This is a genomic window from Paraburkholderia sp. BR10954, from assembly GCF_040965775.1.
GTDB classification, from domain to species: domain Bacteria; phylum Pseudomonadota; class Gammaproteobacteria; order Burkholderiales; family Burkholderiaceae; genus Paraburkholderia; species Paraburkholderia youngii.
This window is the reverse complement of sequence record NZ_JBFRCK010000008.1, coordinates 170,007-227,677: the sequence shown is the minus strand read 5'-3', so window position 1 is coordinate 227,677 and position 57,671 is coordinate 170,007. Positions and strand designations below refer to the sequence as shown.

Annotated in this window: 41 protein-coding genes and 4 pseudogenes (2 of these 45 cut by a window edge); 31 read left to right on the top strand and 14 right to left on the bottom strand. The window is 61.4% G+C overall.

What is annotated here, in order from left to right:
* Nucleotides 1–174: the 5' portion of a putative quinol monooxygenase gene (locus AB4Y34_RS15025; protein ID WP_368716453.1), read on the bottom strand. The gene continues 114 nt to the left of window position 1, outside the view; 174 of the gene's 288 nt are visible here — the first part of the coding sequence; it begins with the start codon at nucleotides 172–174; its stop codon lies off the left edge, out of view.
* Nucleotides 175–282: 108 nt separating this feature from the next.
* Here AB4Y34_RS15025 and AB4Y34_RS15020 point away from each other — a divergent pair, with 108 nt between their 5' ends.
* On the top strand, nucleotides 283–1,242 hold the full coding sequence (locus AB4Y34_RS15020) for a GlxA family transcriptional regulator (RefSeq protein ID WP_368716452.1): 960 nt from the start codon (nucleotides 283–285) through the stop codon (nucleotides 1,240–1,242).
* An 87-nt stretch (nucleotides 1,243–1,329) separates the two neighbouring features.
* Here AB4Y34_RS15020 and AB4Y34_RS15015 read toward each other — a convergent pair whose 3' ends face one another.
* Nucleotides 1,330–2,799 carry an HD domain-containing phosphohydrolase gene (locus AB4Y34_RS15015; protein WP_368716451.1) on the bottom strand — a complete coding sequence of 490 codons (1,470 nt, stop codon included), beginning with the start codon at nucleotides 2,797–2,799 and terminating at the stop codon, nucleotides 1,330–1,332.
* Nucleotides 2,800–2,963: 164 nt separating this feature from the next.
* Here AB4Y34_RS15015 and AB4Y34_RS15010 point away from each other — a divergent pair, with 164 nt between their 5' ends.
* Nucleotides 2,964–3,743: an alpha/beta fold hydrolase gene (locus AB4Y34_RS15010; protein ID WP_368716450.1), complete on the top strand. Its 780-nt coding sequence runs from the start codon at nucleotides 2,964–2,966 to the stop codon at nucleotides 3,741–3,743.
* A 771-nt stretch (nucleotides 3,744–4,514) separates the two neighbouring features.
* Here the strand turns inward: AB4Y34_RS15010 and AB4Y34_RS15005 are convergent.
* A pseudogene (locus AB4Y34_RS15005) lies at nucleotides 4,515–4,701 on the bottom strand (NADP-dependent glyceraldehyde-3-phosphate dehydrogenase); the annotation flags it as partial.
* A gap of 425 nt (nucleotides 4,702–5,126) precedes the next feature.
* On the opposite strand from AB4Y34_RS15005, the gene AB4Y34_RS15000 reads away from it, so the two are divergent.
* On the top strand, nucleotides 5,127–5,705 hold the full coding sequence (locus AB4Y34_RS15000; RefSeq protein ID WP_368716449.1) for a hypothetical protein: 579 nt from the start codon (nucleotides 5,127–5,129) through the stop codon (nucleotides 5,703–5,705).
* Nucleotides 5,706–5,728: 23 nt separating this feature from the next.
* Complete coding sequence (locus tag AB4Y34_RS14995) at nucleotides 5,729–6,238, top strand: hypothetical protein (RefSeq protein WP_255209158.1); 510 nt, start codon at nucleotides 5,729–5,731, stop codon at nucleotides 6,236–6,238.
* A gap of 303 nt (nucleotides 6,239–6,541) precedes the next feature.
* Here AB4Y34_RS14995 and AB4Y34_RS14990 read toward each other — a convergent pair whose 3' ends face one another.
* On the bottom strand, nucleotides 6,542–7,774 hold the full coding sequence (locus AB4Y34_RS14990) for a hypothetical protein (protein ID WP_176384459.1): 1,233 nt from the start codon (nucleotides 7,772–7,774) through the stop codon (nucleotides 6,542–6,544).
* Between the two features lie 515 nt (nucleotides 7,775–8,289).
* A pseudogene (locus AB4Y34_RS14985) lies at nucleotides 8,290–8,477 on the bottom strand (EthD family reductase).
* Nucleotides 8,478–8,704: 227 nt separating this feature from the next.
* Here AB4Y34_RS14985 and AB4Y34_RS14980 point away from each other — a divergent pair.
* From AB4Y34_RS14980 to AB4Y34_RS14950, 7 genes are all read left to right on the top strand, one after another.
* Entirely contained in the window at nucleotides 8,705–8,878 is a 174-nt protein-coding gene (locus AB4Y34_RS14980) for a hypothetical protein (protein WP_176384462.1), read from the top strand.
* A 431-nt stretch (nucleotides 8,879–9,309) separates the two neighbouring features.
* The gene (locus tag AB4Y34_RS14975) at nucleotides 9,310–10,623 is read left to right on the top strand and encodes a serine hydrolase domain-containing protein (RefSeq protein WP_368716448.1); all 1,314 of its coding nucleotides are present in this window, start codon (nucleotides 9,310–9,312) and stop codon (nucleotides 10,621–10,623) included.
* 38 nt (nucleotides 10,624–10,661) lie between these two features.
* Nucleotides 10,662–11,528: an NmrA family NAD(P)-binding protein gene (locus tag AB4Y34_RS14970; RefSeq protein ID WP_368716447.1), complete on the top strand. Its 867-nt coding sequence runs from the start codon at nucleotides 10,662–10,664 to the stop codon at nucleotides 11,526–11,528.
* A gap of 69 nt (nucleotides 11,529–11,597) precedes the next feature.
* Nucleotides 11,598–12,614, top strand: a complete 1,017-nt coding sequence (locus tag AB4Y34_RS14965) for an aldo/keto reductase (protein WP_368716446.1) — start codon at nucleotides 11,598–11,600, stop codon at nucleotides 12,612–12,614.
* Nucleotides 12,615–12,636: 22 nt separating this feature from the next.
* Nucleotides 12,637–13,812 carry an MFS transporter gene (locus AB4Y34_RS14960; RefSeq protein WP_176384468.1) on the top strand — a complete coding sequence of 392 codons (1,176 nt, stop codon included), beginning with the start codon at nucleotides 12,637–12,639 and terminating at the stop codon, nucleotides 13,810–13,812.
* A 20-nt stretch (nucleotides 13,813–13,832) separates the two neighbouring features.
* On the top strand, nucleotides 13,833–14,606 hold the full coding sequence (locus tag AB4Y34_RS14955) for an SDR family NAD(P)-dependent oxidoreductase (protein WP_368716445.1): 774 nt from the start codon (nucleotides 13,833–13,835) through the stop codon (nucleotides 14,604–14,606).
* A gap of 48 nt (nucleotides 14,607–14,654) precedes the next feature.
* Nucleotides 14,655–15,386: an SDR family oxidoreductase gene (locus AB4Y34_RS14950; RefSeq protein ID WP_176384470.1), complete on the top strand. Its 732-nt coding sequence runs from the start codon at nucleotides 14,655–14,657 to the stop codon at nucleotides 15,384–15,386.
* A 1,256-nt stretch (nucleotides 15,387–16,642) separates the two neighbouring features.
* On the opposite strand, the gene AB4Y34_RS14945 is transcribed toward AB4Y34_RS14950, so the two are convergent.
* The gene (locus AB4Y34_RS14945) at nucleotides 16,643–17,362 is read right to left on the bottom strand and encodes a TetR/AcrR family transcriptional regulator (protein WP_368716444.1); all 720 of its coding nucleotides are present in this window, start codon (nucleotides 17,360–17,362) and stop codon (nucleotides 16,643–16,645) included.
* Nucleotides 17,363–17,708: 346 nt separating this feature from the next.
* Between AB4Y34_RS14945 and AB4Y34_RS14940 the strand changes: the two genes are divergently transcribed.
* The 6 genes and pseudogenes from AB4Y34_RS14940 to AB4Y34_RS14915 form a co-directional block, all read left to right on the top strand.
* Nucleotides 17,709–18,974, top strand: coding sequence for a Zn-dependent hydrolase (locus AB4Y34_RS14940; RefSeq protein ID WP_368716443.1), 1,266 nt, complete (start codon nucleotides 17,709–17,711; stop codon nucleotides 18,972–18,974).
* Nucleotides 18,975–19,099: 125 nt separating this feature from the next.
* Nucleotides 19,100–20,488 (top strand): NAD(P)-dependent oxidoreductase, encoded by a 1,389-nt coding sequence (locus AB4Y34_RS14935; protein ID WP_368716442.1) that lies wholly within the window; start codon nucleotides 19,100–19,102, stop codon nucleotides 20,486–20,488.
* Nucleotides 20,489–20,536: 48 nt separating this feature from the next.
* Nucleotides 20,537–21,817, top strand: a complete 1,281-nt coding sequence (gene preA, locus AB4Y34_RS14930) for an NAD-dependent dihydropyrimidine dehydrogenase subunit PreA (protein WP_176384474.1) — start codon at nucleotides 20,537–20,539, stop codon at nucleotides 21,815–21,817.
* Between the two features lie 54 nt (nucleotides 21,818–21,871).
* Nucleotides 21,872–23,374, top strand: a complete 1,503-nt coding sequence (locus AB4Y34_RS14925; RefSeq protein WP_368716441.1) for an NCS1 family nucleobase:cation symporter-1 — start codon at nucleotides 21,872–21,874, stop codon at nucleotides 23,372–23,374.
* 42 nt (nucleotides 23,375–23,416) lie between these two features.
* A complete protein-coding gene (hydA, locus tag AB4Y34_RS14920; protein WP_368716440.1) occupies nucleotides 23,417–24,874 on the top strand; it encodes a dihydropyrimidinase in 1,458 nt (485 codons plus the stop codon).
* A gap of 914 nt (nucleotides 24,875–25,788) precedes the next feature.
* Nucleotides 25,789–26,079 (top strand): annotated as a pseudogene (locus AB4Y34_RS14915) (electron transfer flavoprotein subunit alpha/FixB family protein); the annotation flags it as partial.
* A 405-nt stretch (nucleotides 26,080–26,484) separates the two neighbouring features.
* Here the strand turns inward: AB4Y34_RS14915 and AB4Y34_RS14910 are convergent.
* Nucleotides 26,485–27,504: a Gfo/Idh/MocA family protein gene (locus AB4Y34_RS14910; protein ID WP_176384479.1), complete on the bottom strand. Its 1,020-nt coding sequence runs from the start codon at nucleotides 27,502–27,504 to the stop codon at nucleotides 26,485–26,487.
* A gap of 701 nt (nucleotides 27,505–28,205) precedes the next feature.
* Here AB4Y34_RS14910 and AB4Y34_RS14905 point away from each other — a divergent pair.
* From AB4Y34_RS14905 to AB4Y34_RS14875, 7 genes are all read left to right on the top strand, one after another.
* Nucleotides 28,206–29,255: an aldo/keto reductase gene (locus AB4Y34_RS14905; protein WP_368716480.1), complete on the top strand. Its 1,050-nt coding sequence runs from the start codon at nucleotides 28,206–28,208 to the stop codon at nucleotides 29,253–29,255.
* Nucleotides 29,256–29,365: 110 nt separating this feature from the next.
* On the top strand, nucleotides 29,366–30,268 hold the full coding sequence (locus AB4Y34_RS14900) for a phytanoyl-CoA dioxygenase family protein (protein WP_176384483.1): 903 nt from the start codon (nucleotides 29,366–29,368) through the stop codon (nucleotides 30,266–30,268).
* A gap of 49 nt (nucleotides 30,269–30,317) precedes the next feature.
* Entirely contained in the window at nucleotides 30,318–30,638 is a 321-nt protein-coding gene (locus tag AB4Y34_RS14895; protein ID WP_368716439.1) for an L-rhamnose mutarotase, read from the top strand.
* 158 nt (nucleotides 30,639–30,796) lie between these two features.
* Nucleotides 30,797–31,840, top strand: a complete 1,044-nt coding sequence (locus AB4Y34_RS14890) for a substrate-binding domain-containing protein (RefSeq protein ID WP_176384487.1) — start codon at nucleotides 30,797–30,799, stop codon at nucleotides 31,838–31,840.
* A gap of 8 nt (nucleotides 31,841–31,848) precedes the next feature.
* Nucleotides 31,849–33,441, top strand: coding sequence for a sugar ABC transporter ATP-binding protein (locus AB4Y34_RS14885; RefSeq protein WP_368716438.1), 1,593 nt, complete (start codon nucleotides 31,849–31,851; stop codon nucleotides 33,439–33,441).
* Nucleotides 33,442–34,644 carry a sugar ABC transporter permease gene (locus tag AB4Y34_RS14880; protein WP_368716437.1) on the top strand — a complete coding sequence of 401 codons (1,203 nt, stop codon included), beginning with the start codon at nucleotides 33,442–33,444 and terminating at the stop codon, nucleotides 34,642–34,644.
* Nucleotide 34,645: 1 nt separating this feature from the next.
* A complete protein-coding gene (locus tag AB4Y34_RS14875) occupies nucleotides 34,646–36,214 on the top strand; it encodes a UxaA family hydrolase (protein WP_176384490.1) in 1,569 nt (522 codons plus the stop codon).
* A gap of 293 nt (nucleotides 36,215–36,507) precedes the next feature.
* Here the strand turns inward: AB4Y34_RS14875 and AB4Y34_RS14870 are convergent.
* The 5 genes and pseudogenes from AB4Y34_RS14870 to AB4Y34_RS14850 all read right to left on the bottom strand — a co-directional run.
* Nucleotides 36,508–36,711, bottom strand: a pseudogene (locus AB4Y34_RS14870) (IS6 family transposase); the annotation flags it as partial.
* Between the two features lie 46 nt (nucleotides 36,712–36,757).
* Nucleotides 36,758–37,072, bottom strand: coding sequence for an L-rhamnose mutarotase (locus AB4Y34_RS14865; RefSeq protein WP_255209044.1), 315 nt, complete (start codon nucleotides 37,070–37,072; stop codon nucleotides 36,758–36,760).
* 81 nt (nucleotides 37,073–37,153) lie between these two features.
* Nucleotides 37,154–37,924: an ATP-binding cassette domain-containing protein gene (locus AB4Y34_RS14860; RefSeq protein WP_368716436.1), complete on the bottom strand. Its 771-nt coding sequence runs from the start codon at nucleotides 37,922–37,924 to the stop codon at nucleotides 37,154–37,156.
* 4 nt (nucleotides 37,925–37,928) lie between these two features.
* Nucleotides 37,929–38,948, bottom strand: coding sequence for a ribose ABC transporter (locus AB4Y34_RS14855; protein WP_176384492.1), 1,020 nt, complete (start codon nucleotides 38,946–38,948; stop codon nucleotides 37,929–37,931).
* Nucleotides 38,949–39,012: 64 nt separating this feature from the next.
* Complete coding sequence (locus tag AB4Y34_RS14850) at nucleotides 39,013–40,035, bottom strand: ABC transporter substrate-binding protein (protein ID WP_368716435.1); 1,023 nt, start codon at nucleotides 40,033–40,035, stop codon at nucleotides 39,013–39,015.
* A gap of 284 nt (nucleotides 40,036–40,319) precedes the next feature.
* On the opposite strand from AB4Y34_RS14850, the gene AB4Y34_RS14845 reads away from it, so the two are divergent.
* The 3 genes from AB4Y34_RS14845 (at nucleotide 40,320) to AB4Y34_RS14835 (ending at nucleotide 43,071) form a co-directional block, all read left to right on the top strand.
* Nucleotides 40,320–41,192 (top strand): phytanoyl-CoA dioxygenase family protein, encoded by an 873-nt coding sequence (locus AB4Y34_RS14845; RefSeq protein ID WP_368716434.1) that lies wholly within the window; start codon nucleotides 40,320–40,322, stop codon nucleotides 41,190–41,192.
* Nucleotides 41,193–41,234: 42 nt separating this feature from the next.
* A complete protein-coding gene (locus AB4Y34_RS14840; protein ID WP_176384496.1) occupies nucleotides 41,235–42,380 on the top strand; it encodes a LacI family DNA-binding transcriptional regulator in 1,146 nt (381 codons plus the stop codon).
* 59 nt (nucleotides 42,381–42,439) lie between these two features.
* Nucleotides 42,440–43,071 (top strand): IS6 family transposase gene (locus AB4Y34_RS14835; protein ID WP_368716433.1). Its coding sequence is split into 2 segments (ribosomal slippage): nucleotides 42,440–42,538 and nucleotides 42,541–43,071, totalling 630 coding nucleotides; the frame shifts between segments, so codons are not numbered across the junction.
* A gap of 236 nt (nucleotides 43,072–43,307) precedes the next feature.
* On the opposite strand, the gene AB4Y34_RS14830 is transcribed toward AB4Y34_RS14835, so the two are convergent.
* A complete protein-coding gene (locus AB4Y34_RS14830; RefSeq protein ID WP_368716432.1) occupies nucleotides 43,308–45,278 on the bottom strand; it encodes a transglycosylase SLT domain-containing protein in 1,971 nt (656 codons plus the stop codon).
* A 656-nt stretch (nucleotides 45,279–45,934) separates the two neighbouring features.
* Between AB4Y34_RS14830 and AB4Y34_RS14825 the strand changes: the two genes are divergently transcribed.
* The 4 genes from AB4Y34_RS14825 to AB4Y34_RS14810 all read left to right on the top strand — a co-directional run bounded on the left by AB4Y34_RS14825 (nucleotide 45,935) and on the right by AB4Y34_RS14810 (nucleotide 56,992).
* Nucleotides 45,935–46,762, top strand: a complete 828-nt coding sequence (locus AB4Y34_RS14825) for a BMP family ABC transporter substrate-binding protein (protein WP_368716431.1) — start codon at nucleotides 45,935–45,937, stop codon at nucleotides 46,760–46,762.
* A gap of 147 nt (nucleotides 46,763–46,909) precedes the next feature.
* A complete protein-coding gene (locus AB4Y34_RS14820; protein WP_368367466.1) occupies nucleotides 46,910–48,115 on the top strand; it encodes an ATP-binding protein in 1,206 nt (401 codons plus the stop codon).
* Nucleotides 48,116–49,044: 929 nt separating this feature from the next.
* Nucleotides 49,045–49,719, top strand: coding sequence for a response regulator transcription factor (locus AB4Y34_RS14815; protein ID WP_176384521.1), 675 nt, complete (start codon nucleotides 49,045–49,047; stop codon nucleotides 49,717–49,719).
* A 778-nt stretch (nucleotides 49,720–50,497) separates the two neighbouring features.
* The gene (locus tag AB4Y34_RS14810; RefSeq protein WP_368716479.1) at nucleotides 50,498–56,992 is read left to right on the top strand and encodes an autotransporter outer membrane beta-barrel domain-containing protein; all 6,495 of its coding nucleotides are present in this window, start codon (nucleotides 50,498–50,500) and stop codon (nucleotides 56,990–56,992) included.
* Nucleotides 56,993–57,349: 357 nt separating this feature from the next.
* Here AB4Y34_RS14810 and AB4Y34_RS14805 read toward each other — a convergent pair whose 3' ends face one another.
* On the bottom strand, nucleotides 57,350–57,671 hold the final stretch of the coding sequence (locus AB4Y34_RS14805) for a condensation domain-containing protein (RefSeq protein WP_368716430.1). Its footprint extends 923 nt past the window's final position; the window shows 322 of its 1,245 coding nt (coding positions 924–1,245); its start codon lies off the right edge, out of view; it ends in the stop codon at nucleotides 57,350–57,352.

The following is a 57,671-nucleotide window of genomic DNA, read 5'->3' as shown; positions in this document are numbered from 1 at the left end:
GCTCGCAAAGGCGTCGAAGACGCCGAACGTCGTCGGTGACAGTCTGAGGGCGAACCAGATCGGTGTGGTCGCCTCCCGATTCGTGAGTTCCAGGCCAGCGTCGAGGAAGTCTGCGACCGCCTGCTCCTTGCCCGGCTTGGCTTCAAGTCGTACCAATAGCGCTTTCTTGATCATCTTTGCTCTCCAGTTCCGCGTGATCCATTCACCCGGTGAGCCAAACTTTACAAATGGAGCGCCTGGGAGAATACTGTCTCAATCGACAATTTTGGTATCAATCCGGCCATGCGAATATATGTCCTCGCACTCGAGGGGGTGTTCGACACCGGCCTCACCACAGTGCTCGACGCCTTGACGACGGCCAACGAACTCGCGCGCGCGACGGGGATGGCAACACCGGGCTTCGATATCACCGTTGCAGGGATGCGGCCAGAGGTGCGCACCGCGCTTGGGCTGCAGGTTCCCGTCCGCGATATGAGAGATGCGCCCGCCCCGGACTGGGTCGTCGTACCCGCGCTCAACAGGACGACGACGGACCTGCTCGTGCCTTCGCTCGGCCGGGCCGACGTGATCGAAGCGCTAGGTGCATTGCGCTCGTGGCACCATGCCGGCGCCCGTATCGGAGCTGCCTGCACGGGTACCTTCGTGCTGGCCGAAAGCGGCTTGCTCGACGGGGGCGAAGCCACCACCACCTGGTGGCTCTCGCCGGTGTTCCGGCAACGTTACCCGCACGTTCACCTGGATGTGCATCGCATCGTCGTTCCCAGCGGTGACACAGTGACGGCAGGGGCCGCGCTGAGCCATCTCGACCTGGCGCTCTGGCTGATCCGCAACAACAGCCCGGAGCTTGCGGCGTTGGTGGGCAAGTACCTCGTATTCGATTCGCGACCCTCGCAGTCGGCCTTTGCGATCTCCGATCACCTGGCCCATTCGGACCCGCTCGTCGAGCGTTTCGACCGCTGGGTGCGCGAACACCTCGACACGGCCATCGCCCTTGACGACGTCGCGGACGCATTGGCTACGTCCACGCGAACGTTGGCGCGGCGTCTGAATGAAGTGCTCGGTAAAACGCCCGTCGAGTACATACAGGATCTGCGGGTCGAGCGCGCCGTTCATCTGCTGAAAACGAGCAAGGACAGCGTGGATCGCATCGCCGAGCAGGTCGGCTACGCAGACGGCGTCACATTGCGGACGCTACTTCGGCGGCGGATAGGTAAGGGGGTCCGTGAGTTGCGGGCGTCGTGAGTCTTATCGACTATTGGAGTATGCGGTGGCCGTGGGCGCGCCAGTACCACCAGCCTTTAGGAAATGGCTGATCGGCCGCCAGCCCGCTCACAGCAGCCCCATGGTCGAGCCCTTCAGTGTCGCCGCAGCGCGCGTGGAGCAGCCGAGCTTGCGAAACACGCTTTCGACATGGGTGCGCACCGTGCTCGGACTCAGCGCCAGTTCGCGCGCGATCTCCTTGTTGCTCGCACCGAGGCTGATCGCACGTAGCACGTCCGTTTCACGCGCCGACAGACTCGCCGCCTGCTGCCGCGAGCGGGTGGCGCCATGTGACGTAGGCCTGGAAACGATCAACGCGTCGACGACATCGCTATCGAATCGTCCTTGGTCCGCTTCCGCGCGTAACACCTTCTCTCCTTCGTCCGCCGGCATGGCGTCGCGCCAGGGCCGCAGGGAGCGCAGGGCGACCCACGCCACTGACGCGGCGAGAATACGCGCCTCGAGGGTCAACGCTTCGCCGCTCACGCCTCGAAAATACCCTGAGCCGTCGAGCCGTTCGTATGCGTACGATGCAAGCTCGGCGACCTGCGCGAGCGCCCCGGTCTGCTTGCCCGCGCGCGCGGTCCAATACGGGACGAGCCGTACCTTTTCCCACGCGGATGCGGATAGACGTCCCGCCGATTGCCACAGCGCATTGGGCACTGCCGCGCGCCCTATGCCGTGAATCAGGCCTGCGCAGTAGAGGCGGTCCTGTGCCGCTGCGTCGAGCGCGAGCCGTTCGCAGCACGTGGCGGCCGTCGCCGCGACTGCGCGCGAGAATCCCGTCATCCACGGCAGCTTGAGATCGATGACGTCGGCGATGAGTTCGGCCGACGTCGTCTGGCGCATCTGCGGCGTCATCAGCTCGTTGTCGGCCCGAGCCGCTTCGGTATGCTCCAGAGCATCCAGCCATTGCGACGCCTGCGCGATGACGATCATCGCCAAACGCTGCGGATAGCGCGCGTTGGCCTGGTGGGCGATCGATTTGAGCGCACGCTCGAGTCCGTAGACACGGCTGAATATTTCCAGGTCGCCTGCCAGCCACACCACGAATACGGCATCCGGCACCGCGGCGCCGGCCAACCGGTCTGGCATGCCGCTGCCGTCCCACTTCTCGAAGATGTGCCGCAGGGGGGCCTCGGTCTCACGCTCAAGTCCCATGATCCGCGCGACTTCGCTGGACACCTCGCAATGGATCTGAGTCAGGGGCGTCAGAGCGACACTCACCCCGCCGAGCGCTTCAAGCGGTCCTGCCCAGTCGGGTCGCAGCGCCAGCATGGCCTCTCGCCCCGCGACATCGTCGCCGAGCACATCGGTGAATCCCGACGCATTCGCGGTGCAACCGGACCAGCGCAACAGCGAAGCCTCCACCGCCGCGGTGCGGCTGGATTCGTCGAGACCGGACGCGTGGGCCAGCCGGGCCGCGAGCCACGCCGTGCGCGACGAGTGGTCGGTCGGCTGGCCCATGCTGAGGTCACCGATAAAGGCAAGCGCCTTGACCGCGTCGAAAACACGAATTGCGAAACCGTCGTCGTTCATCCCTGGCGATGCCCCCTCGGACTCGGGCCTAAATGGCGTCCATCCATGATGGGCACGATGCCCACCGCCGGCTTGCGGCGGGGTCGGTCATTTGACCGATACCGTCCGGACAGGCTGCTCGCGATACTGGTGGCTCACTCTACACCCTTGAGGAACAGCCCATCATGAACCGTCATTTGAAGAGATATCTCGCTTCGGCGCTATTGCTCGGGAGCGCATTCTCATTGAACGCCGCCCATGCCGCTCCGCCGCAGGATATGAAAGGAACGAGTGTCGTCCTGGTTCACGGAGCTTTCGCTGACGGATCGAGTTGGGACAAGGTGATTCCGTTGCTCGAAGCGCGCGGTCTTCATGTGGTCGCGGTTCAGAACCCGCTCAGCTCGCTTGCGGATGACACGGCAGTCACCGAGCGCGCAATCGACCAGCAAACCGGTCCGGTCGTGCTCGTCGGCCATTCGTGGGGCGGCGCCGTAATCACCCAGGCCGGCAACGACGACAAGGTCAAAGCACTCGTGTACGTCGCCGCTCTCGTCCCGGATAGCGGCGAATCGGTCAACGACTTGTTCAAAGGCAAGCCGGCGACGCCCGGGGCGGGCGAGTTCAAGAAAGACTCCGCGAATTTCCTGACGTTGTCCACCAAAGGCGTGGTGAACGATTTCGCCCAGGATCTGCCGCCGGCGCAAGCGCGCATCCTCGCCGCGACCCAGGGCCCCTGGTTCGCGGGCGCCCTGGACGACAAGGTGGGGACTGCAGCGTGGCACACGAAGCCGTCATGGTACCTGGTCGCCAACCAGGATCGGATGATCGATCCGCACGCCGAAGAAGCGATGGCCAAACAGATCGGCGCAACGACGACGCATGTCAACTCGAGTCACGTCCCGATGTTGAGTCAGCCGAAGGCGGTTGCCGACGCGATCATCGCAGCGGCAAGCAAAGTCAACTAACAGCGGCGGCGAACATGCAGCCGTGGGAGTTGCGCAACCATGCACAGCAGATCCTCCTGGCCATCGCAAAGGATTTGCGAACTCCGCGGAGCCGGGAAGCGCAGTTTCGCGCGCACCGCCGCGGCCACGAGCGAAATCATTGCGACCCGCGATAGAACGCTGGAAGGTTTCGGCGCTGACGCGCTCATCAAGGTTGACGGCCGCGACGCCGCGAGGCTTCGCCGGTCTCAGCATGTCCACCTCTGCGTCGAACCGGGCGAGCACGTCGTAGCCGTGGCCCCGACGTTCCGTCGCCCCGACGTTCCGTCGCCAGAGCCACCCGCACATCAAATGGGTACCAGTGACAGTGACTGAGCCTTTACCGGCAGTGCCGGCAAGCCCATCGCCGGGCACTGCGACGGGCGGCCAACATGGTGGCATTTTCGAGAGATTAAGGCCCCTTGCGGCGCTTCATTCATATGAACGGCCGATGCTGGCTTGAGATATCCTCTTTTGAGTGAGCCATGAAACATCTAAGTAAGACGTTTTTCGCTTCGGTTCTCGTGCCGGCGCGGGGCGGATGAAAACCCCGAGTGGAAGAGGATACGATTCGCCGGATGTCACGGGTAGTGGCGTCGGTGCGGCGGGCACTAGCCCTTCGACGCGATCTTCCAAGCGCAAGGCCAATGGTCTGAATATGGGTACCCGTGACGGCGCGAACAGCGACGTCAACAGACCACGGAACGGCCCAAGGCAAGACGGCCAGTAGCCAGCCGGTTGCCCGCGGCGTCATTCGCCGCGGCCGTGATCGTCGTTACGCACTGCAGCATCGAGTGCGGCATCGCTCTGTGCTTCACCATCACGGATAACTGCCGATCTCTACCTGCTAGCGCACGCTCGAAGCTTGCCGAACGCAGACAGGCGAGCCCACCGTCTTACAGTCGTCGTACGAGGCTCTCAGTTCGCCGTTGACGCGCGAGCCGGTAGTCGCGATCGAGCAGCTGCGCATGACGAAGATCGGTGTTGAATGCCGAAGTGGCAGCAGCCGAGGATGCGAGAGGCAACTTTAGCGACGCCGTTCAATGCCCTGTGCAAGAGCGGTGGGGCGCGCACGGAAGCTGACGAAAAGCCGGACTCCGTTCGCATTATCGTTTCCGTGGTCGGTACTCGATAGTTCAGTCTCGGCGCCTGGCGGCCGTAGGGCGCAGATCACTCTGAGATTTGGAACGTCGTTTGCTCAGATGTCTCCGTCGGCGGTGGCACACTGCGCTTGCGCTTCGAAAGCCTCAAGTGCATGGATCAATTTTCTGTCGTGGACCCGATCGTTGATGAGCACCGTTGCACCGCAGACTGTTACGCGCGAAGCGCGTGATCGACGGCACCGGTAGAGCAGAGACGGTAGAAATGCAAAAGAACATGGTGTGGGCCGACAACGCGAAGTCCGTTGTCGCAGCCAAACGCCCCCACGTAACAGCGCTGATCGCGCTGGCGCTGGCGGTGTCGTCCGCATTGAGCGGCTGTAGCTCGTTGTACTCGGAAGGCGCGGTCGCGGGCGCCGGTATCGCGGGTGCCGCGGTCGCGGGCAAGGTCACGAGCAATGCGGCGGTCGCGACCGGTATCGGTCTTGGCGCGGTCGCCGCCGCGCGCGCCGGCGTGCAGTACTCGGAGCGCGTGGTCCACACGAATACGCAGAACAGCATCGCGCAGGCGGCTGGTCCGCTCGAGGTCGGCGCGGTCGCTCCCTGGAGCATCACCCACTCTTTCCCGATCGAAGACGACGAGCACGGCCGCGTGACCGTCAGCCGCCTGATCAGCACCGGCGCGCTCGATTGCAAGGAAATCGTCTTTTCCGTCGATCAGAACGCAACGCGCGACAAGCCCGCGAGCAGCGCGTTTTACATCGCATCGGTTTGCCGCGACGGTAAGGATTGGCGTTGGGCATCGGCCGAACCCGCCACCGAGCGCTGGGGTGCGCTGCAATGATATTGCGTTCGCCTGGCGTTCCGATGGGTGATCGGCTACGGCTCATCGCGGCCGGCGCCCTATGCGTCGGCGCGAGCCTGCTGGCGAGCGGCTGCGCGTCGATCGGCGCCGCGAGCGGCGCGGCGGCGGGTGTCGCTTCGGGCATCGTGACGAGCAATCCGGCCGTCGCGCTCGGCGTCGGCGTGGCGGTGCAGGCCGCCACCGACGAAGCGGTCGCGCGCTACATGCGCAGCATGCACAAGGATCAGCAGGATCTGATGGCGGCGCTGGTCGGGACGATGGCGGTCGGCGAAACGAAACCGTGGTCGGTCAAGCACACGTTGCCGATCGAAAACGGTCACGGCCAGGTGCGCGTGACGCGCGCGGTCAACTCGGCGCTCGCGCTGTGCAAAGACTTCGTGTTCTCGGTGCAGGACGGCGACGGCCCAAACGCGCCCGAGAGGTGGTTCACGGCGAGCGCGTGCCAGCAGGACAAGGGCTGGAAGTGGGCGACGGCCGAGCCGGCGGTCGCACGCTGGGGCAACCTGCAATAAAAAAAGCGGCGAGTGTTTCTCGTTGCTTCTTGCCTCCGTCATTAACGACGGAAGGCCCCATCGTAAGCAGTTCCTGGAGGACGCAGTCCACCTTGCGCGCGCAGGGCAGCCCCCGATGACCACGATGCAGTCCTGATGGGGCTGCATCGTTGAGCACAGCCCCGCGTGATAGATCGCACGCTAGCAGGAGTGATTTAACGTCGCTCTGTACATCGCAGAAGCGGCGGCGCCTTCCAATCAATGGTCACGCTAGAGCACACGGGTCGACAGCTCCCGCTAAGCCGAAGCGGGTGTGGATCGACGCTACCTTGCGGCGAACACCGAGACCCCGCCATTGACGAATCCATTTGCGGCGCAACTCGGGCATCCTGCTGGCGATGTCGCCGAAGAGTAGGGAACGAAAATCAGCCCTGTCGCCGGGTCGACTGCAACCGAATGCGCATTGTTACCAGTGTTCAGGCGAGTGACAACGCTGCGGGAACCGGCGTCGACAATGGTTAGTACCGGCGTACACGGCGATGCGGCCGAGCAGGCGCCATTCGTCGAGGCATTGCCGGAAGAAGTCCAACGGCTTGCCGCGTTGTAGTAGCGATTGGTGGACACATCGTATTCAAGCTGATCACCTCCACCCGCGTTGAGGGACGCCAGGAGCGCGCCGTTTGAACGATCGATAATCTGCATGAGCAACGGCGCGCCAGTCGTCCCTTCTCGGCAACCGACCGCAATATCGTTCCCAGGCCCGAGCGCCAACCCAGTAGGATCGCAGTTACCTTCCCCATACATCGCGACGCCCGCAAGGGTTGTATAGTTCTGCGTGCCGCCGTTTGGTATTGCGCGAACAGACACTCCCGGCAGTTTTACGAGTTCACCATGAGGATTCGTCGTGCTGCCGTCTACGTTCACGTAGAAGTTGTCGCTCGTGGCGTCGTACCGGCAGGCTTCGAGTCCGGCAGTGGGTTTACCCGCGTTGTCAGTGAATGTGACCTTTGCCACGACGGTCTGAGTTGCCGTGTTGATGAATGTCGCGAAGGGCGGGTTCTCTTCCGGACTCGAGATCATGAAGATGCCATGGGTCGAATCGAGACAACCTTCATCTGCGCGCACGCCGGTTGTGCTGACCACTATCTTGCTTATCACTGCCCCTGCTGCAGGGTCGACGATCTTCACAGAATTCACGTCCCCCGCATAGATGAGGCTGCCGACAGGCGTCGCGCCGTCCGGACCGGCCTGCGAATTTGGACCGGGTCCAAGTCCCGTAAACGCGAGCGGACCGCTCCCCTGGATTGCCTTGACGAACGACTTCGACGGAATGTCGATCTGATCCAGCGAAGCGTTATTTCTGTCGGTAAAAAAGTAATGGCTACCGGAAACGACGCCGATATCAAAGGAAAAGTTGACGCCGGTCTTGATGTTCGGCACGGCAATGTCCGATACATAATGCGGCCCGCTTGTAAGGTTGTCCCCGCCGCCACAGCCCGCAATAACGACCGCCACCGACGCAACCGCCATTGCACTTGCCCAAATGTACCTTCGCATCGCCCACCTCCTCTGATCGTTGAAATATGTCGAGCTTCGTCAATGCGTCCGCAACAGTGGAATCCGCCGCTACAGCATACGCTTTCCATTAAGTAGTCGTCCGTATCGTATTCACCAGGTATCAGACGTGATTTGCTTCAGTTTTTCATAAGGTTTCCGTGGAGCGTTGCCGCTGCCGCTGCCCTGAACAAGGCGACTCCGCAAATGCAGAGCGGAACTTTTAGCCATTCAATGTCGCGAAGTTCGCCATACCACCATGCTCGGGCTTCGCGCCAAAACCAGCTGACAAAAGGGCCCGTCGCGGCGAGATGCAATCGGTTAGCACCGGTTTGCACGCCTCCATGAAAGCGCGTTCATTTGCGAGCCGTGAATACGTCGCTCAGCCAACTGCAGACTGATCAGACGCGCGCCGTCCGGCGGGCCACGATAGTCGAGTGTGAGGCATCAGGGCTGATGCTCCTTCTTCACGCGTGGTTGCATGCAGCAAACCGCGGCGCTGGAAGCGCGAGGCAGGACTACGCTTCTTTTGTGTCAAAGATCAGAAGATCTACACCTGCCTGCGCGAAGTTGCCGAGATCTGCCGCAGTCGCCTGGCCTTTCAGGCCCGGTAGTGTCTTCGCCAGTGGCACATGGTCGACGCGTAGTTGTCATCGAACGCCTTGGCATCCGTTCGCTTCTTGTAAAGTGCGGCAAGCTGGGCCATGATTTCGTCTCCTGAAGCCGACCTTGAAAGGGTGGTTTCTTCTCCAGCCGGCGCGGATCCGTAACACCGTCTGCGGTTGAGCCGATGGGCAGCTCGTTGAGTCTATGACACCTCCGCGAGAGTTCAAGCCCGTTCGGAGTGCTGCGCTCACGCAGTGCGCGAGCGCGTCCCACGCGAGCGGCGGCAACGCAACACCACATTCCCCCTCATACTCGACGACAACTTAATTGCTGGCAACGATGATTGCCCCCGCCGTGCACATGAAGGCGGTCACAGACGGCGAGTTCGAGCGCGTCGTTGTCGACGCCACCGCGCGTATCGAGCGGGAAGGTGCCTCACTGGCAGACCTGGTACGGTCCCATGTCGAGATGGAAGTGTGTCCGATGCAGCGCGCGCCATAGCGACGGGGAGCCGACCAGCGAAACCCATCAGGGACAGCGGCGAAGCCGCAACCAAAGTCCGAATGTGCGGTTGCAATCTACCTTCGAGTCATCACGAATTGAATGCTTGGCAAACCGGGGGCGTCCATGTACGGTCATTGGGCCGTTGGTCGGTCAAGGGCCGCTATGGATTGCTCTGCGGTCGTAGCCTCCAGTTACTTCGAACGTCAGCTTTTCGCTTGCGCGATGCAGCACTCGATCCTATTCGTACGGGGTCTCGCGCGCACAGTTAGTGACTCTATGTCACTTAACTAATTCCACCAGTGTCATTTTGTTTTTCTCGCACGTATCCAGAATGCCGTTCATCGAGACGGACAAGAGCAATTCAGATAGCGCGTCGCGTGGAAATCGAGCTGCGACGCTTCCGCTGATGCATATACCGAGGAACAACAATGACCATACAACTGAATCGACGCAAGCTGCTAAAAGGCGCCTCGGGGCTGGTTGCCTCAGCAACACTCGGCTCGTTTGCGATCCCGAATGTGGGCGCGGCTTCGTCCCCCGAACCACGAAATCCGGGGGTAACCCGCCTCCCGGATTCCGCCTCGATCGACCAGCGCCTCCGGCACGCGGTTGCGGATGACACCGTCGCATCCGTCGTCGCGATGGGGGCGACGCGTCACGGAGTCGTTTATGAGGGCGCCTTCGGCCCTGCCAATGCCACGACCGGAGAAGCCATCAGCCCCGATACTATCTTCTGGCTGCTATCGATGACGAAGGCGATCACCGCAACAGCCTGCTTGCAACTGCTCGAACAGGGCAAGCTGAAGCTGGATCAGCCTGCGGGCGAGATCCTGCCGCAACTCAAGTCGCCGCAAGTCCTCGACGGATTCGATGCCTCGGGTCAGCCGAAACTGCGCCCGGCGCGCAATGCGGTCACGGTGCGTCATCTGTTGACGCACACGTCGGGATACACGTACAGCATCTGGAGCGACCAGATTAGCCAGTACGAGAAGGTCACCGGCATGCCGGATATCGGCTATTCGCTCAACGGCGCCTTTTCCGCACCGCTCGAATTCGAGCCTGGCGAACGCTGGCAATACGGCATCAGCATGGACTGGGTTGGCAAGCTGGTGGAGGCCGTGACAGACCAATCGCTCGAAGTGTATTTCCGCGAACACATTTTCGAGCCGCTAGGCATGCGCAATACGGGCTTTCTGATCAGCAGTGCCCGGAAAAAACGTGTCGCGACCATGCACAGGCGGCAGGCTGATGGCTCCCTCACACCCGAGGCGTTCGAGACCAACCAGCGCCCCGAATTCTTCATGGGTGGCGGCGGACTGTTCAGCACACCGCGCGACTACATGACGTTCCTGACGATGCTGCTCAACGAAGGAACATACCGCGGAGAGCGAATCCTGAACTCCGATACCGTAAAGACGATGTTCCGCAATCACATCGGCGATCTGCGGGTTCAGGAAATGAAGACGGCACAGCCGTCATGGTCGAACAGCTTCGATCAATTCCCAGGCGCCGTGCACAAATGGGGGCTGTCATTCGACATCAATACCGAACCGGGCCCGCACGGACGCAGTGCAGGCAGCGCTAGTTGGGCCGGTCTCCTCAACACGTATTTCTGGATTGATCCGGTCCGGCGCGTGGCCGGCTCCCTATTTACCCAGATGCTGCCGTTCTACGACGCACGCGTCGTGGATCTCTATGGCCAGTTCGAGCAGTCGTTCTACGACCGTCTGCCGCGCGCCTAAGCACATCACTGTACCCACACCTTATAAGGAGCAGGAACATGTATGCAATCACTGGGATCACCGGGAAGGTCGGTGGCGCCTTGGCCCGGGAACTCTATGCGGCAGGCCAACCGGTTCGCGGTGTCGTGCGCGATACGGCACGCGCCAGTTCATGGGCTTCGCTCGGATGCCAGTTGGTGACGGCACGTTTGGAAGACGCTGCTGCGCTAGCGGCAGCGTTTGAGGGTACAGACGGTGTGTTCATTCTGCCGCCGTCCGAGTTCGATCCCACGCCCGATTTTTCCGAAGCCCGTGCAGTAATCGATGCGGTATCCAAAGCAATCCGCATGGCCCGACCCAAAAAGGTGGTCTGTCTGTCGACCATTGGCGCAGAGGCCAGAGAAAGCAATCTGCTGACGCAACGTACGTTGATGGAGCGCGCGCTCAGCGACCTGCCGATACCCGTGGCCTTTCTGCGTCCGGGCTGGTTCATGGAAAACGCCGCCTGGGATGTTGCATCGGCACGCGACGGTGGCGTGATCCAGAGCTATCTGCATCCGCTCGACAAACCGGTGGCGATGGTCGCGACGGCCGACGTGGGCCGGGTTGCGGCTGGGCTGCTTCAGGAAACGTGGAGCGGCGTGCGCGTCGTCGAGCTCGAAGGCCCGACGCGGATTAGCCCCAACGACCTCGCACACACCTTCGCACGCGTGCTGGGTCACCCGGTGCACGCTGAAGTCGTTAATCGCGAGAGCTGGGAAACGCTCTTTCGTTCGCAAGGGATGCAACACCCGTTGCCGCGCATGCGTATGCTCGACGGTTTCAACGAAGGCTGGATCGAGTTCGAGGGAAAGCCGGAAGAAGTCCTCCGCGGCCGGATCGATCTGGAAAGCGTGCTCGACGCGCTCGTCACCGGCGCTGCGTAATAACAACTCGAAGACCGGATCGTGGCGAGTCTCCCCGCCACCATCGTCTATTGATAAGGGATATCGAAAATGGAATACAGCACACTCGGCCGGTCTGGCCTGCGCATTTCGCGGCTGAGCCTCGGTGCGATGACATTCGGCGCTGGCTCGGGCATCTGGGGTGCCATTGCCGGCCTGGAGTGCGATCAGGCAACCCGGCTCGTCGAACTGGCCGTCGAGCTCGGCGTCAACCTGATCGATACTGCGGATGCCTATTCACAGGGACACTCCGAAGAAGTCGTCGGCCAGGTACTCGATACGCTGGGTCTGGACGAAAGCCGGATGCTTGTCGCGACCAAAGTGCGCTTGCGCACGGGGCCGGGTCACAACGACGTCGGACTCGGCCGCTCGCACATCATGCGCGCGGTCGAAACGAGCCTCAAGCGGATTGGCCGCGATCACATCGATCTGTTCCAGCAGCACGACCGCGATGCGCTCGTCCCGATCGACGAAACGCTACGCGCCATGGACGATCTCGTGACACAAGGCAAGGTTCGGCACATCGGCGCGTGCAATTTCAGTGCCGCTGACCTGGAACGCGCCCGTGCATTCAGCGATCGCACCGACCGGGCATATGTCGTCAGCAATCAGGTCCACTACTCGCTGACGAGTCGGGATATCGAGTACGAAATCATGCCCGTGGCGGCAAGCCATGCGACTGGCCTGCTTGTGTGGAGTCCGCTTGCCGGTGGCTACCTGAGCGGCAAATACGCCGGACATGACCTCAACGGCGGACGCAGATCGAACCTGGACTTTCCCCCTGTCGACGAAACAGCGGGCGCGTCGATCCTGGATGTCTTACGTGAAGTCGCGCGTGAACTCGACAGCACGCCAGCGCAAGTGACCCTCGCGTGGATACTGGCACGAAAGCAGATTACGTCCGTCATCGTCGGAGCTAGAACACGCGAGCAACTGGGCGCCAATCTCGATGCAGGGAACTTGCAGCTCGATGCCGGGCAGATCGAGCGATTGGACGGTGTTTCCGAGCCTCGCCTGCCATTTCCGTACTGGATGCAGCGGTTCCATGACCGGGACCGCAGCATCTAACTCGAATGCTCACGCTAAAGCCATGAGTACTCAAGAACAAGCACAGGCCGGGCCAACGCGGGTAAATGGACTGGTTTTCCAGCTGGCAGGAGCTTGCGGCATTGTGGCGATGGGAAGCTACCTCTCCCAGCCACTGACCGTCCGGATCGCCGCCGATTTGCGGATGGCGCCCGCTCTGGCAGGGTTCATCGTGACGCTCACGCAAATCGGATACTGCACGGGGTTGCTGCTTGTCTCGCCTCTTGCCGACCGACTGGAGAATCGGCGGCTGTTGAGCACGATACTGGCCGGTTCGGGGGCGAGCATGTTGCTGGCTGCGTTTGCAGCCTCGGGCATCGGATTTTTCGTGGCTGCCGCAGGGATTGGCATCTGTTCTGTCGCGGTACAGCTCGTCGTTGCACACGCTGCCCGTCTCTGCAATGCGGCATCGCGCGGACGTGTGGTCGGAGGGGTGACCGGTGGTCTCCTGTGGGGGATTCTCGCAGCGTGGCCGGTCGCCAACGTGCTAGGCGATGCGCTGGGCTGGAGAGCGCTGTTTCTTCTCGAAGCAGCCGCCATCCTCGCGCTGATTCCGTGGTTGCGCAGTATCCTCCCCGCATATCAGCCCCAGACTCGCAGCAGTTATCCGCAGACAGTTGCATCGCTTCCAGGCTACTGGCGCGTATATCGGGAACTGCGCCAACGGACGTACATCCAGTCGCTGCTCTTTGGCGTCTTCAGTATGACGTGGACGGCGCTGCCATTCTGGCTTCGGCAACGCTACGGTTTTCATGCGACAGGTATTGCCGGCTTCGGGCTCGCGGGCGCGGCCGGCGCGCTGGTGGCGCCGTTGGCGGGGCGCGCGGCCGACAGCGGTCGAACGATCGTCACGTCCGTCGCCGCGATCATTGCTGTTGCGGCGGCAGGCCTCGCACTGTGTTTTGATCCGCCATGGGGGGTACTGCTGATGGCGGTTCTCTGTATCAGCGCAGGCGTTCAGGCGAGCCACGTCGTTTCGCAGCGGCGCGTGCTGGCGCTGGAACCGATCGCAGCAAATCGGCTGAACAGCCTGTATGTTGGCGGATTCTTCCTCGGCGGCGCAGCCGGATCGGCATTCGCCGTGCCGCTATTTCGTGGCCATCCGGCGTGGATCGGGGTCGCTGGCGTGTTCGCCGCCGGCCTTGCTCTCGCCTTCGCCAGGTCGCTGAGGTCTTCATAATCACCCTACCGGATATCATCATGTCGCGGATCTTCATTACCGGTTCGACCGATGGCCTGGGCCTGATGGCCGCCGAATTGCTTCTCTCGCAACGGCACGAGGTCGTGCTGCACGCGCGCACGACGCGGCGCGCCGAGGACGTGCGCCAGCGCGTTCCCGCTGCTTCGGGGACGGTCATCGGCGATCTCTCGCGAATATCTGAAATGGAAGCTGTCGCCGACCAGGCCAACCGCCATGGGCCATTCGACGCCGTCATTCACAACGTGGGCATCGGTTATCGCGAGCCGAACAGGATCGAGACGGAAGACGGACTTCCGCATGTGTTTGCAGTCAACGTGATGGCGCCCTACGTGCTGACCGCCCTGATCGAACGGCCACGCCGTCTCGTGTATCTCAGCTCCGGCATGCACCGCGGCACTACTGCCGCCCTCGATGACATCCTCTGGAAAAAACGCCGCTGGAATGGATCGCAGGCTTACGCGGAGAGCAAGCTGCACGACGTTTTGCTCGCGTTTGCCATTGCCCGACGTTGGCCAGATGTCCTGTCGAATGCCCTGGAACCCGGCTGGGTGCCGACGCGCATGGGTGGTCTTTCAGCCCCCGACGATCTCGATCAGGCCCATCGCACGCAAGCCTGGCTGGCGACCAGCGACACCCCTGGCGCAACGGTTTCGGGTGAGTATTTTTATCATCTGCGGCCGCTCGCACCGAATCACGAAACGCGAGATCACAACCCGCAGAACCGGCTAGTTGAAGTGTGCGCCGCGCTCTCCGGTATCCAGTTGCCCGGCTAAGCTCAGGTGCGATGCATGCGCGCCACCCCTCTCCAAATCGGAATCAACATGAAAATCAAGGGTTGCACAGCACTTGTCACTGGGGCCAATCGAGGCCTCGGCAAGGCTATCGTCGAACAGTTGGCGCGGGGCGGCGCGGCAAGAGTCTACGCAGGCATGCGCAATCCCGCGGCCGTGGCGCACGCTGCGATTTCGCCGGTCCGCCTTGACGTTACAGATACCGACTCAGTGGCGCGCGCAGTCGAAAAGTGCGGCGACGTCGATCTGGTCATCAACAACGCTGGCATTCTTCTGCCCACGCCGATGCTTGCCGATGACTCGGAGGAGGCGCTGCGCCGGGAGCTGGAGGTGAATGCGTTCGGCCCGCTGCGCGTCGTCAGGGCATTTGCTCCCATCCTGGCGCGCAACGGTGGCGGTGCAATCATCAACATGCTCTCGGTGGTGAGTTGGTATGTCTATCCGTTCAACGCCACCTATTGCGCCTCGAAGTTCGCCGCACTGGCGATGACTGATGCCATGCGCATCGAGTTGAAGGCGCAGGGAACGCACGTGATGGGTGTCTACGCTGGTTTTATCGACACCGATATGGCCGCTCACGTAACGGGCGAAAAAACCGCTCCGGTCCAGGTTGCCGAACGGATGCTAGCGGGTCTCGAGGCCGGACAGGAGTCCGTTCTTGCCGACACCGCCGCTGAGGAACTTGAGCGTGCGGTCAGGCTCGAGCCCAAGCGTCTTGCCGCCTGGGCCCAGTCGCTTTGGGACGCTCGTCGCGGGTCGTAACGACACAAACGCCAACCGGCTGATCTGATGGCTTTTTCATCATGTCAAAGCCGAATTGCTGTAATCCCAATCCATTAAGCGGGCGTATACCCTGCTGCCTTCGCCATTTGACCGCTGACGCTCGTGTTCAATATTGATTGGCCGCCTTTGAACAACTTTAGCGCCCGTCTAAGTCGGGAGCACGCATTCGCTCAAATCGAGACTTTACATGGCGAGCCATAGAGTTGCGAACGGCAGCAAGGTCGCTTAGACCTGCCTTATCCACGTTGTTGGCTGAGCGTCGGCTTTGGTCGAACTGCCGTCTCAGGCACCGGCCTGCATGCCCGCTCCGTGCTAAAAATCCTCTGGATTGTCGTGGGCTAGGCGGGAGTGCATCTTTCCGTGCAAAACGCTTCGATAAACCGGGCGCGACGGGGTTCGTGGCTATAAGGACAATAAAACATGTCGAAATAACAGAATTCTGCGCCACGTTCCAGCGAAAACCGGAGTTCGGTGGCTCGGTGATAGCCGACCCTGCTTGTCCGACGGGATGGAGACAGCCGTTGTCTTGTGCCGTCCCCGTTGCGTAGCGACGCGCAGTTGCGCAAAGTCGACGATATGCTGATTCGATGGCTGTTGCATTATGCGATGTTCGATGTATGCGTCAACTCTCAAGTACATTGCGTTACTTCACCCGAAGCAGTAGCCCCTTCGAGCACGTATTTGGGGCGGCCGGCTGAACGACCAGAAGACGACCGGAGAGTATGGGCGGTCCTGCGGGGCCTGGGCAGGTATCTTTTGCGTTGCCATGCGTCGAAAGCTGACATTGCATGATCGTTCGTGATTTTGAGCGGTGATGCCTGTGAGCGCAGTCAGTGGCGGTCTGAAGCATCGCCCTGTCCGGCCATGCGAATGGAAATGGGCGTTTCGGGCCCGGAAACGTCGCGGGGCGAGCAATGGCTAGTACGCCTGAAAAGAGCCCGGTTTGAGGCGTTCGCGCGTGCGCGCCGTGAGACGATGAGTCCCGAGCCAGCGATACGTGATCGCATCGATAGTCCCCGGTCCGACAGCCTTTGATTTGACACAGGTGAAGTGTTCAGCGATTTTCTGACGCCTTGGCCCAATTTCAAAGGTCCCGTCCGGCGCTGTCTGCGAAGACAAGTGTGCAGTTTGCTATCCTGACCATTCAGAGCGGAGTCCACCATGACACCGCTACGTCGACGCATGATCGAGGATACGCGTGCGCAACCCTTCCTTGCGGAAGACCACTGTCGTCGTCATTCGGCCGGCGGTCGCGCTCCGCTCGCTCGCAGGATCATGCTCACCACTTCTTCCGTAGTCGCCTCGAAGCGCTTCGGCGCTAGCGCGCGCTTGCCCGAGAGCGCGCATATCTGTGCCTCGAAATCGGCATAGTGCTGAGTGGTTGCCCAGATCATGAACAGCAGCGTCGGCGGATCGACGGGCGCGAGCAAGCCTTTGGCAATCCATCGCTCGATCAGCTTCACACGTGTGTCCATCCACGGCTTCACGCGTTCGAGCAGGATCTCCTGCATATGCGCCGCACCGCTGATGATTTCGTTGGCCCAAACCTTCGAGCCGAGCGGGCGGCGCCGTGACAGGGCCATCTTGGCGCGTACGTAGCCGCCTATCGCCTCGACCGGATCGTCGCTTGCATCGAACAGGTTGGCGGCCGCGTTCCATTCCTCGAAAACATCGTCGAGTACGCGCCAGTAGAGCGCGAGTTTGGTCGGGAAGTAGTAGTGCAGATTGGCCTTCGGCAAGCCCGCGCGCTCGGCGATCAGCGCCGTGCTCGCGCCTTCGAAACCGCGTTCGGCGAACACGGCTTCGGCACAGGCGAGCAGGTGGGATTCATTCGACGCGCGAATCTCGGCTTTGCGCCGACCGGGCTTATGCGTTGCGTCAGCGGCTGGCTGCGCCAGCGCCGTGCCGCGCGTCCCGAAGGGCACGGCTCGCGCGGTGGGTTCGTCGTTGCGCATAGTGTTCGGTCCATTCGAAAGAAATGAGAAGCGCGTCGGCCGCGCCTGCCGGCTTCATTGTAGCCACGATGCAAGTGCGTCGCGTATTCACCCCCATCGGCAGAAACGCGCAAGTCGGACGTCCGCGTGCTTTTCGCGCACTGCAGCATCAATGGCACGGTTCTCGCTCGTAACTCCGCATTGAATTAGCGAAGTTTATCATCTAAAACCTGTCCAATCGGACAGGATTAGAAGGGCGGGATTTCAGGAGCCGCACAGTGCTACCCAGGCGTGCACCGCGATGGCTCTTCGCGCCCCACGCGGTGGCATGCACGCACGTTTGACGAACACGGACAGGAGGACACGTATGAACGCAGTAAGCGAAGCCGCGCTGACGACCGCGATCCACGTGAACGGCCAGCGCTTGTGGGACAGCTTGATGGAGATGGCGAAGATTGGCGCCACCCCCAAGGGCGGCGTGTGCCGTCTCGCGCTGACCGACCTCGACAAGCAGGGCCGCGATCTCATCGTGCAATGGGCGAAAGAGGCGAACTGCACGGTGAGTGTCGACCAGATGGGCAACGTGTTCATGCGCCGCGCGGGGCGTGACAACGACCTGCCGCCCGTGATGACCGGCTCGCACGCCGACTCGCAGCCGACGGGCGGCCGCTTCGACGGTATCTATGGTGTGCTCGGCGGGCTGGAGGTGATTCGCTCGCTGAACGATTACGGCATCGAAACCGAGCGGCCTGTTGAAACGGTGATCTGGACCAACGAAGAGGGCTCGCGCTTCGCGCCGGCGATGGTCGCCTCCGGCGTATTTGCCGGCGTGTTCACGCTCGGTTACGGGCTTTCGCGCAAGGACGTCGACGGCAAGACTATCGGCGAGGAATTGCAGCGGATCGGCTATGCGGGCGCAGTGCCGTGCGGCGGTCGCAAGGTTCACGCTGCGTTCGAACTGCACATCGAACAAGGGCCGATACTCGAGGCCGAAAACAAAACGATAGGCGTGGTCACCGACGCGCAAGGCCAGCGCTGGTACGAAGTCGTGCTCACGGGGCAGGAAGCGCACGCGGGGCCTACGCCCATGCCGCGCCGCCGCGACGCGCTGCTGGGCGCCTCGCGGATCGTGCAGCTCGTCAACGAAATCGGCCTGCATCACGCGCCGCTCGCGTGCGCGACGGTCGGCATGATGCAGGTGCATCCGAATTCGCGCAACGTGATTCCCGGCCGCGTGTTCTTCACCATCGACTTTCGCCATCCGCAGGACGAGGTGCTGGCGCAGATGGACGCAGAGCTGCGCGAAGGCATCGCGAAGATCGCGCAACTGGGCAAGCTCGAAGCCGACGTCGAGCAGATTTTCTACTACGCGCCCGTGCCGTTCGACGCGGCTTGTGTGAAGTCCGTGCGCGCGGCGGCCGAGCGCTTCGGCTATTCGAACCGCGACATCGTGTCGGGTGCAGGTCACGACGCGTGCTATCTCGCGACGGTCGCGCCGACCTCGATGGTGTTCGTGCCGTGCATCGACGGAATCAGCCACAACGAAGTCGAGGACGCGACGATCGAATGGATCGAAGCCGGCGCGAACGTGTTGCTGCACGCGATGCTCGAACGCGCGAGCGAACCCGGCTGACACCCAACGATTGAACACGAGCGGTCTCAGCGCCGCGCTGTCATTCCCACGATTCCCCTGTACCGGCCGCGCGCATCACGCACACGGCCGGCGGACCCGTGTTTTGCCTCGCAAGGAGCACCCGGATGTCCCAGACCACCTCGAATGCCGCCGACGGCATCGCCCCAGGCCGTCTCAGCGCCGAGCAGGTCGGCTGCAATTTTGCCGACGTCGCGCCGCCGCTTTCCGCGAACGCGGCCGTGATCGCGGCCGACCGCTGTCATTACTGTTACGACGCACCTTGCGTGAACGCGTGCCCCACGGGCATCGACATTCCCGGCTTCATCCGCAAGATCGGCAACGGCAATCTGAGGGGCGCGGCGCGCGACATTCTGAGCGCGAACCCGCTGGGCGGCATGTGCGCGCGAGTGTGCCCCACCGAAATTCTCTGCGAAGGCGCCTGCGTGAGAAATCATCAGGATGGCGAGCCGGTTCGGATCGGCGCGCTGCAACGTCATGCCACCGACTTCCAAATGGCGCGCGAAGCCGCCGGTGCGCCTGCGCTCTTCAAGCGCGCGAGCGACACATGCCGTCAGGTAGCGGTGGTCGGCGCGGGTCCCGCGGGTCTTGCCTGCGCGCACACGCTCGCGCTGGCCGGGCATCGCGTGAGCGTCTTCGATGCGGGCAAACATCCGGGCGGTCTGAACGAGTATGGCATCGCGGCGTACAAGACCGTCGATGATTACGCACAGCGCGAGGTGCGGTGGCTGCTTTCGATCGGCGGGATAGAACTGCGCCAGGGGCAGCGGCTGGGGCATGACATGACGCTAGAGGAACTACGCGCAGCGTACGACGCGGTGTTCATCGGCGTGGGACTCGGCGGCACGCACACGCTGTCCGTCGAAGGCGAAATGCTCGACGGCGTGCTCGATGCGGTGGATTTCATCGCAGGCGTTCGCGCGGCCGACGATCTGGCCAGCGTGCCCGTCGGCCGCAAGGTGGTGGTGCTCGGGGGCGGCAATACGGCAATCGACGCCGCCGTGCAAAGCCGCAAGCTGGGTGCTGATCAGGTGACGCTCGCCTATCGTCGCGGCGCGGCGCAGATGAGCGCCACCTGGGCCGAACTGGAGTTCGCGCGTACCCAAGGTGTGACCGTGTCCGAGTGGATGAAGCCGTTGCGAATCGTCGGCTACGACACCGCGGTGCAGGCCGTGGAATTCGAGCGCACGAAGCTCGATATGACCGGTGCGTTGCTCGGCACCGGGGAGATCGTGCGCGTCGAGGCCGATATGGTGCTCAAAGCGATTGGCCAGAAGCTCTTACCCGCAGGCCTCGACGGGCTGCAATTCACCCAGGGTGGCGGGCGCATCGCAGTGGACGCGAACGGCGCCACCTCGCTCACGGGCGTTTTCGCAGGCGGCGACTGTGCCGGCCACGGTGCGACCGATCTGACCGTTCAGGCCGTGCAGGACGGCAAGCTCGCCGCGCACGCGATCGACCGCTTCCTTGCGAACCTGTCTGCGAGAGCCGCCTGAGCCGCGCCAAAGCTACATCGAATCCAGCTAAAACGAAGGAGTCGCATCATGGCCGACTTGCGCTGCACGATTGCCGGCATTCAATCGCCGAACCCGTTCTGGCTCGCTTCCGCGCCGCCCACCGACAAGGCCTACAACGTCAACCGCGCGTTCGAGGCAGGGTGGGGCGGCGTGGTCTGGAAGACGCTCGGGCTCGACCCGCACGTGGTGAACGTGAGTTCGCGCTACGGTGCGACCACCTGGCGCGGCCAGCGGATCGCAGGCCTGAACAACATCGAGCTGATCACCGACCGGCCGCTCGACGTGAACCTCAAGGAAATCGCGCAGGTGAAGCGGGACTGGCCCGACCGCGCGCTGATCGTCTCGCTGATGGTGCCTTGCAACGAGCATGACTGGAAGTGGATCCTGCCGCAGGTGGAAGCGACCGGCGCGGACGCGGTGGAACTCAACTTCGGCTGTCCGCACGGCATGAGCGAGCGCGGCATGGGCGCAGCGGTCGGACAGGTGCCCGAGTACATCGAAATGGTCACCCGCTGGGTGAAAGAAGGCACGCGCCTGCCTTGCCTCGTGAAACTCACGCCGAACGTCACCGACATTCGTCACGGCGCGCGCGCGGCGATGAAGGGCGGGGCGGACGGCGTCTCGCTGATCAACACGATCAACTCGATCGTAGGCGTCGATCTCGACGTGATGGCGCCGCTGCCCACTGTGGACGGCAAGGGCACGCATGGCGGCTATTGCGGTCCCGCCGCGAAGCCGATCGCGCTGCACATGGTCGCAGAGATTGCGCGCGACCCGCAAACGCATGGCTTGCCGATCTCCGGCATCGGAGGCATTTCCGACTGGCGCGACGCCGCGGAATTCATCGTGCTGGGAGCGGGCAGCGTGCAGATTTGCACCGCCGCGATGCACTACGGCTTTCGCATCGTCGGCGACATGATCGACGGCCTGTCGAACTGGATGGACGAAAAAGGCTACGCCAGCCTCGACGCGATTCGCGGCCGCGCCGTGCCGAACGTCACCGACTGGCAATACCTGAACCTCAACTACGACATCAAGGCACGCATCGATCAGGACCGCTGCATCCAGTGTGGGCTCTGCCACATCGCCTGCGAAGACACCTCGCATCAGGCGATCACCGCCATCCGCGATGGCCAGCGGCACTTCGAGGTGGTCGATGCGAACTGCGTCGGGTGCAATCTATGCATGCATGTTTGCCCGGTCGATCAATGCATCACGATGGAGCGCGTCGATTCGGGCGAGCGCTACGAGAACTGGACCACGCACCCGAACAACCCGGCGCGTGTCGCCGACCCGAAAGCCGCCTGACACGTTGAAGCCGGACCGAGCCGAACCCACGACAATCGACGGAGAACCCACTTCATGAGCCAACCCTTAGCCGCCGACGCCACTGCGCGCCGCGCCGAAAGCGATCTATACAACGATGACCTCGCGCCCACCGGCGTCGCGCAGCGCACATGGCGCTGGTATCACTTCGCGGCACTATGGGTGGGCATGGTGATGAACATCGCCTCCTACATGCTCGCCGCCGGCCTCACCGAGCAGGGCATGTCGCCCTGGCAGGCGGTGCTCACCGTGCTGCTCGGCAATATGATCGTGCTCGTGCCGATGCTGCTGATCGGTCATGCGGGTACCAAGTACGGCATTCCTTATGCGGTGCTGGTGCGAGCGTCGTTCGGCACCCAGGGCGCGAAGCTGCCCGCGATGCTGCGCGCCATCGTGGCATGCGGCTGGTACGGCATTCAATCATGGCTGGGCGGCAGCGCCATCTATACGCTCGCCAACATCCTCACGCACAACGCGCTGGTGGGCGACGCAATGCCGTTTCTCGGCATTTCGATCGGGCAGGCCAGTTGCTTTCTCATCTTCTGGGTGTTGCAGCTGTACTTCATCCTGCACGGCACCGATTCGATCCGCTGGCTCGAAAGCTGGTCCGCGCCGATCAAGGTGGTGATGTGCGCAGTGCTCGTGTGGTGGGCCTGTTCGAGGGCGGGCGGCATGGGCTCGATGCTGTCGCAATCGTCGCAGTTCGTTGCCGGCGGCAAGAAGGCGGGCCTGTTCTGGGCGACGTTCTGGCCGAGCCTCACGGCCATGGTGGGTTTCTGGGCCACGCTCGCGCTCAACATTCCCGACTTCACGCGTTTCGCAAAAACGCAAAAAGACCAGTTCGTGGGCCAGGCGATCGGCCTGCCCATTCCGATGGCATTGCTGTCGGTGGTCTCCGTGGTAGTGACGTCGGCAACGGTCGTGATTTACGGCAGGGCGATCTGGGACCCGATCGAGCTCACGAGTCGCATGGAGGGCGTCGGCGTGGGCATCGCGCTCGTGATCCTCACACTGGACACGATGTGCTGCAATCTTGCCGCGAACCTCGTCGGCCCAGCTTACGATTTTTCGAGCCTGTGGCCCAAGGGCATTTCGTACAAGACGGGCGGCCTTATCACCGCGGCCATCGCCATCGCGATGATGCCGTGGAAGATCCTCGCGACCACGCAGGGCTACATCTTCACGTGGCTCGTCGGCTATTCGGCGCTGCTTGGGCCGGTGGCCGGCATCCTGATGGTCGACTACTTTCTGGTTCGCAGCACACGCCTCGATACGACCCAGCTCTTCGAGGAAAACGGCGAATACGCGTACTCGAACGGCTGGAACCCGGCGGCCGTGATCGCGCTGATCGCCGGAGTGCTGCCGAACCTGCCGGGCTTTCTGAATGTCGCGTTCCCGAATGTGTTTGCCTCGGTGCCCGACGCGTTCAAAAGCATTTATACCTATGCGTGGTTCGTGGGGCTCGCGATTGCGGCGCTCGTCTACGGCGTGATGATGAAAGTCGGCCGGAGCCGGCGCCCGAGCGTGGCGAGCGCGTGAGCGTTTCAAGCGTCAATGTTCAACTGAAGGAGACTTGGCATCATGGCGATCCTGATTCGAGGCGGCACCGTCGTCAATGCAGACAAGAGTTGGCGTGCGGACGTCCTCAGCGAAAACGGTGTGATCCAGAGCGTCGGTGAAAACCTCGACGCGCCGGCGGGGGCGACCGTGGTCGACGCCGGCGGTCAATATGTGATGCCTGGCGGCATCGATCCGCACACGCATATGGAACTGCCCTTCATGGGCACGACCGCCAGCGACGACTTCTACACGGGCACCGCGGCGGGGCTTGCGGGCGGCACGACATCCATCATCGACTTCGTGATTCCCAACCCGAAGCAGGCGCTGATGGATGCCTTTCGCGAGTGGCGCGGCTGGGCCGAAAAAGCCGCTGCTGACTATGGCTTTCACGTGGCGGTGACGTGGTGGGATGAAAGCGTGCATCGCGACATGGGGCTGCTCGTGAACGAGCATGGCGTGTCGAGCTTCAAGCACTTCATGGCCTACAAGAACGCGATCATGGCGGACGACGAGATCCTCGTGAACAGTTTTGCCCGCTCGCTCGAACTGGGCGCGTTGCCCACCGTGCATGCGGAAAACGGCGAGCTCGTATTTCAATTGCAACGCCAGTTGCTGGCGCGCGGCTTCACGGGTCCGGAGGCGCACCCGCTGTCGCGGCCGCCCGAAGTCGAAGGCGAGGCAGCGAATCGCGCGATCCGCATCGCCCAGGTATTGGGTGTGCCGGTGTACATCGTGCATGTCTCGGCGAGAGACGCGCTCGAGGCGATCACGCGCGCGCGCAGCGAAGGTCAGCGCGTATTCGGCGAAGTGCTCGCGGGGCATCTGGTGATCGATCAAGCCGTTTATCGCGACCCGGACTGGACGCGCGCCGCCGCCCACGTGATGAGCCCCCCGTTCCGTACGCAGGAGCATCGTGACGCGCTCTGGCGCGGACTTCAGGGCGGGCTGCTGCATACCACCGCGACTGACCATTGCGTGTTCTGCGCTTCGCAGAAAGCCATGGGCCGCCATGATTTCACGAGGATCCCGAACGGTTGCGGCGGCGTCGAGGATCGCATGGCGGTGTTGTGGGATCAAGGCGTGAACACCGGCCGGCTCACGCCGAACGAATTCGTGCGCGTTACCTCCACCAATGCCGCGCAAATCTTCAACCTCTACCCGCGCAAGGGCACGGTGGCCGTCGGTGCCGACGCCGATCTCGTCGTATGGGATCCCGAGGCCACGCGCACCATCTCGGTCAAAACGCATCATCAGAACGTGGACTTCAACGTGTTCGAGGGCATGACGGTGCGCGGCGTGCCGACCCACACCGTCTCGCAAGGCGAACTCGTTTGGGTAGACGGCGACCTGCGGGCGCGGCGAGGCGCCGGACGTTACCTGAAGCGTCCCGCGAATCCCGGCTATGTGCAGGCGTCGCGCCTCGCGAAGAGCCTGAAAGAGACGCAGCCCGTGCATCGCGAGGGTGACGCACCACAATAAGAGCGCGCGCCAGCACCGACGCGGAAATGCGCAATGCGGCGGCCCATCCCTCGGTGCGGGCAAAGAGCGACTTGATGCTGGATGCATGCAGTTTGCCCGGGCATTCGTGCTCGACAAAGCTGCGCGTTTCGTCGAAGTCGAAGCGCAACGTGGAGGCGTCGAGCTCCAGCAGGCTGTTGCGGGCTCGCAGGCGGCCAAGCGGCAGCGGCGGGTCGGTGCGCGTGCAGATCACCACATGGACGTGCGACGGCGCGTTTTCGACCAGAAACGACACCGCGTCGTGGATGGCCGGCAGGCTGATCAGATGGAAGTCGTCGAGGAAGATGCAGACCTCGTCGGCGACCTCGACGAGCTCGTTAATGAGTGTCGAGACGATCGCCTGCGCGGGCACCAGCGACGCCGCTGTCGTGAGCCCGATGGCCGACGCGCCGACGTTATCGCACGCCTGCTGCAGGGCCTGCGCGAGGTGATAGAGGAAGCGCGCGGGCTCGTCGTCTTCGCTGTCGAGCGACAGCCACGCCACCAGTACACCCTCCCTGCGCAAGCGCTCGAGCCAGGTCAGCGCAAGCGAGGTCTTGCCGAAGGCCGCCGGGGCCTTGATGACGGTGAGACGTTTATTCTCGGCCTCCCCGGCGAGGCAGACCAAGCGCGGACGGTCGATCAGGCCCGCGGGCAGCCGGGGCGGAAAGATCTGCGTCGCGAGCAAAACTGGAGGTCTGGCCGCGAATGCCCCTCCAGTCACCGCTCCTGACGCTTCGGTCACATGCATGGACTGCTCCGTGTCAGCGGGTTCGCCCCGGCCGCGTCTCCTGTTTTTCGATGGGTCACCCCTGTATGGGGGAGATTGCACCGCGTCAGCCTGAGAGACCATGGCATCTAATGAAGCGGACGGAAAAATGATAGCCCAACCGCTACGAAGCTGGTGGCCGGAGCTGACCGCCGCGCGACGCGTGGTTTCAGGCGGACGCGGGATGGCGTCCGGAGAGAACTTTGCGCTGCTCGAAGATATCGCCGGCAAGCTTGGCGCAGCGGTGGGCGCTTCGCGCGCGGCGGTCGACGCGGGGTTCGTGCCCAACGACTATCTGGTGGGGCAGACCGGCAAGGTGATCGCGCCGCAACTCTACGTCGCGGTGGGCATTTCGGGTGCGATCCAGCATCTGGCCGGCATGAAGGACTCGAAGGTGATCGTTGCGATCAACAACGATGCACCTTGAAAAGGTCGCCGACGATCCAGTAATCGCAGACCTGGAAAATCGGCGCTTCCTCAACGATGATCGTGCATGGGTTGGCGCAATTCGGCGAGAAACCACCGGAAGATGGTCATGCGTGAAGCACGCGACGCTTCGAGCTCTGCCCGCTTGGCGAGAATCCGCGCACGCAGACGCTCCTCCAGCCCACGTCCGTGGGGGCAATCAAAGGTCCATTGCAAGGCGCCTACGGCGCCTTCACCCCATGCGTCAGGTTTCAGGGGCGTCTTGCGCTCGTAGGGTTTGAGACGGGAATGGGGTAGCAGGCCACGCCATCGGTAGATTTGACCATCCGGATGCGGTTGGAGACATCGCTCCATGAGCAGCCGCTGGTGCTTCACTTCGCGGGACGGTTACACGCCATCACGATACATTGACGCGTTGATGCGTTCGTGCAGCCGACGCCAGCGCATCAAGCACTCTGGCGTTGGCGACCGCGTCATCCGTCGTGAATGGCATTGTCCGCTTAGTCAATACTGCAGATGCAAACGCCTCAATCATCAGGCAGTACTGATTGACTGGAGGAAAAACCTCTTCCCGTCGATTTCCGTCCGCGTCGACCAGAACGATCAGGGCCTGAGGGACGCGGGTACCCATTCCAGGGAGAATTGCACGCGGCACTTCAATCGAACCCTCGGTGCCGATCACGGTGTAAGTTCCCTGACCACCTGCCATGAACGAGCAACTGACCGAAGCAGAGCAACCATTCGGGAATTCGAGAATGCCCGTCGTTGCAATGTCCACATCGAAATGCGAGTCGACGATCCAGATCGCGCTCGCATGCGTGGGCTCGCATGCAAATATCATCCGCGCGATGTTGACCGCATAGCACCCCATATCCAGCAGGGCGCCGCCTCCAAGCGCAGGCTGCAACCGAACGTTGGCGGGGTCGGGCGGATTCATCAGATTTACGGACAGATGTGCGCGAACCTCGCGGACCTGGCCTATCGCACCTTGCGCAATAAGCTCGTGCACGCGCCGGTGTTGCGGATGAAACCGATACATGAAGCCTTCCATCAGTGCCACGCCGTGACGCGAGAAGGCGTCGGAAATCATTTCTGCCATCTTCGCGGTCGTCGCGAGCGGTTTCTCACACAGAACCGCTTTCCCTGCCTCGGCCGCACGCATTGCCCATTCGGCATGCATGCTGTTGGGAAGCGGGATATAGATCGCATCAACGCCGACATCGGCCAGCAATGCCTCGTAGCTCTCCACTACTCGCGGTATGCCCAAGGCCCGTGCGTAGTCGCGGGCCTTTGCGGGGTCGCGGCTCGCGAGTGCCACAACGGACCCGTTGACGGACGTTTGAATTGCAGGGATTACCTGAGTGCGCGCAATATCGGCAGCGCCCATCACGCCCCAACGCAAATGACTGACTTTCACTGGTTCTCCTTCATCGTTGAAATAGGCGAAACGCGACTGGTTGCGCCGGGCTGCCGCAGTGAGCGCAAGTCATCAATTGAACCGCAGCCATAGCGCGTTCCGCTGCAGACAATTGCAACCATATTGCGATTTCCTTGCGAAAGGCGGGGGCGCCAGATGGCGCAGCCGGCCACGAAAACAACCACCGGCAACTTTGGCTAGCATTGCCGCGGCCTGGAACGAAACGTTTAGCGAAACGTTACGATGGCAACTTATAGCACCTGACTGCCATATCACAATGAGGGGTTACACCAGCAAGAAATTTAGTCTCTATCGACGCGACCATCAGTGCACCCGTGACCGAACGTCCACGTTTACCCGCCATTGACATCGGCAAATGTCCTGTCTAGATTGTGACGAAACGTTTCGCTAAACGTTTCGGTGCGATGGGCGGGGAAGCCGGAGCGGCTCGCTGCCCGTGACCGATGACGCCAACTGCGAACACGTATGGCAGGCCATCCTACGAACGGCGCCTGCGTGTCCACGAGGGTTGCAGTGACGCGGAAGCAGCGTCTCTGCTTTCAAGGTGGGCTTGCGATTCACCAACGCACGATTTAAGACGATGCGGGTTCGGAACGACCAGAGAATGGGTCCGATCGAGCACGCGCACCTTTTACTCCACCAACGCACTCACTAGAAAGGATCCAGCCGTGTCGCACGCTATTACTCGTCTGCCCAGTCGGCGCCACTTTAAGAGCCGTTCCGGCCGGTCGTTGCAATTCACTTCTCTAGGCTTCGGTAGCGCGCCCCTGGGGAATCTTTACCGCGCCTTGAATAACGAGCAGGCGCGGTTGACGCTCGAAGCAGCTTGGCAGCATGGAGTGCGTTACTACGATACGGCGCCGCTGTATGGATATGGATTGGCGGAGACACGCGTGGGATCGTTCCTTCGTGAACAACAGCGTGACGACTATCTCTTATCTACCAAGGTAGGGCGGCTGTTGAAACGCTGCGCACCCGAGCAGCGCGACGGCATCGGGAAGTTCTTTGAGGTACCGTCTCGCGAAGTCATCTACGACTATTCATACGACGGCGTGATGCGCAGTCTCGAGGCTTCGTTCGAGCGTCTGGGAGCCGACCGGATCGACATTGTGTTGTGTCATGACATCGATATCTTCACGCATGGAAGTGCGGAAGCAAGCGCACAACGCACGCGTGAATTTCTTGACGGCGGTGTGCGAGCACTCAGCGATTTGCGCAGCCAGGGCGTGGTTGCAGCGATCGGCATCGGTGTAAATGAATGGCAGGTCAGCGAAACAGTTGCGCGCAACACCGACGTCGACTTATTCCTGCTGGCGGGACGCTACACACTGCTCGAGCAAGAATCGCTCGATTCCTTCCTGCCGCTGTGTATGAAGAAGGATATGGGTGTAATCATCGGCGGCCCGTTCAACTCGGGCATTCTCGCGACGGGGCCGAAGCCTGGGGCCTACTTTAACTATGGACCGGCCTCGCCCGACATACTCGAGCGGGTGGCGGCAATTGAAGCAGTATGCCGCGCCCATCAAGTAGCGCTGAGGGATGCCGCCTTGCAATTTCCGCTGATGCACCCCGCTGTCGTCAGCGTGATTCCCGGGGCGATAACGCCCGCCGAGTTACAAGGCAACGTCGAATCCATGCAAACGCCGATTCCCGCGCAACTGTGGAGCGATCTGCGCACCGAAGGTTTGCTACGCACCGATGCGCCCGTCGTCGAGAACATGCAGGTCTAGACAAGCGCGTATCGGGAAGATAACCGGCCGCGAAGCGGGTAATCAGAACACCATTGTTAGCAACACGATAGGCATCGCGATAACTCATTAACTTTCTCCGGGAGACGCAGATGAACACCGCTGAAGCACTGGCGCAATTGGGCATTTCGGAATCGATCCTCACGCAAGAACAGATCGACGCCTTCGATAGGGATGGCTATTGCATTTTCCCGAATGTTTTTTCCCCGGCAGAGATCGACGAGATGAGGGCCGAAGTCGACCGGCTTCAGAAAATAGAAGGCGCTTACGGCGGTCATGAAGTCCACATCGAGCCGGGCGCAATGCGCCTGTCCAACCTGTTCAACAAGTCAGAAGCGTTTGACCGCTGCCTTCGTTGCGGTCCCACCCTTGCGATTGCACACCGTCTAATGGGCGAAATTCGTGTGTATTCGCTCAACGCCCGCAACCCTGCAAAAGGTGAAGGTCAACAGCCTCTGCATAGCGACGTTTGGCGCGCCCACGACTCCGACTGGCGCATGATCAACACTATGGTCATGCTCGACGACATGACCGAGGATAACGGCCCGACGCGTGTTGTACCGGGTTCGCACAAGCTCGTGCCGATCAACGTGCCAGACATTAATCTGGTCAACGCAGAGCGCATGGAAGTCACGCCCGAAGAAAAGGCCATCATGCCCGCCGATCCTCTGGCAACCCACCCGCGCGAAGTTCACATCACGGGGAAAGCTGGCTCGATCGCTGTAATCAACGGGCGAATCTGGCACGGCGGCACGGCAAACCGGACTGGAATAACGCGCCGCGTACTGCATATGGCAATCGGCCGCCGCGATATCCCGCAACAGCTCAACGAGCGCGAACATCTGACGCTCGCGCTCTACAAGCGTGTTGCCCCGGCCGAACGCTTCCTGCTCGATATCGAGGGTGCAGAGCCGAAGGTTGACGATCCGCTTGCTTTACCGAAAGACGCGCGGCTCTGGAAGGCCGCTCAAGCAGAAACGACTGGCCGTTACTGACAAAAACGCTCGTGCAACAAGCGCTGTGAGGACAAACAAGATGGAAAGGATGGCTTTCGTACTCGGTATCAAGCCCGAAGCGCTGCCGGAGTACAAACGGCTTCATCGCGAGACCTGGCCGGAGGTCATTGAGATTATTTCGGCTGCAAATATCCGCAACTATTCGATTTTTCTGAAGGAGCCCGAGAACTTGTTGTTCGCCTACTGGGAATACCACGGCACGGATTTCGCTGCGGACCAGGCAAAGCTTGCCCAGGAGCCACGCATGCAGGATTGGTGGCAGATCTGCGAGCCGATGCAGGTCCCGCTCGAAACCCGCCGGCGGGGCGAATGGTGGGCTCGCCTCGAAAATGTGTTTTTCAAGCCATGAGCGAGCCCATGGCCTGAGTTGGTTGCAGTCCTACGAAGTTTTCGATTCTGCGCCAATTTGGATGCGCACGGCAGAGACCAAGGACTCATTGAAACAACTTGGCAAGGCTGTACGCGTGTGGTTCGAGTAGATAAAACCGATGCTGTAAGGAGACAATCGTGCGTCACACCACCCCTCTGCTGAAGTTCCTCTCCGCGGCCATGCTGATGGCAGCGACGCTATCGAGCAGCCTGGCCCATGCCGATGCAAAGAATCCCGTGATTGCTGTCGCGATGAAAACACAGGTACAGCGCCGCTGGGCCTTTGACATCGCCGCTATGAAGCGAGAGGCCGCGGCGCTTGGCGCCAAGCTAATCGTGCAATGGGCCAACGACAATCCGGTCCTGCAGGCATCGCAGGTGGAGAACCTGTTGAGCCAGCAGCCCGACGCCTTGATTCTCGTACCCGTCGACAGCCAGGCGGCTGGACGAATCGTGAATTCTGCACACCAGGCAGGCGTGCCGGTAGTCGGATATGACATCGGCGTCACGACCGCGAAGCTTGACTACTTCGTCATGCGAGACAATGCGCTTGTTGGAGAACTACAGGCAAAGGGTGCGTTGGAACGCGCGCCCCACGGGACTTTCGCGTTGATGAAGGGCGATCCCGGCAATGATGTTGCGCAGACCATCAGCAAGCAGTATGACAAGGTGCTGGTGCAGGACAAGGATGTGAAAGTCGTATTCGACCAGTTTGTTCGCGGATGGGATCCAAAGCTCGCGCTGTCGAATGCGGAAAATGTGTTGAGCGCACAGAACGACAAGATTGATGGCTTCGTCACCTCCAACGACGGCATGGCGCTGGGCGTGGCGCAAGCGCTGAAGGCGCGCAACCTGGCCGGCAAGGTCTACCTGTCCGGGCTAGACGCCGACCCGTCCTCGCTGCAACTGATTGCCCAGGGCGTACAGACGATGTCGGTATGGACCGACCTCGACGACCACGGCACTTCGGCAGTCAAGGCTGCGGTCGCGCTGGCGAAGAAGGAAAAGCCGGCAATTAGCACGACCGATGTGAACCTTGGCGCTGGCGCCGTACCGACTCATCTCGTGAATGTCTACGCGGTGACGCAAGCCAACCTGTGTAAGTTCATCACAACGGGCGCGCCTAAGGGATGGGTCACGGCGGACGAGGTGTATGGCGCTGGTAAATCACAATGCAAGTGAGCAAACTCATGTGGCGCGATCCAGCAACGCTTGATGTCTCGCAGGCTCACGCACAGGGCAATGCCGTCGATGTGTCACGTCCCGGCGGCTATGTGCTCGAGCTGCGCGAGGTCAGCAAATCGTTCAGCGGCATTCCTGCGCTCAGCGATGTGAATTTCAACGTGCGGCCAGGTGAAGTCGTCGCCGTCATCGGTGAAAACGGCGCGGGCAAGTCGACGCTGATGAAGATCATTTCGGGCGTCTATCCGACCGACAGCTACCAGGGCGAACTGTTGCTCGACGGCCGGCCTGCTCGTTTTCGCACAGTGCGCGACGCGGAGGCGGCCGGCATCGTGCTGGTGCCGCAAGAACTGTATATCGCGCCGAATCTGAGCATCGCCGAAAACATGTTCATGGGGATGCTGCCATCGCGGCGCGGTTTTGTCGACGAGGCGAAGTTATTCACCCTCGCGATGGAGCGCTTGGCGTTCTTCGGCGTGCAGGCCAATCCGAACGCTTCCGTTGGAGAACTCAGCCCATCGGCTCAGCGGCTCGTCACTATCGCATCGGCGCTGTCGAAAGCGGCCACCCGAGTGCTGATTCTGGACGAACCGACAGCTTCGCTCACACAGGGCGAAGCCGTGCACCTGTTCGAGCGGATTGCACAGATCAAAGCGCAGAATGTCGGCTGTATCTACATTACCCACCGGCTCGACGAGATCGCTCAGGTCGCCGACCGAGTGGTCGTGATGCGCAATGGCCGGGTGGTCGAGCATTTTGCGTCTGCTCAGGACAAGATCTCCGATATGGTCCGCGCCATGATCGGCCACGATCCCGAGCCAAGCACGCCGCGCGTGCTTAATGAACGCGCCGCAGCCGTGCTGACTGTATCGAACCTTTCGGTGCATGAAGGCTTTGGCTCGAAGCGCTGCCGGGTCGACAACGTAAGCCTTGAACTGCGCCGCGGTGAAGTGTTAGGTCTGTTCGGGCTAGTCGGCGCCGGTCGCACTGAGCTCGCCAAAGCAATCTTCGGCGCATGGCAAGGAACCTGCGAAGGTGAAATTCGTATCGACGGTGAACGGGTACATCCGCGTTCGCCCGCTGAAGCGATTTCTCTAGGTATCGGCATGTTGACGGAAGACCGAAAGCAGACCGGCCTGATTGAGGGGCATAGCGTGCTGCACAACATCAGCGCGGCGAGTATTCGATCTGTGTCCAGTGGCCCGTTCATTCGCGAACGCGACGAGGTTGATCGCAATCGCGAACTGATTCGCAAGCTCGACCTGCGGCCGCCGCGGCTGAACGCCAAGGTCGAATGGTTCAGCGGCGGCAATCAGCAGAAGGTGCTGCTCGCGCGGTGGATTGCGATCCGACCGCGCATCCTGATCGTTGACGAACCGACCTACGGGGTCGACATCGGGGCGCGTCAGGAGATCTACCGTTTGCTACACGAGCTCGCTGCCGAAGGGACCGCGGTACTTATGATTTCGAGCGACATGACCGAGATTCTCGATGAAAGCGACCGTGTACTGGTCATGTACAAAGGCCGCGTTACGCAATCGTTTGACAGAAAGGCTAGCCGTCACGAGTTGATGGCAGCCGCGACAGGGGAGATCCATTAAATGAAGAACCAGACTTTGCCGGGCACTGTGCGGCCGCCGGCAGCCGCTGTGTCAGCGGGCAGCGCTGGGCGCCGCGCGCGTCAGCTTATCAACCCTCGAACGCTGACGATGGTCGTGGTGTTCGTTCTCCTCGCGATTGTTTTCAACGTCGCCTCGGGCGATATCTTTCTCACGCCACGCAATCTGTCGCTGCTTCTGCGACAGGCCTCAATCGTGGCGCTGGTGGCGGCTGGTGTATCGATCCTGATGATCATGGGTGAGATCGACCTGTCGATTGGCAGTTCGGTCTACCTGTGCGGGGTGGTCGCGGCAAGCTTGCAGATCACGCACGGCCTCGGCGTCGTGCCGACCATTATGTTAACCCTCGGCGTGGGCATATTGATGGGCCTATGGCAGGGGCTTTGGGTGGTTACGGTAGGGGTGCCATCGTTTATCGTCACCTTGGCGGGGCTGCTCGCGTTCCGCGGCATCGGCTACTATGCGACCGATGCGGCCACCCTTGCTCCGGTGTCGATGGCGTTCTCGGCAATCAGCGAGGGCTTCGTCCCCGTGATCGCGTCGATAGTGGCGCTTGTGATCGCCTATCTCGCGGCGGCGGCTTACATCCTGCGGAGGCACCGTGCCAGCCTGTCACACGAGGGCGAGACTAACACGCTGCGGCTCGCGAGCAAACTTGGGGCTCTGACCGTGACCGTTGGCCTCCTGATCTGGGTGTGTGCCGGCTTCCGTGGGATTCCGACCGCACTTATCTGGGTCGCCGTAATCGGTATCGTCCTCTGGGTGGTGATGACGCGTACCGTATTCGGTCGCAATGCATACTTGACTGGTTCAAATCGTGAAGCTGCGGTTCTGGCGGGGATTCCACTGGCACGCCAGCTCTATGTCGGCTTCATGCTAATGGGTGGCCTGTACGGAATCGCCGGCGTTCTGATGACCGCCCGTATCGGCGCCTCGACACCGACCACTGGCATGTATATGGAACTCGACGCGATCGCGGGCGCCGTAATCGGCGGCACCGCGCTCAAGGGTGGTATTGGCACCATCCCCGGCGCGATTGTCGGCGCGATCCTCCTGGCGACCATCGACAATGGCATGAGCATCCTCAACATTTCGTCGTTCATTCAGTTAGTCATCAAGGGTTTGGTGCTGCTTTTTGCTTTGGCTTTTGACTCCTTTATGAGCAAGCGCAACGGACGCGGCTAATATGAACACGACGACATTCGATACGCTCGAACGCGCGGGTTCGCATACGTCACCGCGCATCATCCGGCTCAACGCGCTCGACGATGTAGTGATTGCCATCGACCAACTGGTATCCGGTACGGCAATTACTAGTGAAGGTGTGACCGCATTGGGTCTGATCCCGCCCGGGCACAAGATGGCGACACGCCCGATCGAGACCGGCCAGGCTGTGCGACGCTACGGACAGATCATCGGATTCGCAAGCCAGCCGATCAAGCCCGGCCAGCATGTTCACAGTCACAACCTGACGATGGGCGACTTCACGCGCGACTATGCTTATGCTCACGATGCACGGCCCACGGTCCGCGCGACCGAGCCCGCGTACTTTCAGGGCATTGTGCGCGACGATGGCCGGGTCGCCACCCGCAACTACATCGGTGTATTAACCTCGGTAAACTGTTCGGCCACGGTCGCCCGCGCGATCGCAGATCACTTCCGGCGGGACGTTCATCCTGAAGCGCTCGCTGATTTCCCGAATGTTGATGGCGTTGTCGCACTCACCCACAGCTCGGGCTGTGCCGTCGATTCAGAAGGGGAGGGCCTCAAGATCCTGCAACGTACGCTGGGCGGTTACGCCTGTCATCCGAACTTTGCCGGTGTACTTGTGATCGGGCTTGGCTGCGAGACCAACCAGATTTCGACGCTACTTAAGAGTCAGGGTCTAAAGGACAATGGCCGGCTGCGCAGTTTCACGATTCAGGACACAGGTGGCACGACGAAAACCATCGCGCGCGGCATCGAGCTAATTCGCGAAATGTTGCCAGGGGCGAATGCTGTGCACCGCGAAAGTGTGCCGGCGAGTCATCTGCTGGTCGGTCTGCAATGCGGCGGCTCGGATGGGTATTCCGGCATCTCGGCCAATCCGGTGCTGGGTGCTGCTGTCGACATGTTGGTGGCGCACGGGGGCACCGCAATTCTGTCGGAGACGCCTGAAATTTACGGCGCCGAGCACCTGTTGACTCGACGTGCGGAAACCGTTGAGATCGGGCAAAAGCTCGTCGAGCGCATTCGCTGGTGGGAGGCGCATTGCGCTCGCAGCGGCGCTGCGATGAACAACAACCCGTCGGCCGGCAACAAGGCGGGTGGCCTCACGACGGTGCTCGAGAAGTCGCTGGGCGGCATCGCGAAAGCTGGGTCGACGAACCTCGTCGACGTGTACGAATACGCGCAGCCCGTAGACGCTCACGGACTGGTGTTCATGGACACGCCGGGCTACGACCCAGTCTCCGCGACGGGCCAGGTGGCCGGCGGCGCCAACCTGATCTGCTTCACGACCGGACGGGGTTCGGCCTATGGTTGCGCACCGTCGCCTTCGATCAAGCTTGCGACCAATACGGCGCTTTGGGAACGTCAGTCCGACGATATGGACTTTAATTGTGGCGAGGTGCTGAGCGGAGCGTCGATTACCGAACTCGGTGCGCAGGTGTTCCAAATGATGCTGGAAACCGCGTCCGGCAAGGCGTCGCGCAGCGAAATACACGGCTATGGGCAGCAGGAGTTCGTGCCTTGGCAGATCAGCGTGATCACATAACGTGCTCATGCTGACTAGCCGCTCCGAAATCTTCTCTGGGCGGCTCCTTCGTCGAATTCAATTTCTAGGCAACTTTTCAAACCGGGAAATTTCGTGCCATCGTTTCCGATTGTCGATTCCGTCTACAAATTTGGGATCCCGCTGTCCTCCCATACTCTTGGCACGAAACCGTGCCATCGCTTAATCGCGCCTATCTTCCGAACGACCTGGATGCTGCAAGCGGTGCGGGAAGCGTGGGAGCGGAGGAACTGTCAGAATTTGGATGTGTGCGCGCCGGCAGTTTATCGCCGGGGTAGGTGCGGTTCGCCACGCAGCGCGACGAACATCTCGTCGAGGTGCCATGTGCTACCCGGCTTGCGTCGCGCAGCCTTGACCCGGTGAGCGAAGACTTGCCAAACTTATCGCACCAGCAACGGATTGTCTCGTATGTCACGGTCACACCGCGCTCGAAGAGCAGCTCCTCAATGTCGCGCAAGCTCAACTGAAAGCCAGCGCACAGCGCAACTGTGTCGCGCATGAGTGACTCCGCAGGCCCTGAGCGACCTAGTCAATGTGAAACACGTTATCCATCATTGCCCAATGCTCACCCTGTTTTCGCGACTCAAGAGGCACTTGACATGGGTCGGTCAATTTCCACCACCTTTGTGTTTCTGGATCGGCCGCAATCGCGGCCATATCCGCCTCGAAGTCTGTCCCGACGTATTCCCAGTATCCGAAAAGAAGATTTTCTGGTTCCTTGAGAAATATCGAGTAATTGGTGACATTGGAACGCTGGAGCCGCTCGACAATCGCAGGCCACGGAGCCGCGTGCAGCGCCTTGTATTCGTCGATCTTCTCGGGCTTGATGTGGATGACCATTCCCATTCGTTGCATTGAGTGTTCTCCGTGTTTCGCTTGCATACGCGAGAGGTATCTGTCCGGTGGGAATTTTGGTCGTGCTTAGGCTGCGGCCTTCGTAGCGGCGTATTCGTCGCCAACCATCATCTTGACTACCGATTCGCCGTCGGTTTCACTTACCCGCTTTTCTCCCACGGCCTCGCCACGTCGAAGAACGAAGATGCGATCCGACACACTGAAAATGTCGAGCAGATTGTGCGAGATCAGAATGACCGAGACGCCTTTTTTCTTCAGCCCGAGAATCAGTTCCATCACCTTTCGCTGCTCTGGCACACCCAAAGCAGCCGTGGGCTCGTCCATGATCAGCACCCGCGCATTCCAGTAAATTGCGCGTCCGATTGCGATAGCCTGACGCTGGCCGCCAGAGAGCATCTTGACCGGACCGTGGATCTTCTTCTCCGGAATGACGATGTCGAGCTGATCCAGCACCTCGCGCGCGACGGCAGCCATGCGCGGGCGGTCGATGGTGCTGACGCCGAAGCGACGGGTCACCGGCTCACGTCCCAGAAAGATGTTGCTGCCCACATCGAGGTTGTCAGCAAGCGCAAGATCCTGATAGATCGTTTCAATGCCTCTCGCGCGAGCGTCGTGAGGGTCGCGCATGTCGAGAGGTTGACCGTCGAAAAGCACCTCGCCTTCACTCGGTTGATAAACGCCCGATATGATCTTGATTAACGTCGACTTACCGGCACCGTTGTCACCGCACAATGCGACGACCTCGCCGGGGTAGACCTTCATCGACACTTTCTTGAGCGCCTCGACGCCTCCGAAGCGGATTGATACGTTGCGCACTTCAAGTAGCGGTTGGTTCATGATTTTAGACTCCGAGACGTTCCTTGTACTGGTCGATCAGCACCGACACGATGATGACAACGCCAACCGCGATGAACTGCCAGAATGCATCGACGTTAATGAATACCAGACCAAACTCGATCACAGCGATAATCAGGGCGCCGATCAACGTGCCGATCAGGTTGCCGGTACCGCCAAAGAGGCTTGCGCCTCCGATGACGACCGCGGCGATGGAGTTGAGCAGCATCGGTTCGCCGGCCGTGGCCGAACCGGCAGAGAATCGAGCCGTATAGACGATGCCGCCGACTGCAGCGAACGCTGCCGCGAGCATATAGATCACGATCTTGTGCCGACGTACGTTAATCCCTGCTCGGGCGGCAGACTGCTCATTGCCACCTACCGCATAGGTATATTGGCCGAAGCGGGTGCGCGACAGGATGAAGTGCATGACGGCCAGCAGGATCACCGTGACGATGACCGGATTCCACCCGGAGCCGAGCCATTGCAGTCCCGCGTTGTCCACCGATACAGTCATGCCACTGCCTGCAGCGAGAAAACCGGCACCGCGGGCAATACCGTACATCCCGAGCGTCCCGATGAATGCTGGAACACGATATCGCGCAACGAGCGTGCCGTTAATAGCGCCTGGAATGACTGATACAGCAATGGTCAGCGGCACAGAGAGGCCGAGCGCCCACGGTGATGAGCCTCCGAGCAAAGTGAACTGGGCAGCGCACACCGCTGCAAGGCCCATGACGAATCCGACAGACAGATCGATGCCCGCAGTGATGATCACGAACGTCTGACCAATCGCGAGAAGCATCGGTGCGCTTGCCGCAAGTGCTATCGACTGCAGGTTGTAGGCATTGAAAACGAAGGACCTTTGCTGGATTACCTGCGACCAGATTTCAAAGAAGAGGCAGAGCACCGCCAGAAATAGCCAGGGCCAGAAACGGCCAACCAGCGCCTTGTAGTCGATCGTCCTTGGAGCCGGCGCTGTGCCAGTCGCTCGTGGCCGACCGGAAAGTGAGGTGGCTTTTTGCATTGCAGTGTCTCCAGATAGCCCTTACCAATCACCGACGGCGGTTTCGAGCCGCCGCCGGCACAAATCAGTTTGAGTAGATGTATTGCTTGACGTCAGCGTTGTCGATGTTCGACTTGTCCATGACGACGAAACCGGTGCTTTTCTCCTTCGGGACCGGCTTGCCCCGGATTGCGTCGACTGCATACTTGACGCCGTAGTAGCCCATGTCGGCTGGGCGCTGGGCGATTGCGTAGTCGACCAGGCCGCTCTTGATATCCTTATCGATGCCCGGTACGGCGTCGAAAACGATCAGCTTAACCTTGCCGCTCTTTCCGGACATGTGGATCGCCTGCGCCACACCTTTGCCGGAAAACGTATTCGTGCCGAATACGCCGGATAGACCAGGCTCGCGCGCCATCACACCCGATACATCCGAAACCGCCTTGTTCGCGTCGTCTTCGCTATACAACGTCGGCAGCACCTTGATGTTCGGATACTTTTTCATTTCTTCCTGGAAGCCCTGCACCCGCGCATCGGTGCTCGAGACACCCGGTTTGAGGCTTTCGCAGAAGACGATGCCCTTTTCACCGAGCGCCTTCGCCAGCGTTCGTGCTGCAATACGGCCGCCTTCTTTATTGTCAGACGCTACGAACGAAAGCGGGAAGTCCGCGTTTCCGCTGCCCGTCTGATACCGGCCGGTGCCGATGTAAGTGTCCACAGTGATGACCTTGATTCCCGCATTCTTTGCTTCCGTCAGCGGCTCGATCAGTTGCTGTGCGTCCACGGGAGAAACCAGGATCGCATCGGGACGTTTGGCAATGAATGCCTTGAGGATCGGCACCTGCTCCGTGGTGTTCCAACTTTTCGGAAGCTGGAAAAGCAGCTGGGTGTTGTCCTCCGCTGCCGCCTTCTGGGCACCGCGGTACATCGTGAAATAGAAGGGATCGACCACCCCGGGCAACAGGGCCACAACGGGGTGATCCTTGTCCGCATGCGCCGGAGGTGCGGCTAGCGCCGAGAGCATCAGCGCGCCCATCACTGCACTGATCACACGACGGCATGTACGCACGGGGTGTGTTGCGCACAACGGCTTCGTCAAGCTGTTCATGTCTGTCTCCTGTCTCTTTCCGGGTTTCAAAAATCAGTCTCGCCGGCTTCATGCCGAAACGTTTAGCGAAACGTTTCGTTGAATCTAAAACCTGTTTTTGCGCAAAGTCAATCAACCTCGGGTAAACATGCACAGGCTCTATAGCTGTCACTTTTTCGCTCGAGTTCGGACTTGCATAGTGGAAACCCGGATGTATCTATCGATCCCCGCTTGCTATAAATCCGCTCAACGAAACGTTTCGCTAAACGTTTCGCCAGCTAACGAAATTGACGGAGACCCGACTCATGTACACGAGACAGGCGATGCATGAACTAGACATCAACGACAAGTTGACCAGCGAGCAGGTGAAGGAACTCGACGAAAAAGGATTTTTCGTCGTCGAAGACGTGCTGAGCCCGGACGAGTGCCGCTCGATGGCCCGCGAGTTTGAGCGGCTCCATGAAGCCGAGCGCCTCACGGGTGGACATGAAGTTCACGTCGAGCCCGGTGCGCGGCGCGTGTCGAACATCTTCAACAAGACGTCAGTGTTCGACAAGTGCCTGGAACTGCAGCCGGTGTTGGCCACAGCCCACAAGCTGCTGGGGGAGATCAAGGTGCATGGCGCCAATCTCCGCGATCCGGTGAAGGGATTCGGTCATCAGCAATTGCACGCCGACGTGCCGAAGCACTTCGAAAATGACTGGTGGGTGGTCAATGCCGTCATCCTGTTTGACGACATGACGCTGGAAAACGGCCCCACCCGGGTTGTACCCGGGTCGCACAAATGGGCACCGATTAACGTGCCTGTTGTTAACCAGGGCGACTGGGAGCCCGGCCCCATTTCCGAAGAAGATCGCAAACGGATTCCCGCCGATCTGGACGCACCGTATCCGGGTGAGGTCTATCTGACTGGTCGGGCTGGCACCGTCTTCATCATGAACGCGTCGGGCTGGCACAGCGGCACGCTCAAAAAGAACGACGCAAACCGCCGGGTACTGCATCTCACGTATACTCGGCGTGACCTCCCGCAGCAGCTCGTCCAGCTCGACCATCTCACCCCGGACCTGTACGAGCGGATGTCACCCGCACAGCGGTTCCTCCTCGAAATCGAGCCGCCCCGTACGCCGGACGGCATCTTGCGGCAGCCGAAGCGCGAGCATGCGGGATGGTGGAACTGAACGAACAGGAAGCTCGGGGCACAACTGCATGGCGAGAAAATCATGGCAACAATGAAGGATGTCGCACGTCTAGCGGAAGTAAGTCTGGCGACCGTCTCGGCGGTCCTGTCGGGATCCACCTACGTGAGTCCGGATCTCACGGAGCGCGTGCGCGTCGCTGTCAAGGCGTTGGGTTACGCGCCGAACACAGTCGCGAGCAGTCTGAAAAAGGGCACCACCAAGCTATTGGGCCTGGTCGTCCCGGACATCACGAACCCATTCTTCACCGAGTTCGTGCATTCCATTCAGAAACGCGCTCACGTCCAGGGCTACTGTGTTCTGTTGTTCGACAGCGATCGGAATCTTGAACAGGAGCATGCCTATCTCCGCATGCTCCGCGCCCATCTGGCCGTCGGCACGATCCTCTGTGCATCGGCACCGGAAGAAGCCTACGACAAGGTTCGTTCGGAGATCGGCATCATGCCTGTTGTAACGGTCGACCACGTGGTCTGCCCCAACGAGTGGGATTCGGTTGCTCTCGATAACGTTGCCGCAGCACGCCTTGCAGTACAGCACATCCTGGAATTCGGCCATCGGCGCGTCGCAATCATCTCCGGTCCGCAGAACCTGCTGCCTGGTCGTGATCGCTTGCGCGGCTTCGCCCAGGCGATCGCAGCCGCGAATCTGCCGGTCAATCCCGACTACGTGAGACAGGGCGCATTCGGCGAGCACGACGCCTATACCGCGGCGCTTGAGCTAATGGATCTCCCGGAGCCGCCGTCAGCCATCTTCGTGGCCAATAACCAGATGCTGATTGGCACGATGCGGGCATTGGCGGAAAAGCATCTCGCGTGTCCCGCGGACGTATCAGTCACCGCGATCGACGATTTTCCATGGGCGAACGCTTTCTCTCCCGCACTGACCACGGTCCGGCAGCCCGTTGACGCGATGGCCGAAGCGGCGCTCAACATGCTGCTCGAGCGCATCAGGGGGGACGAGCGAAGCCCTCGGCATATGGTATTTCCGCCGGAACTGGTCGTGCGTCAATCGTGCAGCAGTCCAGCGGCGTTCGGCAAAACGGAAAGTCAAGGAGCCGCCCGGACTGCAAGCGCGACGGCACGCGACAGTTCCGACAAAAAGTCGCGCGTGAAGAAGACGGATTTAGCGGGAACGGAAGGAAACATCGATCTTCCGACGGCTGCCCGCTGACTGGCATACATATGGTCGTGTCGCATTAGCGCGGGGACGCGAAAATGCGCGTCTGACGGATGTGCGTGCGCTGGTACGTGGCCTATGGGCTGAGCCTGCGAAATCTGGAAGAGATGAGGGCTGAACGCGGCATCGATGTCGACCATTCAACCGTGCATCGCGATGGGCCATCAAGCTGCTGCCCGCTCTGGAAAAGGTGTTCCGGGTCCGCAAGCGTCCAGTCGGCAAGAGCTGGCGCGTAGATGAGACGTATATCAAGGTCAAGGGACAGTGGAAGTACTTGTACCGGGCCGTGGACAAGGCGGGAGACACGATCGATTTTCTGCTGCGCGCGCATCGTGACAAGGCAGCGGCGAAGCGCTATTTTCAGAAGTCGATCGAGCATAACGGCGAGCCCGAGGTAGTGACCATCGACAAGGGCGGAGCAAATCTCGCAGCGCTTGAGGCCATCGACGCCGGGCGCCAGACACCGATCTGGATCCGTCAGTCCAAATACCTGAACAACATAATCGAACAAGATCACCGGGCGATCAAGCGCCGAACCCGCCCGAGGCTGGGGTTCAAGAAATTCCGCTGCGACAGCATCCCGTTGGGTGGTATTCAAATAATGCACATGATCGTCAAGGGACAGATGTATGACGGCGGGATCGATCAAACTCCCCCACAGCAGTTCTATTCACTGGCGGCATAACCGTTCCTTACCATACCGGACTCTGTCGTCCGGTCAGCCTTACCGCGACAAAACCGACCCGTTTCATGAAGGCAGCCACGTGTCCACGCAGAACATGGAGTTGCAGATCTTCTTCCGCTCATTGGAAGCGCGTCATCCTCCGCCTGATCCTCAACTTAAGTAGGACTGCCGGTAGCGGCGCTCCCGGGATGGCTCTTGGTTTTTATCCGTGCGGTCAGCGCGGAAGCGTTGCTATGTCATCGGGGCTCGACATGACCAAGCAGCTCCATCAGCGATTGCGGGCGGCCATCAAACAACGCCGCGTAGTAGACCGTGTTCGACAACACATTCTTGACGTAGTCGCGGGTTTCGTTGAACGGAATGGTCTCCGCGAAAATCGCGCCTTCCACCGGACGCGGGAGGTTGGCCTGCCACTTGCGCGGGCGTCCAGGGCCGGCATTGTAGCCGGCGGTCGCGAGTACGGCCGAACGGTCAAGCTGGTTGTAAATCATCGACAGATAATACGTGCCGAGCAGGATGTTCGTGTCGATCTCATTCATCCTCGCCCGCGAGTTCGGACCGAGCCCGATCTTCCTCGCGACCATCTCCGCGGTTTCCGGCATCACCTGCATCAGGCCACCCGCGCCAACCTCCGAGCGCGCGCTGATGATGAAGCGCGACTCCTGGCGAATGAGGCCATACGCCCATTCGATACCGAACCCGGTGGACTGGGCATGTCGCTCGACAATCGCGCGGAACGGCGCCAGATAGCGCAGCGAAAAATCGTGCTCGGTCTGCGTCCTGTCGGCGGTGCTCACCGTCCGGTCGTAGAGCTCGATGCGGCGTGCGTACTCGGCGACTGCGAGCAGTTGCCGGTCGGTCATGCCGCGCAACTGCCAGTTCCACTCCCGGTTGCCTTCCGTGCGCAGGTTCAGCGCATAAAAGCGTTTTGCCAGTTCAAAGCCGGGTGTCTGGCCGGCCTTCTTAACTTCTTCGTCGGTCACTTTGATCTGTGGCGGAATCACGATCTGCTGGCCGAGCGCCTCGGAGGCCAGTTGGCCATAGAAGGTGTAAGTTCCCGCGATCTTCCCGAATTCCTGGTTCGCCGCTGTCACCTCGCCGGCCTGTTTCAACGCGCGTGCGTACCAGTAGACCCACGGTGGTTGTGCGCGCAGTGCGGCCGGCATCTGCTCGATCGACCAGCGCACCATCATCCAGTCTCCTGCCAGCAGCGCGCTACGCGTGCGCCACTCATAGGCCTGGCTCGACAGGGGCGCGTTCGCCGACAGCCGGTACCAGTCCACCGCGCCTGGTAGCTGCCGGGTCGCTGCCTGATACGCAATCGTGCCCCAGCCGATAGCGCGTTCCGCCAGGGTGAGCGCCGGTGCGATCGCGGTGAAGATGGCTGCGGCCGCTGCCGGATCGCTGGCCGCCACCTGCGTGATGGCGAGCAGCGCGAGTTGATGTGACGCCGCGTCCATCGGGACGCCTTTCGCCAGCAGCGCGCGCGGCTGGTTCCTCGCCTGATCGAGCCGCAGCGGATCCGGGCGTGCCGTGCCCAGCGCATCGACCAGTCTGCGGCCGGTCCTCGTCGCGCCTTGTTCATAGGCCTCGCGAATCTGCTGCCAGACATCCTCCGGAGTGAACTGGTGATTACCGTCGAGCGCGGTGATCAGATCGACGCAGCCGTCGCCGTACCACTTCGGCTCGACGAGCAGCGCGCGCGCCGCGTCGGCGACGTTTTCACCCCGCGCGGCGCGCGACTCGAGCGCATAGCAGTTCACCTGCGTGTCGTCGTTTAGGACGAACAGGGAATATTGGGAATCGAAATCCTTCCAGTCGTGGCGCGCGCCCAGCACGCGCAGGTAGTCGTTGCGCAGACGGTCGGCAATCGCCTGTCCGTCGTAGCGTTGCAGAAACGATAGCACCGGTACGTCCGGCGCATCGAGATTCGCATGCCCCGCGCCGTTGAACAGACGCGGCTTGATCTGAAAATAGCTGAGATAAGCCGGCGCTGGATAATTTCGGATTAGGCTCGCCATCTGCGCGGCACGCCCGGGATCGTTGTCGCGGGCGGCGTCACGCAACTTGATGAAAATCTGATCGTCAGCGGCAAGCGAGGAGAGTCGGGTGGGATGTCTGGCCACCGCCGTGCCAGACACGACGAACGTCGCGGCGGCAAGGGCAAAGCCGATCGCGCGAGACGCCCGGTGACGTCGTGTGGACATCGCTGTTCTTACCTTGTTTCAGTGCAGAAAATTGAGCCAAAGCTTAGGCCGCAATTCGGCGAAGCGATGCTTCGAAAAAGACTGGACGGAGCCCGTAATTCGGCGCTTTGCGAGCCGGATGGTTGCCTGCACCACGCACGCGGAGGTGGTTCGCAACCTGCGTACAAAGGAAGCCGTGCGCTGGATCACCACGCCGCTTGATTGCGTTGTCGCGAGATCGTGGCGGGGGCGCCGTCTCACGCATCTAATTCCAGCCTAATTCTCAAGGGGGAGAATTCGTTCCGCAGCACCTCCCGAGCGCTGTACCTTCAGCTTGGTGTGGAATAGCCGCAGCCCGGGTCTAAAAATCTCGACTACTTAATTGTCGATGGTTGGTGACCTTATCTGAGTGGAACGCAGTATGCCATTCGCTTAACCTGACAAAGCCGGCAAAAGCCCACAACCAGCTGTTGGTGCGACCAATCGCTCTTGACGTTATCTTCCGCGCCTGCATAGACTTTGGACGTATTCAGGCCAGTTCTTCAGAACATTGACTATCTGAGGAAACGCATAGAAATCCTGCCCGAATGAAACCGGCCCCCGTCAACGAGCGACGTCGCGTTGCCTGTTCGCTGCTCGCACTGTCTGCGTTCGCCCCGACCGCACTCCGAGGCGCGATGCATGCATCCGTTGCAGGCACGGTTAGCAGATGGCCCGTGTTGCTGTTCATTCCCTACGCCGGAAGCGATCTCGGATTCAGCGAAGCCGCATATCGCGGCTACCTCCAGGTCCGCCACAACGGCTACCGGATGACCGTCGTGCGCGATGCCGACAGTCTGGGTGCCGCGCGAATTCTCACGGTTATCGGCCGCCACTACACGGCAGGTGTACGCGGTTTCATTCTGGCAGGCGCTGAACTGAGCGCAGTCACCGCAACGGCCGCAGCACAATACCCGCAAGCCTATTTCGCGACCTTGTCGGGTAAGGCGAGTGGCCCCAACGTCGTCAACTATTGTCTCGATTGCAAGAGCCTCGGGGGCGCGCTTGCTGGTGCTGTTGCCGCGAGCGTGTCGAAGACGAAGACCGTCGGCTTCGTCGGCGGCGTAGAGTCTGTCGACGGTACGGAGGCGCAAAGCTTCAGGCAGACCGTACTTGCCAAGGCGCCCGACGCAACGGTTCTGGTAGATTGGGTCGGCAACTGGGATGACCGCCGACGCACGCAGCAGTTGACCGTGCAGCAGATCGATGCCGGCGCCGACGTACTCGTTGCAGATGCAAATGACGCGGTGATCGTCGCGGCCGCCCGCCATCCGCGCGTCCGCGTGATCGGCTGGATGGCCGATGCATCCCGTCGGTACGGAAACGTCGCGGCGAGCGTGATCATCGACACGAGCATCATTTTCCGGCGTTTCGTCGATGGAGTGGTCGCGGGCCGATTTGAGGGCGGCGACTACCCCGTCGTCGATACGGACAAAGTCTGGAAGATCGTGTGGCCGCACGGGTAACCGCTGGTATACGCTGAACTCGATCGCATGAGCTCGTTGAAAAACCAGATTACTGTAACGTTGATCGTACTGGTCACGGCAGTCGGCCTCATCGATGCGTATGCGTCGTATTGGCTGTCGCGCAAGCACATCGGCGAACTGCTCGACGTGCACTTGCAGGGCGCCGCTATCTGGCTGTCCGCCGGCAACGTCGGCGCGATAGGCTCACACGGTCCGCCGCAGCACTCCGTCGACGGCTTTGTCGGGCAAATCTGGAGGAGCGGCGACGCGGCGCCAACGGATAATACCGATCCGGAGCTGCTATTCGATCGCAATGCGCCGGACGGATATTCGATCGAGAGTATCGGCGGGCATGCCTATCGCATTTACACGTTAAGAAAGGCCGACGGCCAGTACACGTACCAGGTCGGACAGCCGGTGGCGTTCCGCGAAGAAACAGCAAGGCATGCCGCGCTCGAAAGCCTGATACCCACGCTCATCCTGATTCCACTCGTCTGGCTCGCTATTCCCTTTGTCGTCAACGCGGCGTTCGCGTCGCTGTCGCGTGCAGCGGCGCAGTCGGAGTTAGTCGGCATTCGGCATCTCGAGCCTCTCGATATATCGGGCGTGCCGGACGAGGTACGACCGTTCGCGGCGTCGGTCAATCGGATGATTGCCCGGCTTCAGGTTGGTATCGACGCTGAGAAACGATTCGTCGCCGATGCCGCGCACGAGTTGCGCACGCCTATCGCTGCGATGCAGTTGCGCGTCGACAACCTCGTCAACGCTCCCGACGAGGCGGCACGCTCCGAGCGTCTGCGCGAATTGCGCGAGGCCATCGCTCGAGCGTCGACGATGATCCGACAGCTTCTCTCGCTAGCGCGAGCTGATGCACAGCTCGATTTGACAGCAATCGAGACAGTGGATCTGTCCCAGTTGGTTCAGAAGCTCGTCGCGGATTTTCTGCCGGTTGCAGATGCACGCTCGATCGATCTTGGTGTAGGGAGGTTCGAGAGCGCGCAAGTTGAAGCGCGTGAAGGAGAATTGCGTATGGCCGTGCGCAATCTGCTTGAGAACGCACTGCGCTATACGCCTGCCGGCGGAACCGTCGACATCGATCTGTTCCGAAGCGCCGACGACTTGGTGGTGCGCGTGACCGACAACGGACCGGGCATTCCGGAAGCGTCCTTGGACCGGGTGTTTGATCGCTTCTTCCGTCTGCGTGCGGAGGATTCGGAAGGTAGTGGTCTCGGGCTTTCGATCGTCAAATCGGTCGTGGCGAAGTACCGGGGTTCTATTTCGCTTGCAAACCGCAGCGATGGACATAGTGGTCTGATTGCTACAATCGTTCTGCCGGCGCGCGGCACTATGTAGGAGAGTGGGCCCTGAATGGCACCGGGTCACGGGTTTCGGTCGGGTAGCGGCGTAACGCTAATTCTCATCAAATAGACACCATACATACTGGCATTGTGACTACGTTCCTGTCAGGTAGCCTTCTCTGAGCAGCGAGTTGCTCGCAGCTCTTTTGGTGATGCCTGCGATCAGTGCGATCGCAGTAGCGACTTGCGGCGAGCGCTTTAGAGATGTTCTAAGGATTATCGCAACCCTTTACAGTACATCTGTCGATCCAATGGAAATGGATCGAATCTTGAAGACATAAGAAGATTGGAATGTATTTCTGACGTTGCTTTGATGTCACGTGTCGGGGAGTAGCGTGATCGAACGTCGGTAGACGCCAATCATCGCGGCGAGGGAAGGGCACTGGCGGCGCAGCGGGCGCATGCACAGGTCGGCTGACTTCATCCGCAGCCGTGCATCGCGACCGACCCCATTTAATAGTCCCGAGGAAGGGCCGTTCCGTCGATTCTCATTCCAATCTCATTCTTAGGATCTAAAATATTTCCTGAGACGAAGATTGCGGATTGGCGGGCTGAAAAGCGCCAGTGCGGAGTGGATTTCGGGAGTTATTGCGAGGGAATCCCTAGTGCAAGATCGTCGCCTACGCGGGAGGGACAACATGCTTAATGTGTATTTACTGCCCGTCGGTTCCGAGGATAGTGAGTGTTCAGCCACTTGTGGAAATCCGGAGCGATACAGCCTCATCAGTTCCGGCATTCTCGAGTGGTTCAGAAAGTTTTTCCCGCGGAGAGCCTATTCGCCTGATGCGAAGCTTCCGAACCGTTGAGAAAAAACCGGCGCATTACGCATGAATCGCAAATCGCTCAGGCGTGAAACGCGCCCGCGGAAGTAAGTTCCTTGCCTTGCGCCCAACGACAACGCTCCATTGCCGTGGACATTGCACTATGCGAGTGCTCATAGTCGAAGACGACCTGCAGATCGGTCAAAGTTTGCTGCGCGCGCTTCAGGATGCGGAGTACAGCGTCGACTGGGTCCGCGACGGCAATGCCGGCAGCGCGGCCATCGCTGCCGTTGAATATACGCTGGTCTTGCTCGATCTTGGTTTGCCCGGCATGGGCGGCATCGAATTGCTGAAGGCGGCGCGTGAGAAGGGGAGCAAGGTACCCATACTGATCCTGACCGCACGTGACGATCTTGACGTCCGGGTCCAAGGGCTCGATTTCGGCGCTGACGACTATGTTCTCAAGCCCTTCCACCTGCCCGAACTGCTCGCGCGGATTCGTGCCGTGTTGCGTCGCAGGGCAGGCTTTGCGTCGTCGCGTCTAGGCAATGACACGTTGAACCTCGATCTCGACAAACGAACTCTATGCTGCAACGGGGTGTCATCCGTTCTGTCGGCGCGCGAATTCGCATTGATGTTCGCGTTCCTTGAGCGCCCCGGCACTATCCTTTCGCGAGATCAGCTCGAGGGGAAGCTTTATGGTTGGGGTAAGGAAGTCGAGAGCAATGCGGTCGACGTGCTGATCCACGGTGTACGCAAGAAGTTCGGACAGTCTGTGATTCGCAACGTGCGTGGCCTCGGCTGGACTGTGACGCTCGGCGAATCGCCCGCCGTGTGACCGCGCGTTTCGGCTACGTTCCCGTACGACGGCGATGTCAATTTTCCGGGCTCTTGTTGGCGGAAAAAAGCGAATCTCCAATTATTCTTCTTCGGAGCACTTGTGATGATCGGAGACCCCCGAAGAAAAGCATAGTTCTGCGTCGCTCAGGAAGCAGCCATTCACATATCGAATCGTGCTAATCCATACTTTCGTAAACATTACGCCGTTGCCGGTCTTGCCGGCCGATGTTCAGCAGAACACGTTCGCCCGGTCACCGTAGAACACCAACCGGCTTGCCATAGCGCGACGCCCGCCGTGGAAGCGGAGTCCCAGGCTCGAAATTCGCGCCGCGCTCTTCAGCTCCTCGATATTCGCATTTTTGTTCCATTGAACAAAGCCCGGCTCGCGGCACCTGATGTTCCCTCCTACTAATGGTTATCTAAGTTATCACGCGCACTATGCAACCTAAGCGCAACGGATTGATGTCTTTTCAAACGCGCATTGGGTGCCTCGGCACGCTGGATCGTGATATTTATTATGAAAACATTCAACCATATTAAGTCGCTTTTAAGTTTCATGATTATGTGACCATGCAAGGCTTATGGCGGAGCGGCTTCCGCTAATGACGATGAATCCGAGTCCGAGTTGGCTTCGAAAAAGGCGCTTGAGGATGAACGGATCAGCCCATTTTGCCGGCCTTAATCAAGTTGGAAAACCTCCGCCGAAATATTCCGGCGAAAGTTAGAAATTAATCAATCTCCTGGGCAGCGCTCAATTTCGTAGGCATCACTTGCCAGTGCCGGCATGCGGTCATTCGTCGTGTCCAGAAATCGGATTTTGTCCGATCGAGCCGGGTCGCCAGAAAAACCAGTCTCTGTGCGACTCGCAAACAGATTCGATGTCTTTTTCAAAAGACTGCAACCCGTTGTACCTGTTATTGCGACAGAACCGAATGAGGAAGACCGTGTACATATTCAAGCATTCATCGCATTGTGAGTCTGCGCGGACATTGACGTCGGCGCTTTGTTTTGAGGATTGCTGCGGCCGCAAGCGTCGGACCGTGGTTGCGTTGGCCTCTGCCGTAACGTCGCTTGCCGCGCTGTTTGTTCCGGTTGCTGTGCGAGCCCAGTGCAACAGCAGCGCCGGCCCGGCGCTGCCAGCGGCGCCGGCACAGACCAACTTTTCCAATCAGTCGTTTGGCGCAGCGCCGCTTCCCCAGTACTACCTGAACGCCGCGGGGCAGGCGGGATGCAAAGGCGCCGACGACGGCTCCTGGAACGGAGTGGGCCAGGATGGCTTCGCCGGTCAGTCGGGTGGTTCCTTTAACAGTGTCAACAGCGGAATTACGGTGAAGGGGGGATTCGCGCCGACCTTCATCAGCCCCACTATGGGAGCGGGATGGTCCGTCGACGGTGGTGATGGTGGTGCTGGCGGACAGGGCGGTTATGACGCCAATGGCTCCGCCCACACGGGAAACGGCGGGGCGGCAGGCAATGGCGGCGCGGTCTCCGTGCAGTTTAGCGGCACGGTTGGTCCCGACCCGAAAGGTGTCCTTCCGGAAGTTGCGCTCGACGTGGAAGCCAATGGCGGCACCGGCGGAGTGGGTGCCGTGTCCAATGCCCAAGGTACTGAGCCGCTATACGGCGGCAACGGCGGAGCAGGGGGGCGGGGTGGTCAGGCAGCGCTTAACGCCTCCGGCAGCATTCAGTTCTATGGTGTCGGCCTGCGAGCGTCCGCCCTGGGCGGGACCGGCGGGGTAGGTGGCAACTCGCCCACTCCGGGCGATTTGGTTGTAGAAGGCCATGGAGGCAAGGGCGGCAACGGCGGCAACGGCGGTACCGCGACGCTTGCCTTTCAGAACGGCAGTCTGACCGCCAGCACCACGGCAGGCCAGATCTTTCCGATGCAGGCCGACGCCGATGGCGGTACGGGCGGCAGCGCTGGTGGCGCGTACGGTGGAAGTGGCAGTTTTGGCGGGACCGGCGGCAACGGAGGTGACGGCGGCACAGCGAGCGCGGAACTCGGCAGCGGTGGTCAGATCGTGTTCTCCGACCGGATGCAACCGGCGAACAGTCGGTATCAGCCGGGCAGCGGCGTAACCGCCAAGGCGAACGGCGGAGCGGGCGGGGGCGGTGGCACTGCCATCGACGGCTCATTCCGCAATGAGGGTGGTGTGGGCGGCAACGGCGGAATTGCCGGCAGCGCCAGCGCCACCGTCCTTGGTTCCATCGATTACACCGCGAATGTTCCGGCCGGGCAGTCTGCTGCCGGGCTGATCGGGGGTGAGGGGGTGCTGGTGCAGGCCAATGGAGGCGCCGGCGGTATCGGTGACGGCGCCCAGAGCACTGTCGTGGGTGAAGGCGGTGATGGTGGTAAGGCTGGCGCTGGCGGGAAGGCTTCGCTGACCCTTGGAGACGCGACGAACACGGCGACAATTAAAACGAACGGCCCATATACACACGGCGCGTTGTTGCAAAGTGTCGGAGGCGGCGGGGGCAATGGCGGTAGTGTCAGCTTCGCGCTGGCCGGCACGGGCGGTGCAGGTGCCGCGGGCGGCGATGGCGGCGCGGTCACAGTGAACTCGGACCACGCCTTTGTCACGGTCGGCAGTCAATCAGGCGTAGGCAGCATCCCGCTGATCGCGCAAAGCATCGGCGGTGGCGGCGGAAGCGGCGGCGACGCCAGCGGCGTCACCGCTGGCGCGGGCTTCGAGATCGGCGGCAACGGCGGCCAGGGCGGCAATGGCGGCGCGGTGAAACTCGCGCTGGGCCAGAACAGCGTGTTTGGCAGCCTCGACCAGAGCGGCGGAGCCGGCATCCTTGCGCAAAGCATTGGCGGCTCCGGCGGCAATGCCGGCAGCGCGACGTCGAGCGGCGGGGGGCTGATCACCATGGTGATCGGCGGTGATGCCCACGGTGGCGGCGCGGGCGGCCAGGTCACCGTTGACAACGCCGCACTCGTCACGACCTACGGCGACCACGCAGCCGGTATCAAGGCTCAGTCGATCGGCGGCGGTGGCGGCAATGGCGGCAACGCTACAGCGTTCACCGTCGGCGGCCCGCTGTCGAGTTCGGTTGCCATCGGCGGACAAGGCGGCGGAGGCGGCGCGGCCGGCGCGGTGTCGCTGACCAACACGGGGCAGGTCGTTACGTATGGTTCGGACGCCGAAGGTGTCGTGCTGCAAAGTATCGGCGGCGGCGGCGGCTCCGGCGGCAGCGCCACGGCGCGTGCCGTTGCCGCATCGGCCAGCCCAAATATTCCTTCGATCAGTGTCAGCGCCGCTATCGGCGGCGCCGGCGGGACCGGCAACACCGGCGGCAACGTCACGCTCGATAATTCCGCCCTGATCACCACTGCGGGCGACAGCGCGACCGGCGTTTTCGCGCAGTCCGTCGGTGGCGGCGGTGGTACGGGCGGCGACGCAACCGCCGCGTCCTACTCCGCGTCGCCTGCCAAGGGGTCGTCCCTGTCGGTCTCCGTGGCTCTCGGAGGCAGCGGCGGCAGCGGCGGCACGGGCGGCGCCGTCAACCTGGAAAACTCCGGGCTGATCGCCACCTTTGGCCAGGACGCCCACGGCGTGTTCGCACAGTCAATTGGCGGTGGCGGCGGCAATGGCGGAACGGGGGATGCCTCGGCAACGGCGGCTAACGCCAAAGCCAGCTTCAGCGCGTCAATCGCGGTGGGCGGAACGGGTGGAACCGGGGGGACGGGCGGCACGGTCGGCCTGACCAACGACGGTTCGATCACGACGCGCGGCGACGGCGCCGATGCCGTGTTCGCCCAGAGCGTGGGCGGCGGCGGCGGCGCAGGCGGCGGTGGTACCGCTGCGGCCAGCGGCGGCAAGGATGCTATCGCCGTGGGTGTTGGCGGCAAGGGTGGCGTCGGCGGCGACGGCAACACGGTGACGACGATCAACAACGGCAACATCGTCACCCGCGGCGCGGCCTCGACCGGCATCTTCGCGCAAAGCGTCGGCGGCGGCGGGGGCAAAGGCGGCAAGGGCGCGGCGGCCGCGGGCGGCAGCGGCGGCCTCGACACGATCTCCAACGCCCAGACCCTGTTTGGCATTCTGGGTCAGGGCCTCGGCCTCAACCAGAATGTGCAGAACCTGGGCAACAACATCCTGCAGGTCGGAGTGCTCGGTGAAAAAATCAAAGCGACTTATGGTGATCTGGAAAAGCTCCTCACTCAGCCGGATGGGGTATCGAAAGTTCTGGGCACCGTGAACCAGATCAGCGTCGGCGTGGCGGTCGGCGGCAGTGGCGGCGCGGGTGGCTTGGGCGGCGCGGTGAATGCCAGCAACACCGGCGCGATCGGCACCTATGGCGCGCAATCCCACGGCATCTTCGCGCAGAGCGTTGGCGGCGGCGGCGGCAGCGGCGGCGCGGCGAGTTCGACCGGCAAGTCGAACAATGATTCGAAGGTGCAGGCCGCGGTCGCCGTGGGCGGCAGCGGTGGCGCGGCGGGCTCGGGCGGGGCGGTGAGTGTCGTGCAGAAGGCAAATGGTGCAGTCGAGACGCAGGGGGTGGAAGCGTTCGGCGTGTACGCGCAGAGCGTAGGCGGCGGGGGCGGCAACGGCGCGATGTCGGGGGCGGTCAGCGGTTCGCTGAAAAGCCTGTCGATCGCCGTGGGCGGCAATGGCGGAGGCGCCGGGAATGGCGGCGACGTGAGCGTCAGCAACGGCGGCACGGTCACGACACTTGGCAAGCACAGCGTCGGCATCCTCGCGCAAAGTATCGGAGGCGGCGGCGGTGTCGTGACGACCGCAAGCAGCGATGAGACATTCGATCCTTCCAAAGCCGTCCAGAATCCGCAGGGACGGATCGCCGACATCTACGGGGTGACACTGAGCTTCGGCGGTCAGAACGGCAGTTCGGGAAATGGCGGCGGCGTCACTGTCAACACGCAAGGCAACGTGACGACGAGCGGGCTTGACGCGCACGGTATCGTCGCGCAGTCGATCGGCGGCGGGGGCGGGTTCGTGGTGGGCGGACAGATCAACACGAGCACGCTCGTTGGCGCCGGGGGCGCGAGCGGCAATGGTGGCAACGTTCTTGTCGTGGACACCAACAACACTGTCTCTACCACCGGCGACGGTGCGTATGGGATCGTCGCACAATCGATCGGCGGTGGCGGGGGCTTTGCCGGCGACCCGTCCGCCCCGAACTACTACGATGACAATACGAGCGGCACGGTATTCGCCAACAGCGGCAATGGCGGCACCGTCAACGTCATCGTGGCAAACGGCGGGAAGGTCGTGACGACCGGCCGGTACGCGCCGGCAATCTTCGCGCAATCGATCGGCGGTGGCGGTGGTCTGGTGGCCTCCAACAACAACTCAAGCACGCTCGGCCCGCTGCATGATGTGGCACGTGGCAGCGCGGGTGGCGCCGGCGTGGGCGGCCTGGTCGCCGTCAACGTCAGGGATAACGACACGGTCATGGCCACAGGCGTCGGGTCCGCCGGCATCCTGGCGCAAAGCGACGGCCAGAAAGGCGGGCAAATCTCGATCCACCTGGCGCCCGGGTCGAAAGTCATAGGCGGCACGACCGATCCCAATTTCCGGACCTCCCCAATGGGGGGATTGGACCCGGAGTTTCGCGACGCTGCCGCCGTCCGTCTGATTGGCGGCAATAACAACATCATCACCAACCAGGGCACCATCCAGACCTTAGGCAAATACGCGATCCTGGTGGACCCCACGCTGTATGGCGAGGCGTCCGCCACCACCACGGTCAACAACTCCGGCACTATCACCGGTGACATCCACGTCCTTGGTGGCCCCGGCAACAGCGTTGTCAACAATCTGCCCGGTGGCGTTATCGACACACCGGCCACGTTGAACGTCGGAGGCGGCACGGTGAACAACGCCGGTACGCTGAAAGTCGGCGGCGCGAAGTCGGTCGGCAATACGGTTCTCACCGGCAATCTCGTGCAGAGTTCGACGGGCACGCTGAACGTACAGATCGATCCGGCCAACAAGCGGTCCGGTCTGCTCAACATCACGGGTACCGCCGCGCTTGCCGGCAAGGTGCAGGCCGATCCGGCGAGCTATCTCAAGAGCACGACCACCGTGCTGTCGGCGGCCGGCGGAATTCGGCCGGATGCGGCGCTCGCGGGTTCTTCTACGCCGGTCTACCGCTTCACGCCACTGGTGCAGGGCAACACCGTCGCGATCAAGACCGATGCGGACTTCGTCGGTGCGAGCAAGGGGGCTTCGGCCACGCAGCAGAGTGTCGCAGCCAACCTGGACCGGTTGTGGAACAGTGCCGATCCTACCTTTGCACCCATCTTCGGAGCCTTCGGTAGCGCCGGTAGCACGGCGGGCTATGCCCAGACGCTAACCGCCGTTTCCGGCCAGGAGTTGCTCGGCGTTGCCGCTGCGCGCTACCAGTCTAGCCAGGCATTCTCGCGCTCTGTCTTCAGTTGTCCAGAGTTCGGCGACGACGACACCACCGTGAGAAAGCAGGGCTCCTGCGTGTGGTTCCGCGCCACGGGCATGTGGGAAAACCGCAGCGCCGACGCTTCGTTCCCAGGTTTCGGCTGGCAAGGTACGACGCTGAAGGTTGGCGGGCAGGTCCAGCTGCAGCCCGGCTGGTTCCTTGGTGGCGCCATCGGCTACGAGACAGACCGCTTCACCGGCAACGACAACCTGACGAGCGCCAACGGCAACGCGCTTCTTGGCGTCGTCGCGCTCAAACACGAGGTCGGGCCGTGGACTTTCAGCGGTGCGGTGGACGCCAGCTACGGCTGGCTGAACAGCTCGCGCGTGATCCCGAGCGCCAATGCGGTGGCGACCGCGTCTCCCAATTCGTTCAATCTCGGAATGCACATGCGCGCGGCCTATCAGATTCCGTTCGGCCGTTTCTACCTGGAGCCGGCGCTCGACGGCGACCTGAACTACATCAATCTACCGGGTTACACGGAGAGCGGTGCGGGCGCGCTCAACCTGAAGGTGAATAGTGCGAATAGCGTCATTGCGACCGGCACGCCGAATCTGCGGATCGGGACGCGCGCGCAGATCGGGTCAGCGACAGTCGACGCTTATGTCGGCGCCGGGGTGAGCTTCATTGCAGGCAATAGCTACATGACCAACGCCTCGTTCGCCGCTGCCCCGGGTTTCGGCAGCTTCACCAATACGCTCAGCAATGCGCACGTTGCAGGCAGGTTTTCCGCTGGGGTAGAGGTCTATACGACCAAACGTCTCGATGTGCGTCTGCAGTATGACGGCGTCGTTGCCGCGCACGAGGTCGAGAATGGCGGCCAGATCCGGTTCAAGTACCGGTTCTGAAAAAAGTTCGGGACCCGGACAATGCAGCAAAAGCCATAAAGCGTAGTTGGATTGGCGACGAGGATGCGCTGTCGCAAATCCGGTTCGGGTACCCAGTGCGCGAGTTGATTCAACACGCGCGCGTCGTCGACGTGACGGAATGGGCTTATGACGGTCGATTTTTCGCCCGGCTCGTGTTTTAAGCAGTGGCCGTGAGTTCGGGGAATAAACGGCTGGAACAACGGTTTTTTAAGCGGTCATGTATCAAAGCGACAGGAATTGCTTGTCCTTCTTGCCATTACGCGCTGTGGACCTCGGATTTCGCGCCTCAAAGCGGCAAGAATCGCGGCAGCGGAGGCCGCCGGGCGGAGCGCATCTTCAGCGGAGAAAGCTAGTCGCCCTGGACAGCAGTTGCTCGAATCGCCGAAACCACGGCATGTGTTTATCGCCGTCCGCCGTACTCATAGTGACCGATAAACGCCCACCCACCGTTGCGATCCCCACAACAGGTATCGGTTCCGCGTTCAGCAACAGGTAGGCTGCTCTGACACGGACACCCGACTTCGAATTGCTGAAGGGGAGCATTCCGAGGTTCGAAAGTACGGTCTGGTACCCGAGCTCGCAACGTATCGCCCCCCACAATGCCTGCATGTCCTCCTCGCTTCGGATGTTCGCTAGCATCGACCGCATTGCCTTGATG

What these genes read in the sequence shown, in the direction of transcription:
- AB4Y34_RS14875 (WP_176384490.1), top strand. Translation starts at nt 34,646, where the DNA reads ATGAACACGACGACATTCGATACGCTCGAACGCGCGGGTTCGCATACG.
- AB4Y34_RS15015 (WP_368716451.1), bottom strand. Translation starts at nt 2,799, where the DNA reads ATGAACGACGACGGTTTCGCAATTCGTGTTTTCGACGCGGTCAAGGCG.
- AB4Y34_RS14975 (WP_368716448.1), top strand. Translation starts at nt 9,310, where the DNA reads ATGACCATACAACTGAATCGACGCAAGCTGCTAAAAGGCGCCTCGGGG.
- AB4Y34_RS14935 (WP_368716442.1), top strand. Translation starts at nt 19,100, where the DNA reads ATGTCCCAGACCACCTCGAATGCCGCCGACGGCATCGCCCCAGGCCGT.
- AB4Y34_RS14945 (WP_368716444.1), bottom strand. Translation starts at nt 17,362, where the DNA reads ATGCGCAACGACGAACCCACCGCGCGAGCCGTGCCCTTCGGGACGCGC.
- AB4Y34_RS14900 (WP_176384483.1), top strand. Translation starts at nt 29,366, where the DNA reads ATGAACACCGCTGAAGCACTGGCGCAATTGGGCATTTCGGAATCGATC.
- AB4Y34_RS14940 (WP_368716443.1), top strand. Translation starts at nt 17,709, where the DNA reads ATGAACGCAGTAAGCGAAGCCGCGCTGACGACCGCGATCCACGTGAAC.
- hydA (WP_368716440.1), top strand. Translation starts at nt 23,417, where the DNA reads ATGGCGATCCTGATTCGAGGCGGCACCGTCGTCAATGCAGACAAGAGT.
- AB4Y34_RS14855 (WP_176384492.1), bottom strand. Translation starts at nt 38,948, where the DNA reads ATGCAAAAAGCCACCTCACTTTCCGGTCGGCCACGAGCGACTGGCACA.
- AB4Y34_RS14845 (WP_368716434.1), top strand. Translation starts at nt 40,320, where the DNA reads ATGTACACGAGACAGGCGATGCATGAACTAGACATCAACGACAAGTTG.
- AB4Y34_RS14925 (WP_368716441.1), top strand. Translation starts at nt 21,872, where the DNA reads ATGAGCCAACCCTTAGCCGCCGACGCCACTGCGCGCCGCGCCGAAAGC.
- AB4Y34_RS14965 (WP_368716446.1), top strand. Translation starts at nt 11,598, where the DNA reads ATGGAATACAGCACACTCGGCCGGTCTGGCCTGCGCATTTCGCGGCTG.
- AB4Y34_RS14860 (WP_368716436.1), bottom strand. Translation starts at nt 37,924, where the DNA reads ATGAACCAACCGCTACTTGAAGTGCGCAACGTATCAATCCGCTTCGGA.
- AB4Y34_RS14960 (WP_176384468.1), top strand. Translation starts at nt 12,637, where the DNA reads ATGAGTACTCAAGAACAAGCACAGGCCGGGCCAACGCGGGTAAATGGA.
- AB4Y34_RS14865 (WP_255209044.1), bottom strand. Translation starts at nt 37,072, where the DNA reads ATGGTCATCCACATCAAGCCCGAGAAGATCGACGAATACAAGGCGCTG.
- AB4Y34_RS15000 (WP_368716449.1), top strand. Translation starts at nt 5,127, where the DNA reads ATGCAAAAGAACATGGTGTGGGCCGACAACGCGAAGTCCGTTGTCGCA.
- AB4Y34_RS14955 (WP_368716445.1), top strand. Translation starts at nt 13,833, where the DNA reads ATGTCGCGGATCTTCATTACCGGTTCGACCGATGGCCTGGGCCTGATG.
- AB4Y34_RS14895 (WP_368716439.1), top strand. Translation starts at nt 30,318, where the DNA reads ATGGCTTTCGTACTCGGTATCAAGCCCGAAGCGCTGCCGGAGTACAAA.
- AB4Y34_RS15020 (WP_368716452.1), top strand. Translation starts at nt 283, where the DNA reads ATGCGAATATATGTCCTCGCACTCGAGGGGGTGTTCGACACCGGCCTC.
- AB4Y34_RS14825 (WP_368716431.1), top strand. Translation starts at nt 45,935, where the DNA reads ATGCATGCATCCGTTGCAGGCACGGTTAGCAGATGGCCCGTGTTGCTG.
- AB4Y34_RS15010 (WP_368716450.1), top strand. Translation starts at nt 2,964, where the DNA reads ATGAACCGTCATTTGAAGAGATATCTCGCTTCGGCGCTATTGCTCGGG.
- AB4Y34_RS14885 (WP_368716438.1), top strand. Translation starts at nt 31,849, where the DNA reads ATGTGGCGCGATCCAGCAACGCTTGATGTCTCGCAGGCTCACGCACAG.
- AB4Y34_RS14840 (WP_176384496.1), top strand. Translation starts at nt 41,235, where the DNA reads ATGGCAACAATGAAGGATGTCGCACGTCTAGCGGAAGTAAGTCTGGCG.
- AB4Y34_RS14850 (WP_368716435.1), bottom strand. Translation starts at nt 40,035, where the DNA reads ATGAACAGCTTGACGAAGCCGTTGTGCGCAACACACCCCGTGCGTACA.
- AB4Y34_RS14995 (WP_255209158.1), top strand. Translation starts at nt 5,729, where the DNA reads ATGGGTGATCGGCTACGGCTCATCGCGGCCGGCGCCCTATGCGTCGGC.
- AB4Y34_RS14990 (WP_176384459.1), bottom strand. Translation starts at nt 7,774, where the DNA reads ATGCGAAGGTACATTTGGGCAAGTGCAATGGCGGTTGCGTCGGTGGCG.
- AB4Y34_RS14950 (WP_176384470.1), top strand. Translation starts at nt 14,655, where the DNA reads ATGAAAATCAAGGGTTGCACAGCACTTGTCACTGGGGCCAATCGAGGC.
- AB4Y34_RS14970 (WP_368716447.1), top strand. Translation starts at nt 10,662, where the DNA reads ATGTATGCAATCACTGGGATCACCGGGAAGGTCGGTGGCGCCTTGGCC.
- AB4Y34_RS14815 (WP_176384521.1), top strand. Translation starts at nt 49,045, where the DNA reads ATGCGAGTGCTCATAGTCGAAGACGACCTGCAGATCGGTCAAAGTTTG.
- preA (WP_176384474.1), top strand. Translation starts at nt 20,537, where the DNA reads ATGGCCGACTTGCGCTGCACGATTGCCGGCATTCAATCGCCGAACCCG.
- AB4Y34_RS14880 (WP_368716437.1), top strand. Translation starts at nt 33,442, where the DNA reads ATGAAGAACCAGACTTTGCCGGGCACTGTGCGGCCGCCGGCAGCCGCT.
- AB4Y34_RS14830 (WP_368716432.1), bottom strand. Translation starts at nt 45,278, where the DNA reads ATGTCCACACGACGTCACCGGGCGTCTCGCGCGATCGGCTTTGCCCTT.